A 57,671-nucleotide genomic window follows, 5' to 3' on the forward strand; every position below is an offset into this window, starting at 1 on the left:
GGGCCCGCAGGTACTCGCCGATCGCCTTGCCCACCTGGTCGACCCGCAGGTTCGACGAGCCGCCGGTGCCGAGCAGACCGCGCAGCACGAAGTGCACGGCCCGCAGGTGCGGGAACTCGTGCCGCACGACGTCGAGGTCCTTGACCTCCGGCAACAGCCGGCGCAGCTCCGATGTGGACAGTGCGGTGCGCAGCCACGGCCACGCGCGCTCGTCGGACACCCACACGCCGACGTTCGAGTTGCCGCCCTTGTCGCCGCTGCGGGCGTGCGCGATCACACCCAGCGGCGCCCGGCGAACCCGTTGTGTCACTGGCGTTTCCACCGGTTCGGGGTGCACGGGTTGCGGCGAAAGCGCGGTCTGGGGCGGCGGTGCCACCTCGATCGTGCGGCCGTCGCCGAACACGACGCGGTGGGCCACCGCGGTCACGGGCAGCGTCGCGGGCCAGTAGTCGATGCGCGGCCGCGGCGAACCGGGCATCGTGGTGCCGCCGTCGTGGTAGAAGCCCGGAATGCTCTGCAGGTACAGGCTGAGCAGGCGTTGCGGAAGATTGAGCCGCACCAGCGTTTCACGGTCCTTCGCGGTCGCCATCACCCGCAGCGCGACCGTGGCGTCCCACTGGGTCTCGGGATCCTCCGCGGCCGTGCCGATCCTGGTGAGGTCGAGGTCCTCGATCCCGTCGGGGAGGTCCCGGGTGAGCTGCGCACGCAGCAGCTCGATCTTGGCGTCGACGTCCGGCGCGGTGACGTAGACCGTGTTCACGAGCGAGAAACCGAGCAGGCCGAACACCGCGACCTTCGTCGTCGGCGGGGGCGGCGACCCGGTGACGCCCGAGATGCGCACCCGGTCGGGCCCTTCCCGGTGCAGGCGCAGGGTGTCCAGGTGCACGGTGACATCGGGGTTGAGGTAGCGCGGGCCCTGGATCTCGTACACGATCTGCGCGGTCACGGTGTCGACGGTGACCTCGCCGCCGTCGCGCGCGTGCTTGGTGATCACGCTGCTGCCGTCGGCGGCGATCTCCGCGATCGGGAAGCCGGGCGTCACCCCGTTCGCGATCCGCGTGAAGCCCGAGAAGTTGCCGCCCACGGCGTGCGGGCCGCATTCGATCACGTGTCCCGCGGCGACGGCCCCGGCCAGCGCGTCCCAGTCGTCCGGGCGCCAGCCGTGCCACCACGCCGCCGGCCCGGCGGTCAGCGAGGCGTCGGTGACGCGCCCGCAGACCACGATGTCCGCGCCCTCGGCGAGCGCGGCCGCGATGCCCCAGCCACCGAGATAGGCGTTGGCGGCCAACGGTTCCACGCCCCACGACGACAACGGCTGCCCGGTGTCGAGGTGCTCCAGCCGGTGCCCGGCGCCGGCGTACTCGCCGAGCCGGGAGACGACGTTGTCGCCCTCGATGTGGGCGACGGTGAGCGTGACCCCTTCGGCCTCGGCGAGTTCGCGCACGGCGGTGGCGAGCCCGGCGGGGTTGAAGCCGCCCGCGTTCGTGACCACCTTGACCCCGCGTCCGGCAAGCGCGCGGAGGTTCGGGCGCAGCTGGCCGAGGAAGTACTCGACGTAGCCGAGACCGGGGTCCTGGCGGTGGCGCCCGGCGAGCGCGGCGAGCGTGACCTCCGCCAGGTAGTCGCCCATCAGCACGTCGACCGGGTCACCGGCCACCGCCTCGTCCAGGGCCGTAAAGCGGTCGCCGAGGTAGCCGGAGAAGTTGGCGATGCGGATCGGGCGCTTCATCGGTTCCTCCTCGGGCGAGCCCAGGAGCTCGACTCTAGGAAGCCCCGGCGGGGCGAGTCAATCGCCGGCCGCTGTCACAGTGCCCGCACGGACACCTCCCCGAACGAGGTGCGGCCCGCCGGGGTCGAGCTCTGCAACCCGACGTAACTGCGCGGCGGGATCAGCGTCGGGTCCACAACGGACAGCACCACGCGGTCGTCGTCGTACAGCGTCAACGCCGAGCCCTGCACCGCGAACCGCAGCCGGTGCGGGACGTCCGGCGCGATGTCCGACGCCGTTCCGGTGCCCGCCAGCTTCGTGTTCACCCCGTCGGCCAGCACCCCGATCGCGTACTGCTGCCCCCACGACGCGATGCCCGCGTAGTAGTAGTTCTGGCGGTCGGTGCAGCGCGTCATCAACACCGCGTCGCGGTCGGCCACGGCGCTGCTGTGCGGGGTGACCTCGGCCGCCAGCTCGTAGTCCAGTACCGGGATCACCACGTTGCCCTGCAACGTCTGCGTGGCACCGGAGACCGCGTTGCCCAGTGACGTGACGCGGTTTCCGCCGACCTCGAACGACGCGCCGCTCGGGATCGCCGTGCCCTGCGTCATCGTCCACTTCGCGGGGTCGACGATCTCCTGCCCGTCGCGCCACACCGCCAGTTCGATCGTCTCGTTCCAGCCGGGGCGGTTGTTCTTCGCGTTGTAGTAGACGTAGTCGGTGCCCTCGTGCCGCACCACGAACTGGCGGTAGATCATCCCGTCCTCGGGGCCACCCGCCACGCCGAGGTCGAGGTCGAGGTTCGCGCGCTCCAGGTGCCAGGAGATCCCGTCGCGCGAGAGCAGCTTCCCGCCGCGGGACGGGTAGTCCGCCTGCCAGCCCAGCACGCGCATCTCGTACCCGCCGTCGGCCGTGCGGCGGACGTTCGGACCACCGATGCCGAACGACGCCCAGCCGCCGTCGCGCATCGGCCGGACGATCGGGTTGCCCGCGTACTTCGTCCACGGGCCGGCCGCGTTCTTCGCGGTGGCGTAGCAGATGTACTCGGGTTCACCGCCCGCCGAGGCGATCTTCCCGGCGGTGTACCAGATCTTCCACGTGCGCTCGCGCGGGTCGTAGTACAGCGCCGAGTTGTAGATGTAGTCGTCCTCCCAGGGCATCGTCGACTCCAGGACGACGCCGTGCTTGGTCCACGGCCCGCCCGGCTGCGCCGCGGACGCGTAGTGCACGCGGCCCCTGCCCTCGGCGTCCACGCCGAAATACGTCATGTGCCACGTGCCGTCGAGGTACACCACGCTGGGCTGGTTCAGGTTGTTGTGCTCGGTGTCGAGTGTCCGGGACAGCACCGGCTCCGCGGCCCTGGTCCAGGTGACGCCGTCCTCGCTCGTGGCGTAGCCGACGTAGTACAGCGAGCCGTACCACATCTTGAACCGCGGCCCGCCGCCCGTCGCGTAGACCAGGCACGGATCCTGCAGCAGCGAGGTCTCCCACGGCAGGGACTGGCTCATGACGGTGCCGTGCCGCTGCCAGCCGCTGATCGCGCCGAACGTGTCGCGCAGCAGCACCTGACCAGCGCGCGCGGCGGGCGCGGCGCTCGCGGTCAGAGGGTGCAGCAGGGGAGCGGCGGACAGCGCGGCGCCCGCGCCGAGGAAGAGTCGTCGAGAGTGCTGGGACATCGGTGTTCTCCTTCTCCCGGTGCCGCGGGCGCGGCGGAAAGCGCTTTCTCCCGAGGCCCATCCTGCCGCCGGTGCGGCGGTCCGTCACTACTCCGTCCGCCGTGCTGGCGCTGCGTGACCGGCAGCAGCGGCTCGCCGACGTGCTGGTTCCGTGAAAACCCTCGGCTTCCGGCGTCCGCCGGGGCATGATCGGGAGCGTGCCCCGCCGGGGGCGGGGAACTCGTCACAACGGGAAGGAGCGTCCGGTATGGAGGTCGGGAACGCGGTCGCCCTCGTCACCGGGGGTGCCTCCGGGCTGGGGCAGGCGACGGTGCGGGAGCTGCACGGCCGGGGAGCGAAGGTCGTGATCGTGGACCTGCCGTCGTCGCGGGGCGCGGAGGTGGCCCGGGAGCTCGGCGACGGGGTGGTGTTCGCCGCGGCCGACGTCACCGACGAGGCGCAGGTGACCGCCGCGCTGGACACCGCCGACGGGCTGGGTGACCTGCGAATCGCGGTGAACTGCGCCGGGATCGGGAACGCGCACCGGACGGTCGGCAAGCAGGGCCCGTTCCCGCTGGACGCGTTCACGAAGGTGCTCACCGTGAACCTGGTCGGCACGTTCAACGTGATCCGCCTGGCGGCCGAGCGCATCTCCCGCACCGAGCCGGTGGGGGAGGAGCGCGGCGTCATCGTCAACACGGCATCGGTGGCGGCGTTCGACGGGCAGATCGGGCAGGCCGCGTACTCCGCGTCGAAGGGCGGCATCGTCGGGATGACGCTCCCGATCGCGCGGGACCTGGCGAGCCTGAAGATCCGCGTGGTCACGATCGCGCCCGGACTGTTCCACACCCCGCTGTTCGCGGGGGCACCGGAGAACGTCGTCGCGTCGCTGGGCGCGCAGGTGCCGCACCCCGCCCGCCTCGGCGACCCGGCGGAGTTCGCCGCGCTGGCCCGGCACATCGTGGAGAACCCGATGCTCAACGGCGAGACCATCCGCCTCGACGGCGCCATCCGGATGGCGCCGAAATAGGGGTCAGCGGGCGGCCCGAGTGAGGAGGTCGCGCACCGCGGCGGCGGCCGCCGGAGCGTCCTCCCACACCGGGTTGTGTCCGGTGTGGACGGTGCGCAGCTCACAGTCCGGCAGTCGCGCCGCGAGGGTCTCGGCGTCGGCGAACGAGCGGGCGCGATCGTGCACGCCGTGCAGAACCGTTGCGGGGCAAGCGATCCCCGGCAGGTCAGGCGTCAGGTCGCGGTCCCGCTGGCTGCTTGGCGGAACGCGGGCGGCACCGGCTCCGCGAACGACCGGTCGAGCACGGCGGCGTGCAGGCCTGGACCCCACGCGGTCGCGATGGTGCCGAGGATGCTGTCCACGTCCCCGCGCATGTGCGCGCCGGTGTTGGCCAGCAGGAGCCCCGAAACCAGCTCCGGCCGCACCGCGGGTGCCGTCTGCCATCACCGCTATGGTCCAGACCTTATACGGAAAGACTCTTTACAAACTCGACCGCCGTTCCCTACCGTGAGGCGTGGAGGGGCTGACCCGAAGGAGTGTGTTCCGTGGAGGCAGTCAACGGCAGGACCCGTCGCGGACGGAGCAGGACACTGGCGATGCTGGCGGGCGGCGCCCTCGCCGTCACCACCGCACTCGCCGCGGCCCCGGCGTCCGCGAGCGCCGCGCTGAACCCGGACGTCGCGCCGGGCGGCAACTTCGACCTGTCGGTGTGGGAGCTGCAGCTGCCGATCGGCTCGCCGGGTTCGCCGACGACGATCGGCCCGTCGCAGCTGAAGGGCGCGAACGGGTACAGCAACCCGGCGTACTTCTGGACCGACAAGAACGACGGGTCGATGACCTTCTGGGATCCCGAATCCGGGGTGACCACGCCGAACTCGAACTACGCGCGCACCGAGCTGCGGGAGATGAACTCCAACGGCAGCGCCGCCGACTGGTCGCTGTCCGGCACGCACACGCTGTCCGCGCGGCTGCGCGTCGTCTCGGTGACGTCGAACGTCTGTGTCGGCCAGATCCACCTCGGCAGCGGCGGTTCGTCGACGAAACCGCTGCTGGAGCTGTACTACCACGCCAACGGTGACGTGGTGCTGGGCCTGGAGAACTCGCCCAGCGGCGGGCAGACGCTGCACACGCTGACGAACGTGCCGCTCGGCACGCAGTGGAGCTACGTGATCGCGATCGTCGGCGGCAAGATCCAGGTGACGGTCAACGGCCAGGCGAACTCGTACCCGATCGCGTCGGGTTTCTCCGCCTACCACCAGTACTTCAAGGCCGGCGACTACAACCAGTCCTCGTCCAGCAGCACCAGCAACGGCGCCAAGGTGAAGTTCTACTCCCTCACCGTGGCGCACAGCTGAACACGGGCGGCCGCTGTTCCCCGCGGAACGGCGGCCGCCTCCGCTCATGTCCGGCGGGCGTGGCAGGCGCGCGGACGTCCGGCGCCGGTCGTTCGGGCAAGTTCCTCAAGTCTTCCCCAAGTGTCCTTGTCGCGGTCCGCGCCCCGGCTCACGATCGCCGCAGCGGGTGATCACGTGGGAGGACGGTCTCGATGGGCACTGCGATGGGCACTGCGACGACCTACCGGATCTTCGGTGACGTGGAAGTGGACTTCCCCGACGGGGAGGTCGTGCTCGGGCGCGGCGTGGACCGCTGCCTGTTCGGGCTGCTGGTGCTGCGGGTGAACCGGGCGGTGGACATCGACACGCTGATCCACCTGCTGTGGGGAGAGCAGCCGCCCCGGTCGGCGCGCAAGCAGGTCACGAAGGCGGTGGCGCGGATCCGCCAGCGCACGACGCGGTCGGACGCGGCGGTGCTCACCATCGGCGCCCGGTACCAGTTCACCGCCGATCCGCTCAGCGTCGACCTGCACCGCGCGGTGCACCTGCTCGGCCGGGCGCGCTACGAGGCGTCGCCGGGCGTGGCGCGTGGCCTCGTCGCGCAGGCCGTGGCGCTGGAGAAGGGACCGGTGCTGGAGGAGTTCGCGAACGAGCGCGTCCAGGAGTTCATCGACGCGACGGTGGGCGCGGATCTCGCCGCGCTGGCCGCCGCCCGCGAGGAGCTCACGGCCGCGTACCCGGCGGCCGCCTAGTCTTGCGGGACCTCCGGGAGGACGGTGACCTGCGGCTGAGCCGCCGCCCAGCTCCGCAGCCGGTCGTCGACGGAGCCGTAGATCTCGGCCGCCATCAGCTCCGCGCAGCCGGCGACCCGTTCCAGCAGGGCGGCCGCCCGCTGGTTGTGCGCCACCCCCGCCGCCGGGTCGGTGTACTGCTCGATCACGGTGTAGCTGCCCTGGCCCGCCGAGAACCAGCGGTAGGTGAGGGTGCCGGGCTCGTCCCGCGCCTGCTCCCGCAGCGCCAGTGCGAGCTGCTCGAACTCGGCCCGCCGCCGCGGCGGCACCTCGAACCGGGCGCGGACGAAGAAGCTCACGTCCGCATCTTCCCGCCGCGGGGGCGGAAAGGGAACGAGCCCGGCCGATCCGGGGGGATCGGCCGGGCTCGCCGGGGGAGTGCGATCAGGAACGGGCGAGGTCGAAGCGGTCGAGCTCCATGACCTTCGTCCAGGCCGCGACGAAGTCCGCCACGAACTTCTCGCGGGCGTCGTCACTGGCGTAGACCTCCGCCAGCGCACGCAGCTGCGAGTTCGAGCCGAAGACCAGGTCGACCGCGGTGGCGGTCCACTTCACCTCGTCCGTGCTCACGTCGCGGATCTCGTACACGTTCTCCTCGGACTCCGACGCCTTCCACCGGGTACCCGGCGAGAGCAGGTTGGCGAAGAAGTCGTTGGTCAGCACGCCGGGCTGCTCGGTGAACACACCGTGCTTGCTGCCCCCGAAGTTGGCCCCGAGCGCACGCAGGCCGCCGACGAGGACGGTCATCTCCGGCGCCGTCAGGTTCAGCATGTACGCGCGGTCGACGAGCAGCACCTCCGGCTGCAGCTTCTCCCCGGCACGCAGGTAGTTGCGGAACCCGTCGGCACGCGGCTCCAGGAACTTGAACGACTCGACGTCGGTCTGCTCCTGGCTGGCGTCCGTGCGACCCGGGTGGAACGGCACCGTCACCTCGACGCCGGCGTCACGCGCGGCCTTCTCGACGGCGGCCGAACCGGCCAGCACGATCAGGTCGGCGAGTGAGATCTTCGCGCCGCCGGCCTCGTTGAACTCGCGCTGGATGCCTTCGAGCTTCTCCAGGACCGGCGCGAGCTGCTCGGGCTGGTTGACCTCCCAGCTGCGCTGCGGCTCCAGGCGGATCCGCGCCCCGTTCGCGCCGCCGCGCTTGTCGGTGGAGCGGAAGCTCGCGGCCGACGCCCAGGCGGTGGAGACCAGCTGCTCGGTGGTCAGGCCCGACTCCAGGACCTTCGCCTTGAGGGCGGCGATGTCGGAGTCGCCCACCAGCTCGTGGTCGACCTCGGGCACCGGGTCCTGCCACAGCTGCGGCTCGGGGACCCACGGGCCCAGGAAGCGGCTGACCGGGCCCATGTCGCGGTGCAGCAGCTTGTACCACGCCTTGGCGAACGCCAGCGCGAACTCGTCCGGGTTCTCCATGAACCGGCGGGAGATCGGCCCGTACACCGGGTCGAACCGCAGCGCCAGGTCCGTGGTGAGCATGGTCGGCTTGTGCTTCTTGTTCGGGTCGTACGGGTCCGGGATGATCTCCGGCGCGTCCTTCGCGACGTACTGCTTGGCGCCGCCGGGGCTCGTGGTGAGCTCCCACTCGTAGCCGAACAGGATCTCGAAGAAGCGGTTGCTCCACTCGGTCGGCTTGTCGGTCCAGGTGACCTCGAGGCCACTGGTGATCGTGTCCGGGCCCTTGCCGGTGCCGTGGGTGCTGAGCCAGCCGAGGCCCTGCGCCTCCAGCGGGGCGGCCTCGGGCTCCGGGCCGACGTGGTCGTCGGCGATGCCGGCGCCGTGGGTCTTGCCGAAGGTGTGGCCACCGGCGATCAGCGCGACGGTCTCCTCGTCGTTCATCGCCATGCGGCCGAAGGTCTCGCGGATGAAGTGGGCCGCCGCCATGTAGTCCGCGCTGCCGCGGGGACCCTCGGGGTTGACGTAGATGAGGCCCATCTCGGTGGCACCCAGCTCGGGCACCATCTCCGTGTCGGCGACGTAGCGCTCGTCACCCAGCCAGTCGTCCTCCGGGCCCCAGAAGATCTCCTCGGGCTCCCAGGTGTCGACGCGGCCGAAGCCGAAGCCGAAGGTCTTGAAGCCCATCGACTCCAGCGCGACGTTGCCGGCGAGCACCAGCAGGTCGGCCCACGAGATCTTCTGGCCGTACTTCTGCTTGACCGGCCACAGCAGGCGGCGCGCCTTGTCCAGGTTGGCGTTGTCCGGCCAGCTGTTGAGCGGCGCGAACCGCTGCCCGCCGTCGCCCGCCCCGCCGCGGCCGTCGAAGGTGCGGTAGGTGCCCGCGGCGTGCCAGCTCATGCGGATCATCAGGCCGCCGTAGTGGCCGAAGTCGGCGGGCCACCAGTCCTGCGACGTGGTGAGCACCTGCTCGATGTCACGCTTGAGCGCGTCGACGTCGAGCTTGGCGAACTCCTTGGCGTACTCGAAGTCCGGCCCCAGCGGGTTGCTCTTCGACGAGTGGGCGTGCAGCACCGAGAGGTCGAGCTGGTTGGGCCACCAGTCCCGGACGGTGTGCGGACGCCCCGACGACTTCGGGGTCGGCGAGTCGATCGCCGGGTTCTCGCTCTCACTGCCGTGGGAGGTCACGGAGTCGTGCGCGACCGGGCACCCGGCCGCCGCCTTCTTGTCCACCCCCTGTGCGCTCGACGGGGTGTTGTCCTGGGTGTCGCTCATCTGCAGCCTTTCCGAGCTAGCCGATCATTGGGGGGTGCTTGCGGCCGCGCATTCGGGGCAGGTGCCCCAGAAGACGACCTCCGCTTCGTCGATCATGTAACCGTGGTCGTCCGAAGCGGTGAGACAGGGGGCGTGACCGACGGTGCAGTCGACGTCCTCGATGGCGCCGCAGGAGCGGCACACGACGTGGTGGTGGTTGTCGCCCACACGGGTCTCGTAGCGCGCGTTGGCGCCGGCGGGCTGGATGCGCCGCACGAGCCCCGCGTCGGTGAGCGCGCGCAGCACGTCGTACACCGCCTGGTGTGAGACGGTGGGAAGCTCGTCCCGCACCAGCGCGATGACCCTTTCGGTGTCGACATGCGGATGCTCCCGCAGCGCGGCGAGCACCGCCAGCCGCGGGCGCGTCACCCGCAACGACACCGCGCGCAGCTGCGCTTCCAGGTCCGCCGTCACGCCATGAACCCTAGTCCAGTTGTCTGGAACAAATCAAGTTTCGCTTCGGGGTGTTTCGGGTGCTGTTCCGGCTGCGGTGACGGCGAGCAGCCCAGCAACCACACGCCGAGGTAGGCGTTGAGGAGGATGCCGTCAGCGGGTAGTGGTGGTGGGCCGTGGGCCAGTTCCGGTAGTGAATGGGGCCAGGTCTTCGGAGACGAGGTTCTCGCCACCGCGATTCTCGGCCGCTCCTGCACCATTGCGAAGTGATCGCCATCAACGCGCCGCGGAGGCCCTCGTGACGATGACTGCCGATGATCTTGACGTGGCAATCTCCACCATGGCGGAGACACTGCGCCCAGCGACTGACCGAGACTGGCGGGCAACGCCCGGAACGGGGGACTGGGACAGCTGGCACACCGCCGAACACATCGGCGATTGCCTGATCTCCTATGCCGGCCAGCTCATCGCCCAGCCCAGCACCCGCTACGTTCGCTTCCTCGCCGCCGCAGACGAAGACGCTACGCCGGCGGAAGTGCTGGAGTTCGCTGCGACCGGTGGCGGAATCCCCGCCGCGACCCTACGCACGGCAGCGCCATCCGTTCGCGCTTATCATCCCACCGGCATCGCGGATCCCGCCGGCTTCGCGGGCATGGGATGCGTCGAAACTCTCGTGCACGCTGAAGACATCGCACGAAATCTCGGTCTCACCCTCAACCCACCACGCGACCTCTGCGCACGTGTCCTCGCCCGGATGTTCCCGCACGCGGCCGCCGACGTCGCCGGCGTGGACCCATGGACAGCGCTGCTTTGGGCCACCAACCGGGCCGAACTACCCGGCCGTCCGCGACAAACCCACTGGCGTTGGCGCGGCGAACCCCTGGACGCCTGAACTCCCGCTCAAGGAGCCTGTCTGCCCATCAGGTGTCCGGCGACCACAGCGCCGGTTCACCGGAACTCCAGCAGGCACCGCTGCCCGGTCAGGTCGGTCACCGTGCCGAGGACGAGGCCGTGGGCGGACCCGAGGGCCTCGAACTCCTCCACCCGTCGTTCGCGGCCGCCGAAGATGGTGAGCATCGCGAGGTCGAACTCGGTGCTCGCGCGGCGGCCGCCGACCGGTTCGACCACCAGCACGCGCCCCGCCGGGGGAAGGGCCTCCACGCAGCGCGCCAGGATCCGGTGGGCGTGCTCGTCGTCCCAGTCGTGCAGGATGTCGCACAGAAGGTAGGCATCCGCGCCCGGCGGGAGCGGGTCGAAGAAGCTGGCGGCCGTCGTCCGGGCCCGGCCGGCGACCGCGCGCAACGTCTGCCTCGCCTCCGTCGCGGTGGGGTCGAGGTCGACGAGGTGCCCGTGCAGGCGGGGATGCGCGGCCAGGATCGCGGCCAGCAGGGTGCCGCGCCCGCCGCCGACGTCGACGATCGTCGTGAAGCGGCCCCAGTCGTAGCCCGCGACGATGGCCGGGACCTGTTCGCGCAGGCGCCGGGTCATCTGCTCGTCGAACGACTCGCGCAGGTGCGGGTGTCCGGCGAGGTCGGCCCAGAAGTCGCGGCCGTGATGGCGGGCGTAACCGGCTTCGCCGGTGGTGACGCTGTGCAGGAGCTCGACGAACGCCAGCTCCGCGCGGCCACCGGCCAGGTCCAGGTGCAGGAAGTTGGTCAGGCCGTTGTCGGCGTCGGTGCACAGTGCCGCGCCGTACCCGGTGGTCCGGTAGCCGTGCGGCACGCGTTCGACGATCCCGAGCGTCGCGAGGTGGTTCAGCAGGAGGCCGAGCGCCACCGGTGACAGGCCGAGTTCCGCGGCGACCTCCTCGGTTCCGGCGCCGTCGCCGCGCAGCCGGTCGGGAAGCCCCAGCGTCACCGCGACCCGCAGCGCCATGGGGGTGGCCAGCCCGGCCAGCTTCCGGATCTCGGCGACGTCCTCGTGCACGGGAATTACTCTGGCACCAGCGTCAACGGCTCCGCACCGGAACATCCACCGACAGGTGCGGTGACAGCGCGCGGAGGAAGTCCGGCGCGTCGAACATCGCGCCTGCCGACGCGACTCCCGTGGTCCTGGTGCGGCCGGTGAGGACCCGCTCGACCGCCTCCACCGCGAGCGGCGCGCTCACCGCGTAGATGTCCTGCCCCCGGGCGCTCACCCGGCGTTCCGCGCCACCGGTGCGAACGAGGACGTCGACGACGAAGGTCTGCGCGGAACGCCCGCGCTCGTCGACGGCGACCGGCGCCGAGCCGGCCGACAGGTCGGCGGCCCCCTGCACGGTCATGTACGTCCGGACCTCCGGCACGGCCAGATGGCTGGGCACGGTGACGACGTCGGCCATGGTGAACTCGCCGAGGACGTTCTGCGGGCCGAGCGGAGCCGGGAACCGCCACTCGGACCTCGGCAGCGCGTCGTCGTGGTACTGCAGCCGTCCGCCGGTGTAGCGGACCCGGCGGCCACCGCGCCGCTGCCCCGAGACCACGCCCGCGGCGAGCGTCCCGGCCGTGGGATGCCAGCTGTCCAGGCCGTAGGCGATGTGGACCTCGTCCGCCGCCGTCCGGTCCGCCATCGCGGTGGTGACCAGCAGGTCCCCGAGGCCGCCGAAGAAGGCCATCGCCGGCACCACCATCCCGCCCGCCGCGCGCTCCGCGAAGTGCGTGAACGTGTCCACGTTCGCCTCGATCTCGGCCGCCACGTCCACGTAGGGGATGCCCGCGCGCAACGCGGCCTCGATAAGCGGGGCACCGGTCGTGGCGAAGGGCCCGGCGCAGTTGATCACGGCGGCGGCGCCGTCCAGTGCGCGGTCGAGCGACGCCGGGTCGTCGGACGACGCCTGCCGCGCCTCCAGTTCCGGCCCGGCCATCGTCCTCAGCTTGTCCCCGTCGCGGCCGAGGAGCAGCGGAACGTGCCCGCGCTCGCGCAGCTCCGCGACCACGAACCGGCCGGTGTGCCCGTACGCCCCGAACACCGCCACCTGCTGACCCCTGAAGTGCTCCATGGCGGCAATCCTGTCCGGCGCGGGCCCCGCTGCCCAGTGTCCGGAACGACGAGACCCGTACAGTTTCGGACATGAACTCCGTCGCGGTCGCCGCCACCGACGGCATGCTGCACTTCGAGCTGTCCCTGGCCTGCGAGGTGTTCGGTGCCGTCCCGGCCGCGCTGCCCGGCCCCTGGTACGACGTGAGCGTGTGCGGCACGCACCCCGTCCGGGTCGGCCGCTTCCTGCTGGAGCCGGATGCCGGGCTGGACCGGCTGGCGCGGGTCGGCACCGTGATCGTGCCCGCGCTGGCCGACGTCGGCGAGGAGCCGCCCGCCGAGCTGGTGGCCGCGGTGCGGGCGGCCCACGAGTCGGGCGCGCGCGTGGTTTCCCTGTGCACCGGGGCTTTCGTGCTCGCCGCGGCCGGACTGCTGGACGGGCTGCGCGCGACGACGCACTGGGCGCACACGGCGGAACTCGCGGCGCGCTACCCGCGGGTGGAGGTCGACCCGGACGTGCTCTACGTCGACAACGGCAGCGTGCTGACCTCCGCGGGCAAGGCCGCCGCGATGGACCTGTGCCTGCACCTGGTGCGCCGCGACCACGGTTCGGCAGTGGCCAACGTGGTGGCCCGCCGTCTCGTCGTGCCGCCGCACCGCGAGGGCGGCCAGGCCCAGTTCGTCGCCACGCCGGTGCCCGCCCAGGACGGGCATCCCCTCGCCGGCCTGCTGCCCTGGGTGCTGCGGCGGCTGGACCAGCCGCTCACGGTGGAGGACCTGGCCCGCCAGGCGAACCTGAGCTCCCGCCATCTCGCCCGGCACTTCCGCGCGGTCACCGGGACGACGCCGTTGCGGTGGTTGCTGGCGCAGCGGATCCGCCGCGCGCAGGAGCTGCTGGAGACCACCGGCGACAGCGTGGACGCGATCGCCTCGGCGGCGGGCATGGGCACCGCGGCGACGCTGCGCCGCCACTTCCACCGCGCGGTCGGGGTGCCGCCGGACGCCTACCGCCGCACGTTCCGCGGCGCGGGGTGAGACACAGTCCACTGCGGACCGCCGTCCCACGATGTGGGTTTTGTCGGTGGGCCCGTTTAGGGTCGAAGACGAGTGATCTTCGACCGAGGAGTGTGGGGACGTGGGCTGGAGCCGGAACATCCGAGCGGCCGCGCTGGTGGCGGTGGCCGCCGCCGGGCTGGCGGCGTGCGGGGGCGGTGGTGACCAGTCCGCCGCGCCGGGCAAGGGCGGGGCGCCCGTCGTCGTCGCGTCGTTCAACTTCACCGACAGCCAGATCCTGGCGGAGCTCTACGCGGGCGCGCTCGAGGCGAAGGGCTATCCGGTCACCCGCAAGCTGAACCTGGGCTCGCGTGAGCTGATCTACCCGTCGCTGAAGTCGGGGGAGCTGCAGTTCGTGCCCGAGTACCAGGGCGCGGCCATCACCACCGGCTTCGGCCAGGAGGCGGTGAAGGACGCCGAGGGCGAGCACGCGCAGCTGGCCAAGCTGTTCGAGCCGGAGGGCGTCGGGCTGCTGAACTACGCGCCCGCCGAGGACAAGGACGTGTACCTCGTCAAGGCCGACCTCGCGAAGTCGAAGGGGCTGGCCACGATCAGTGACCTGAAGAAGCTGGACAAGGTGGTACTGGCCGGTGGCCCGGAGTGCCAGACGCGGCTGCCGTGTTTCCGCGGCTTCCAGGAGGTCTACCACCTGACGAACGCGACTTTCCAGACGGTGCAGGAGATCGGGCCGCGCGTGCAGGAGCTCGACTCCGGTGCGGCCACGGTGATCCCGGTCGACTCGGTGAGCCCGGTGGTCGGTGACCCGAAGTACGTGGTGCTCAAGGACGATCTCGGCATCGAGCCCACCGAGAACGTGGTGCCCGCGGTGAGCCGGAAGGTGCTCGACGAGCGGGGCGCGGACTTCGCGAACGTGGTCAACGCGGTGAGCGCGAAGCTGACCACGGACGAGCTGCGCGCGTTGAACTCGCGGGTCGACTCCGACGGTGAGGCGGCCGCCGACGTGGCGAAGGACTGGCTTTCCCAGCAGGGCTTGGCCTGATGGGGGAGCTGCACTTCGCCGCGTTCGTCTGGCCCAACGGGTACCACGAGTCGGCGTGGCGGGTCGTCGGCGACGACGTGCGCGGTGTCCTTGGGCTGCCGTACTACGCGGAGATCGCGCGCACCGCCGAACGCGGGCTGCTGGACAGCGTCTTCCTGGCCGACAACATCGCGATCGCCGAGTACCGCGCCACCCACCTGCCGCAGACGCAGTTCGACCCGGTCTCCGTGCTGTCGGCGCTCGCCGGGGTCACCGACCACATCGGACTGATCGGCACGGGTTCCACCACCTACGGCAAACCGTGGGAGCTGGCCCGCCGGTTCGCCACGCTCGACCATCTCAGCGGTGGCCGCGCGGGCTGGAACATCGTCACCACGGTCACCCCGCTGGCCGCGGCGAACTACGGCGAGACAGCGCATCCCGGGCACGCCGACCGGTACGAGCGCGCCCACGAGTTCGTCGACGTCGTCACCCGGGCCTGGGACAGCTGGGAGGACGACGCCGTCGTCGGTGACCGCGAGCGCGGGATCTGGGCGGATCGCGCCAAGCTGCACGCGCCGCGCTTCCACGGCCGGTTCTACGACGTCGAGGGGATCCTGCCGTTCCCGCGTTCGCCGCAGGGGCACCCGGTGCTGGTCCAGGCGGGACAGTCACCGGCGGGGGTCGCGCTGGCCGCCCGGTACGCCGAGCTGGTGTTCTCCGGCCCGCCGTCGCTCGAAGCCGCGGTGGCGTTCCGCCGCGACCTCCACGCCCAGGCGGCCGCTGCCGGCCGCGATCCGGCCCACGTGCTCGTCCTCCCGGCCCTGATGATCACCCTCGGCGGCACCGAGGCCGAGGCGCGGGAGAAGGCGCGGCGGCTGGAAGACCTGGCGAGCCCGGAGTTCCGCTGGCAGAACGTGCTCTACACCGCGGGCCTCGACCCGGACGCGTTCGACCCGGACGTCCCGTTGCCCGCGCGGCTGTGGACGGGACAGGCCGCGCCGTCGAGCCGCGCCGAGCAGCTCTACGCGGCCGCCCGCGCCCGGCCGGACGCGTCGCTGCGGGAGCTCACCCGCGATCTCAAGAGCGGCGCCGGCCAGTACCACTTCGCCGGGACGCCCGAGCAGCTCGCGGACCACATCCTGACGTGGCAGCACGCCGGGGCGGTCGACGGGTTCACCATCATGGGCTCGACGCTGCCGTACGAGCTGACGGCGTTCGTCGACTCGGTGGTGCCGCTCCTGCAGCGCAAGGGCCGCTTCCGCACGGAGTACTCGGGCGCCACCCTCCGGGACCACCTCGGGCTGCCGCGCCCGGGAGCGGGGAGCGGCCGTTGATCACGCTCCGCAACAGGGTTTCGCGGTAGGCGGGTGGTGCGCCACTATCGGACGGGTGGACCAGACAACCGAAGCGGCGCCCCGCTCGAACCTCCGGCAACGGCACGTCCGCATGATCGCGCTCGGCGGCATCATCGGCGCCAGCCTGTTCATCGGCAGCGGGGCCGTGATCCACACGGTCGGCCCGGCCGCCGTGCTGTCCTACGCGATCGGGGGCCTGCTGGTGGTCCTCGTCATGCGGATGCTCGGCGAGATGGCCGCCGCCTCGCCGCGGCTGGGTTCGTTCATGGAGTACGCCCGTGAGTCGCTCGGCGGCTGGGCGGGCTTCACGATCGGCTGGCTGTACTGGTACTTCTGGGTCGGCGTGGTGGCGTTCGAGGCCGTCGCGGGCGCGAAGATCCTCGTCGGCTGGGTGCCCGCGGTGCCGCAGTGGGTGTTCTCGCTGGTCCTGATGATGCTGCTGACGGCGACGAACCTGGCGTCGGCGCGGTCGTTCGGGGAGACCGAGTTCTGGCTGGCCTCGATCAAGGTGGCCACCATCGTCGTGTTCCTGGTGCTGGGGCTGCTCTTCGTGCTGGGCTGGTGGCCGCACGCCACCTTCTCGGTCGGCAACATCGGGCTCGACGGGTTCTTCGCCACCGGCGGTTTCTCGGTCGTGCACGGGGTGGTCATCGTGATCTTCTCCTACTTCGGCACGGAGATCGTCACGATCGCCGCCGCCGAGTCCGCGGAGCCCGCGAAGGCCGTCACCAAGGCGACCACCACCACGGCCTGGCGGGTGATCCTGTTCTACGTCGGTTCGGTGGCGCTGATCGTGATGATCACGCCGTGGCGCGACGTGCCCAGCGACACCAGCCCGTTCGCGGCCGCGTTCGGGCGGTTCGGCATCCCGGCGGCGGAAACGATCGTGAGCGCGGTGGTGCTGACCGCCGCGCTGTCGGTGCTGAACTCGGGGCTGTACACGGCTTCCCGCATGCTCTTCGCGCTCCGGCGGCACGGCTGGGCGCCGCGGTGGATCGCCGACACCAGCAGGCGGGGCGTGCCGTGGAAGGCGATCCTGCTGTCCACTGTGGTCGGTTACCTGGCGGTGATCATGAGCTACGTCGCGCCGGACACCGTCTTCTACTTCATCATCAACTCGGCGGGCGCGGTGGCGCTGTTCGTGTACGCCATCATCGCGGGTTCGCAGCTGCGGATGCGCCGCCGCCTCGAAGCGGAGGCGCCGGGCAGGCTGAGCCTGCGGATGTGGGGCTATCCGTGGCTGACGTGGGTCACGCTCGCCGCCACCCTGGCCGTGGTGGTGTCGATGCTGTTCGTGGCGGACGCGCGCTCGCAGCTGTACCTGAGCGTGCTCAGCCTCGCGGTGATCCTGCTGCTGTACCCGCTGGTCCGCCGCCGGAGCGAAGCCGCCGCCGGGCACCGATGAGTTCCGCCGCGGCCCGGGGTCTGCACGGGTAACACACCCCGGACCCCAGCGAGGAACCCCATGACCGCCGTACTCGATCCGCCGTCCACCGGGCGCGTCCAGCGCACCCCCACCGTGGTGCGCCTGCTGGTGCTGGCCACCTTCGTCGTGATCCTCAACGAGACCATCATGGTCAACGCGATCCCGCGGCTGATGGACTCGCTGCACGTCACCGAGCAGTCGGCGCAGTGGGTGTCCACCGCGTTCATGCTCACCATGGCCGCGGTGATCCCGGTGACCGGCTGGTTCCTGCAGCGGGTCACCACCCGCCGGGCCTTCGCGGTCGCGATGGGCGTGTTCCTCGCCGGCACCGTCCTGGCGGCCGTGGCGCCGTCGTTCGCGGTGCTGCTGGCCGGGCGGATCGTGCAGGCCGCCGGCACGGCCGTGATGATGCCGCTGCTGATGACCACCCTGATGACCGTGGTGCCCGAGCACGACCGCGGCCGCGTGATGGGCAACGTCACGCTGGCGATGTCGGTCGCGCCCGCGCTCGGCCCGGCGGTGTCCGGGCTGATCCTGCAGGCCGGCTCGTGGCGGCTGCTGTTCGTCGTCGTCGCACCGATCGCGGCGGTCGTCATGCTGGTCGGGCTGCGCAGGGTGCGGGACGTGGGTACGCCGCAGCCGGGCTCCCTCGACTGGCCGAGCGTCGTCCTGGCGGCACTCGGGTTCGGGGGCGTGGTGTACGGGCTGAGCCTGTTCGGCGGCAGCGGCGGCGCCGGGCTCGGCATCGCGGTGGTCGCCGTCGGGCTCGGGTCCATCGCGGTGTTCGTGTTGCGCCAGCGGAGGTTGCAGCGCACCGGCGAGCCCCTGCTGGACCTGCGCATCCTCGGGCACCGCACCTACGTGCTCGCGCTCGCGCTGATGTCGGTCGCCTTCCTGGCGATGCTCGGCTCGATGATCCTGCTGCCGATCTACCTGCAGCACGTGCGCGGGCTGAGCCCGCTGCAGACCGGCCTGCTCGTGATGCCCGGTGGCCTGGCGATGGGCCTGCTGGGCCCGGCCGCGGGCAAGGTGTTCGACCGGTTCGGCGGCCGGGTGCTGGTCCTGCCGGGCTCGGCCGGGATGGTGCTCGCGCTCGCCGGGTTCACCCAGGTCTCGCTGTCGATGCCGTACTGGCAGGTGCTCGCCCTGCACACGCTGCTGATGGTGAGCCTCGCGGCGATGTTCACCCCGCTGTTCACCCTCGGCATGAACGCGCTGCCGCCGCACCTGTACTCCCACGGCAGCTCGATGCTCGGCACCCTGCAGCAGGTGGCCGCCGCGTTCGGCACCGCGCTCGTCGTGACCGTGCTGTCCGCGCGCAGCGGGCAGCTGGTCGCCGAGGGCGTCGCGCCGGTGCCCGCGCAGCTGAGCGGGATGCGGCTGGCCTTCGTCGTGGCCGCGGTGCTCGCCCTGCTGACGGTCGCGGTGGCGGCGAAGCTGCCGCGCTCCAGCGACGTCTCAGCGTGACCACGCCGCGCCGGCTCCTCGATGAAGCCGACGAGGTCCCGGTCGCACCGGCAGCCCTGGGCGAACGCCGCCCAGGGCCGGGCGAACCGCGACTGCCTGCGGGCCAGCCGACCGCCCGGCCGGAGCACCCGCGCGACCTCGGCGAGCACGCACCCGACGTCCGGCACCGTGCACAGGACCAGCGTCGACACGACGGTGTCGACGCTGCCGTCCGCGAACGGCAGGGCGTCGGCGGACGCCGGGACCGTCCGGAGCACGGGCCGGGTGGCCGCCCGGTGCTCCAGCCGCCGGTACATCGCCGGCACGGGCTCGGTGAGGACGACCTGCCCGGCCACCGCCGGGTAGTGCTCGACGTTGAGACCGGTGCCCGCGCCGATCTCCACCACCGTCCCGCTCGCGCGCCGCAGCAGCGCGGCCCGGCGCGCGGCCAGGCCCAGCCGCTCGCCGCGGCGCAGGAACAGCTCGTACAGCGCCGCCCCGAACCGCTCCCGGACCCCGTCCCGCGGCGCCGTGGCAACCCCTTCGGTCATGGCTTCTCCCTCCACTCGCCGACAGTCCACCCGACCACGCCCATGCCCTTCCGCTGGCCCGATCGGGCCACCTGGGCTCCGGAAGATGGTGGCTGAGGAACCCCTTGTGCGCTTCGCGAACGCGGGCGGCGCACGGTGGCGTGGGCTGTCGGACGGTGCCGGACCGGTGATCACCGCACTGGCCGAGGAAGTCGCCGCGCTCGGCGCCGTCGTCGACGAGGCCGGTGAGCGGGTCAGCCTGCTCGGCGGGTCGTCCGGCGGTTGTGTCGACACTCGTGGTGCACCCGCACCGCGGCCGCCGCCTACGCCGCGAAGGCCGGGCTCAGCTGACCGCGCGCTCGTACGCCGTCTCGATGGAGTAGTCCTTCTGCGGCCCGGTGACCCGCATTCGGATGGTGAACCGGTTGTCGTCCGGGAACTCGTAGCGCCCGGCGTAGGTGTCCGCGCCGCACAGGTGCACGTCGGAGGCGGCGCCGCCCGGTTCGTCCAGCCGCAGCACGTGGAAGGTCCGCGGCGGCCCGGGTTCGGCGAAGCAGATGCGGATCTGCCCCTCCTCCAGCCGGTAGTGGTACTCGCGGAAGACCTCCAGCGACTGTCCGCTGTGGAGGGTCAGCCGGCCGTCCTCCCGGTAGTGCAGCAGGCCGGCGCCGGCCGGGCGGAAGCGGGCCGAGCCGGTCATCCGGCCGATGCCGGGCAGCACCCTGGTGATCGTCCACTCGCCCGGCAACGCGGCGAACAGCCGCGCCTCGGGCCGGACCTCGCTCGTCATCCCGTTCCCTCCCGCCCTGAGGATATCCGCGACAGGACCGCGACGTGCCGCGGACGGGGTCCGGACACGGCCCCGGCACCGTCGGCGCCATGACGTTCGTGCGTGCGCACCTGCCCGCCCTGGACGGGGTGCGCGGGGTCGCCATCCTCGGGGTGCTGCTGTTCCACAGCGGCGTCCTGCCGGGCGGGTTCCTCGGGGTGGACCTGTTCTTCGCCCTGTCCGGCTACCTCATCACCGGTCAGTTGCTGCGGGAGGCCGGCACGACGGGAACGGTGTCGCTGGTCGCCTTCTGGGGCCGGCGGATCCGGCGGCTGCTCCCGGCGCTGGTGGTGCTGCTGACCGTGGTCACCGTGCTGGTCCGGCTGGTGGCCCCACCCGACGTGGTCCGGACCACGCTCGCGGACGGCCCGTGGGTGCAGGCGAACCTGGTCAACTGGCACCTGCTCGCGGAGTCGTCGAGCTACTGGGACCGGTTCGGGCCGGGCCGGGTGTTCGAGCACCTGTGGAGCATCGCGGTCGAGGAGCAGTTCTACCTGGCCTGGCCGGTGCTGCTGCTGGTCCTGGCCCGCGGCGCACGGCGGCGCCGGGTCGCGGTCTTCGCCGCCCTGGCCTCCGTCGCGTCGCTGGCGTTGATGGTCGCGCTCGCCGACCCGGCCGACCCGACCCGCGTCTACACCGGCACCGACACCCGCGCGTTCTCCCTGCTGCTGGGCGCACTCGTGGCCACGTGGCCGGTCCGCGAGGCGGGCCGCCGGGCCGGTGCCGTGCTGCTCCTGCTGGTGGCCGGGCTGGGCGCGGTGTGGGTGCTCGCCGACGGCGTGCGGGCGACCTGGCTGTTCGAGGGTGGCCTCTTCGCGCACTCGCTGGCCTCCGCGCTGCTGATCGGGCTGTGTGCCCGGGCGCCGCACACGCTCGTCGCCCGGGCTCTCGCCTGGCGGCCGCTGCGCTGGACCGGGGAGATTTCCTACAGCCTGTACCTGTGGCACTGGCCGGTCTTCGTGCTGTTCCCCGCGCAGCCCGCGGTGGTGTTGTGCGTTGTCTCGGCCGGCTTGGCCGCGTTGTCGAAGTACCTGGTGGAAGATCCCGTCCGGTTCCACGCGAAGTGGGCCAGGGGACGAGCCGGCGCGGCCGCGTTCGCGGCGGTCATGACAGGCCTCGCCCTGCTGTGGGTGGTACTGCCCGCGCCGGCCCCGCCGCCGGTCGAGGTCACGGAGCTGGGCACGTTCGCCGCCGGTCCGACTCCGGGCTCGCCAGGGTGAACCCGACCTGCGCCTGGTCGTTCCGCGAACCGCCGCTCTGCACGTGCACCCCGAGCGCGGTGCAGACGATCTGGTCGATGCCCAGCGCCGTCACGTCGCGCGCCGCGAGCGGCACGCTGAGCTGCACCAGGCCCGGCGCCGTGGTCACCACGACCCGCGTCGTCGTGACGGAGGTGATTTCCGTGTGCAGACCCGAACTCCCCGGGCCCTGCAGCAGCAACGACACGGCCTCGGAGATCGAGCCCAGACGGCCGGTTGCGCGCAGCTGGGGCCGCAGCTGGTGGTTCGCGTCGACGAAGTACAACGTCACCCCGGGCGCCACGCCGGTCGGGGCCTCGCCGCCGTCGGCAGGCCCGGTGGGCTCGACGCCGCAGGCCGTCAGCAGCAATGCCAGCAATGCCAGCAATGCCCTTGCCAGCAAGCAGATCCGTTTCACCGGTCCTCCCCGTTCCGCGGCAGCCGCAGTACGAACCGCGCCCCACCGCCGTCCGCGTTGCCCGCGCTGAGGTCGCCGCCGTGCAGCCGGGCGTTCTCGAGCGCGATGGCCAGCCCGAGCCCGCTGCCGGGAGTGCGGGTACGGGCGGTGTCGGCCTTGTAGAAGCGGTCGAACACGTGGGGCAGCACGGTTTCCGGCAGGCCCGGCCCGCTGTCGGTGACCTCGACGGACACCTGGTCGGGCGAGGCCGACACGTGCACGCGGACCGGCGGCGCGCCGTGCCGCAGCGCGTTGCCGACCAGGTTCGCGAAGACGACGTCGAGCCGGCGCCGGTCCGCCCGCAGCGAAACCCGTTGCGGCGCCACGAGTTCCACTCGGTCCAGCCAGCCGCGCGCCCGCAGGCAGTCCCGCACGGCGGCGGTCACGTCGACCTCCTCCAGCCGCAGGTGCGCGGTTCCGGCGTCGAAGCGGGAGACCTCCATCAGGTCCTCGACGAGCCGGACCAGCCGGGCGGTCTCGGTGATCGCCAGCTGCGCGGACTCCCGGGCCTCCGGCGTCATCCCGTCCGCCGTCGCCGCCAGCACCTCGACCACGGCGGTCATCGTGCTCAGCGGCGTACGCAGCTCGTGCGAGACGTCGGCGGCGAACCTCCTGGCGTCGGCCCGCAGCCGCTGCTGTGCCGCCATCGACGCCTGCACCGACTCGGCCATCTCGTTGACCGTGACGGTCAGTTCGGCCAGCTCGTCGGCTCCCCGGGGCGGGGACCGCGCGCCGAGGTCACCGGCGGCGAGCCGCCGCGCCGTGTCGCGCAGTTCGCGCACCGGGCGCACCACGCTGCGCGCGGCCAGCAGCGCCAGCAGCACCGCGACCGGCAGCGCCAGCGCGGCGGTGCCGATCGCGGTCCGGGCGAGGGCGTTCAGCTGCTGCTCGACTCCGCTGAGGTCGCGCAAGGCGTACACCTCGATGCCGGACGGCGTCCGCGTGCCGTCCGGCGCGGTGACCATGACCGGGGTACCGACCAGCAGCCACGGGACACCACCGGCGGTGATCCGCTGCGTGACGAGCCGGTCGTGCACGGCGGCACGCAGCGCGTCGGTGACCAGGCCCGTGGCGCCGTCGCCCGCCCGCAGCTCGCGGTAGGTCACCAGCGTGTCCGGACCGACCGCCGCGCGCAGGCGGTCGAGCGCGGCCTGATCCGGGGGATAGGTCAGCTGCGGGGCGGCCGCGGCGATCTGGCCGGACAGCGTTTCGGTGAGCCGCTGCTGGGCCGAGGTGACCAGCGCGGTGCTCGCCGAACCGGCGCTCGACCAGGCCACCGCGGCGGCGGTGAGGACGGCCACCAGCACGAAGGCGACCAGCAGCCGGGCCCGCAGCCCGCGGGGCCACAGCCTGCTCATACCGGGCCGAAGCGGTAGCCGAACCCGCGCACGGTCTGCACGTACTCCGGGGCCGCGGGCTCGGTCTCGATCTTGGCGCGCAGCCGCTGCACGCAGTTGTCGACCAGCCGGGAGTCGCCGAGGTAGTCGTGCTCCCACACCTGTTCCAGCAGCTGCTGCCTGCTGAACACCCGGCCCGGCGCGCGCGAGAGGGTCAGCAGCAGCCGGAGCTCGGTCGGGGTCAGCGGCACGGGTTCGCCCCGCAGGGACACCGTCACCGCCACCGGGTCGATGGCCAGGTCGCGGTGCACGCGCCTGCCTTCGGCCGGGCCGGTGCCGCGGCGCAGCACCGCGCGGATCCGCGCGTCGAGCACGGTGGGCCGGGCCGGTTTCACCACGTAGTCGTCGGCGCCGGCGGCGAGGCCGCCCACCACGTCGAAGTCGTCGCCCCGCGCGGTCAGCATGATCACGGGCACCTCGCCGGCCGTCCGGATCCGGCGGCACACCTCGAACCCGTCGATGCCGGGCAGCATCAGGTCGAGCACCACCAGGTCCGGTGTGGACGAGCGGAACTCCCGCAGCCCGTCCTCCCCGGTCTCGGCGGTGCGGACCCCGTGCCCGTGCCGGCTCAGCGCGAGCTGGAGCCCGCGCCGGACCAGGGGATCGTCCTCGATGAGCAGAATCGACGCCACCGGCCCAGTATCGCCGCGGCCCGGCCGCACCGGTGATCCTGGGACACAACCGCGACACGGCGGCGAAGGCGGCGGGACGCGCCGGCGGCACCGTCGGGGCCATGACCAGAACACGTCTTCTCGCCCTCGGCCTGACCGGGCTGCTCCTGCTCACCTCCGCTTGCGCCAGGAATCCTGACGCCACAACGGCTTCCATGCCGAAACCGTCCACAGTGGTCTTCCTCGGCGACTCCGTCGCGGAGGGTGAGTCACTGCCCCTGGCCGCCGCGTTGAAGGCCAGCGGGACCGGGTTCGTCTCGCTGGCCGCGGACGGCGGCGGCAACGTCGTCGGCCCGTTCGCCGACGAGAACTGGAAGAAGCTGCCGGGCGAGATAGCCTCCGCCCGGCCGACCGTGGTCGTCTACCAGCTCACCACCTATGACTGGGGGAGCGAGGCGGAACAACAGGCCGCCTACGACCGGCTGCTGGGCACCGTCACCGGAACCGGTGCGGAACTGGTGTTCGTCACCTCGCCGCCGATCAGGCCCGACGACTTCTACCGGCCGCACCTGGCCGAGCTCGCCCACGCACGGGCTGTCGCGGACACCTCCCAGGGCAGGGCGGTCGTGTTCGACGCCGGTGCGGTGTGGGGTGGTGAGTACCAGCAGGTCCGGGACGGGCGGCCGGACCGCAGTGCCGACGGGATCCACACCTGCCCGCAGGGCGCTGCCCGCTTCACCGCGTGGCTGCTCGCCCAGCTGGCGAAGGCCCTGCCCGGCTTCACGCCCGCGCCCGCACCGGAGTGGGCCAACACGGGCTGGTCGGCGGACCAGCACTTCCAGGGCTGCTGAACGGAAGACGGAACAGCATGGCAGGTCTCTGCCAAACCGCCTCCGCGACCGGATCCCGCCGGTTAGACTTCCGCCCGACCGACGGCAGGAGAGGATCGTGCGATTCGAGCTGCTGGGCCCGGTGCGCGTGACCGTGGACGGCCGCCCGGTCTCGCTCGGCGGGACCAAGCAGCGGATGCTGCTCGCGCACCTGCTGCTCAACGCGGGCAGGCAGGTCACCTCGGGGCAGCTGATCGACGTGCTGTGGGGCGAGGACCCGCCCGCCTCGGCCGCGGCGAACCTGCAGACCTACGTGTGGCGCCTGCGGCAACGGCTCGTGTTCACCGGCCCCGGCGAGGGACTGCTGACGCGCGACGGCAGCTACACCCTGGTGCTCCCCGAAGGCGCGCTCGACGTCGACCGGTTCCGCGAGCTGCGGGCGTCGGCGGGCCGCGAGCGTGATCCCGAGGTGGCGCTGGCCGCGTTGCGCGCGGCCGACGAGCTGTGGCGCGGGGACCCGCTGGCGGACCTGCCGCCGGTGCCCGCGTGGGAGGCCGAGCTGGGGCGGCTGAGTGAGAGCAGGCTGGCCGCCACCGAGGAACGGCTCGAACTGCTCGTGCGGCTGGGCCGTCCGGCCGCGGCACTCGACGAGCTGGCGCTGCTGCTGGACGAGCACCCGTACCGCGAGCGGCTGTGGCAGCAGTACCTGCTCGCGCTGGCCGCCGCCGGGCGGCGGGCGGAAGCCCTCGCCGCCTACACCACCATCCGCGGCCGCCTCGCCGGCGACCTCGGCGTCGAGCCCGGTCCCGCGCTGCGGGAGGTGCAGGCGGCGATCCTGCGTGGTGACCCACCCGCCGCCGAACCGGCCCGGCCGGGACCGCTCACCGGGATCCGCCAGCTCCCGGCCGACATCGCGGACTTCACCGGCCGCGCAGAGGCGGTGGAGACGTTGCTCGCCGCGCTCGCGCCCCGGCCCGGCGGGGTGCCGCCGGTCGCCGTGGTGTCCGGGCCGCCCGGCACCGGCAAGTCCGCGCTGGCGCTGCACGTCGCCCACCTGCTGCGCGCCACGTACCCCGACGGCCAGCTCTACGCCGACCTCGGCGCCACCGGCGACCGTCCCGCCGACCCGGCCGCGGTGCTCGGCGACTTCCTGCACGCGCTCGGGGTGTTCGGGGCGGCGCTGCCCGCCGGAGCGACGGCCCGCGCCGCGCAGCTGCGGTCCCGGCTGGCGGGGCGCCGGGTGCTCGTCCTGCTGGACGACGCGGTCAGCGCGGCCCAGGTCCGTCCGCTGCTGCCCGCCGACGGCGGCTGCGCGGTGCTCGTGACGAGCCGTTCCCGGCTGCCCGACCTGGTCGGCGCGCATCACGTCGAACTGGGCGTGTTCGCCGAGGCGGAGGCGCGGCGGCTGCTGAGCGCGATCGCGGGCGAGGCCCGGGTGGCCGCCGAACCGCGGCACGCCGCCGACATCGTGGAGTTCTGCGGTCACCTGCCGCTCGCGATCCGCATCGCCGGCGCGCGGCTGGCCGGCCGCCAGGCATGGCCGCTGGGCACGCTGCGCGACCGGCTGGCCGGGGAGTCGGGGCGGCTGGGCGAGCTGCGGGTGGGCGACCTCGCGGTGCGGTCGAGCTTCGAGCTGAGCGTGCGGCAGCTGCCGCCCGACGGGGTGCTGGCGTTCGGGCGGCTCGCGCTGCTCGCGGGCCGGGAGTTCCCGGCCTGGTCCGTGGACGCCCTGCTCGGCAGGCCCGCGCACGACGTGCTGGACGTGCTCGTCGATGCCAGCCTGCTGGCCCCGACCGGCCCTGGCCCCGGCGGTCAGCCGCTGTACCGGCTGCACGACCTCATCCACTGTTACGCGGTCGAGGTGGCCGGGGCCGAACCGGCGGCCGGCCGGGACGCGGCGTTCCGGCGTTCGGTGTCGGCGTTGCTGTCACTGGCGAAGCGGGCCGCGCAGGCCCTGCCGCCCGCGTTCGGCGCCCTGTGCGGGGAGCCCGTCGGCTGGACCTTGCCACCGGAAACGGAACGGCAGGTGGTGGCCGAACCGCTCGGCTGGTTCGCGGGCCACCGCCCGGTGCTGGGCCGGACGGTCGAGCTCGCCGCGGACGCGGGCCTGGCGGAGCTGGCCTGGCAGCTCGCGGCGTCGACCGTGCCGTTCCACGACCTGCGCGGGCACTACGACGACTGGCGGCGCGGTCACCTGCGGGCGCTGGACGCGGTCCGCGCGGCAGGGCACCGGTTCGGCGAGGCCGCGTTGCTGCGCGGGCTCGGGCAGGTGCACCTCTACCACGACGAGTACCCCGAAGCGGCCGTGGCCCTGACCCGGTCCGCGGAGCTGTTCGCCGGGCTGGGCGAGCGCCGTGGCGAAGCGCTCGCGGTCGCCGGGCTCGGCACGCTGGCGCGGGTGGGGGACCGGCCGGGCGAGGCGCTGCGGCACTACCGGCGGGCGCTCGACGGCCTGGTCGCGGTCGGGGACCGGGGCGGCGAGGCGCAGATGCACAACGCGCTCGGCTCCGCGCACCTGCAGCTGGGCCAGTGGGCGGAAGCGGCGCGACGGCTGGCAGCGGCGTTGCGGGTGGCCAGGGAACTGGGGGACAGCCACCGCGAGGCGCGGGTGCTCACCGAGCTCGGCACCCTGCACCGGCTCACCGGTGAGCTGCCGGAGTCGCTCGCCGGGCTGCGGGCCGCGCTGGCGATCCTGGAGGACCTGCACGACGAGCGCTGCACCGCCTACGCGCTGCTCGGCATCGGCCAGACCCTGCTCGCGGGCGGCGAGCTCGCGCACGCGCGCGGGCTCGGGGAACGGGCGTTGCGGGTGTTCCAGGAGACGGCCAACCGGCTGGGCGAGGCGAACGCCCTGGCGTTGCTGGACCAGTGCCGGCGGGCGCTGGCCCGCGGCCCGTGGCCGTCCCCGATGCCCGCGACGGGCACCGGGGACTGAACCCGCGGCGGTCAGTTGCTGTTGCCCGGCTTCCAGCCGAGGTAGTTCGCGAAGTAGCCCTGCTTGACGTGCCCGATGGCGCCGTTGACGCTGGTCGCCCACACGCCGCCGTTGCCGTCGGCGATGCCCACGTGGCCGTAGGCCGAGATGTTCCAGAACACGAAGGCGCCGCGCGGCGGGGTGCCGGTGGTGTGGCGGGCGCCGTCGGAGGACTGCCAGTGCTCGATGGCGCTGGCGTGGTGGGTGGTCCGGTCCCACGCCAGGCGCGCGGCCTTCTCGCAGTAGCCCTCGTAGGCGGTGCTGCCGTTGCGGCTCTTGTACCAGGTGATCGCGCCCTCGACGGTCTGCGCCGCGGTGACGGTGCCCGTCTCGTCGGGCAGGACGGCCGTCGGGTCGGCGATGTCGGCGGCGGTGATCGTGCTGACGAGGTCGGCAGGCACCGGGGCCGCGGTGGCCGTGCCGAAACCGGCACCCGCGGTGGCCGCCGCCGCGAGCGCGAGGGCCGCGACCGTCTTGCTGAGCTTGGTCAGGCGCATGGACTTCTCCTAGCCGGAAGGGGAGTGCCCGGGAGGGCTGCTTTCCGGGCGAAGCCTGCGCCACACCGCTACACCGGCCCTACATTCGTCCTCACCGGTCCGGGCCCGGGCGCGACGGTCACGTCTCGGTCAGCCGGTAGCCGACGCCGCGCAGGGTCTGGATCAGGCCCGCCCCGATCTTGCGGCGCAGGTAGCCGATGTAGACCTCGACGAGGTTCTCGTCGCCGTCGTAGTGCGCGTCCCACACGTGGGTCAGGATGTCGTGCTTGCTCAGCGCCTCGCCCTTGCGGCGCAGGAGGAACTCCAGCAGGCCGAACTCCCGCGCGGTCAGCTCGATCTCCTGCCGTCCCTTGTGGACGGTCCGGGCGGCGGGGTCGAGGCGGAGGTCGCCCGCGGTGAGCACGGCGGGCCGTTCGGGCGCGCCGCGGCGCAGCAGGGCCCGCAGGCGGGCGAGGAGGACGACGTAGGAGAACGGTTTGCTGAGGTAGTCGTCGGCACCCAGGTCGAAGGCGTCCGCCTCGTCGTACTCGCCGTCCTTCGCGGTGAGCATCAGCACGGGCGTCCAGTTCCCGTTCTCGCGCAGGCTCTTGAGCACGGCGTACCCGGACAGCCCCGGCAGCATGATGTCCAGGACGATCACGTCGTAGGCGTGTTCGGTGGCGCGCCAGAGCCCGTCCGGCCCGGTGTGCGCCACGTCGACGGTGAAACCCTCGGCGGCCAGCCCCCGGCGCAGGGTGTCGGTGAAGGCCTGTTCGTCGTCGATGACGAGGATGCGCATTACGTCGTGTCCTTGAGCGGCAGGTGGATGCGGAAGTGCGCGCCGGGATAGGCGGGATCGGTGCCCTCGACGCAGTCGGCCCGGCCGCCGTGGCGGGCCGCGATGCCGGCGACGATCGCGAGCCCGAGCCCCGCCGAGCCGCCGGTGGTGCCGCTCGGGTGGTGGCGGGCGTCGTCGCGGCGGACGAACCGTTCGAAGATCCGCGCGCGGTCGGCGGGCGGCACCCCCGGCCCGTCGTCGCCGACCTCGATGACGGCCGTGGAGTCCTCGGTGGTGGTGCGCACCCGGATCCGGTGCCGGGCGTGCTCGCACGCGTTGTCCACGAGGTTTCGCACCGCCCGGCGCAGCTGGGCGGGGTTGCCGCTGGTCTTCGCGGGAGCGGTGGAGATCTCGACCTCCACCTGCCGCCCGGCGCGGGCGCGTTCGGCCTCCGTGCGGGCCAGGTCGTCCAGGTCCACTTCGGCGTGCGGCGGGTTGTCGCTGGTGTCGTCGGTCCGGGCGAGCAGCAGCAGGTCGTCGACCAGCTCCCGCAGGCGCCCGGTCTCCTGGGACACCACGCCGAGCAGCTCGGCCGTGCTCATCGCGGCCGGGTGGTGCTCGGCGACCCCGAGCGCGGTGGTGATCGTGTTGAGCGGCGAGCGCAGCTCGTGGCTGGCGTCGGCGACGAACCGCCGCTGGGCGCCCTGCGCGGAGGCCAGCCGGTCGAGCATCGAGTTCAGGGTGGCCGCCAGCCGGTGCAGCTCGTCCTGCCCGGGCGGGAGGTCCACCCGGCGCGACAGGTCCCGGGTCGAGATCTCGGCCACCGCGCGGCGCATCCGTTCGACCGGCCGCAGCGCCGAGCCGACCGCGCCGTAGACGGCCAGCGCGGAGAAGGCCAGCAACGGCACCGCCGCGAGCACCAGCAGCAGCGACAAACGCGCCGACGCCTCGGTCACCGGATCGAGGGAACGCGCCGAGACGACGACGTACGGACCGCCGGGGCCGGCGACCCCGGCCGAGACGAGCCGGTAGTCGTCCTCGGTGCCCCCGACCGAGCGGCTGACGGTTTCCACCGTCTCCCGGCCCGGCGCCGGGCGCGCCGAGGTCAGCGGTGGCTCGCCGGCGATCGCGGGATCGCTGGCGACCGGCCGCCCCGCCCGGTCGAGCACCTGGATGACCGAGGCGGTGTCCCCGGTGCTGGCGACGTCGTCGGCGGTGAGGCTGCGGGCGCCCTCCTTCGCGATCTCGTTGACCACCTGGCGGCCCGCGCTGCGGGCGTCCTCGGTCGTGGAGTTGTCCAGCGACCGCTCCAGCAGCAGGATCACCACCAGCCCGGCCAGCACGAACGTCGCCGCCATCGCCACGACGGCGACGACGGTGGTCCGGGCCCGCAGGCCGGGGCGGGAGAGGATGGCACGCACCCGTCCAGCGTAGGAACCGCGCCGCGTGGTCATCGACGGGCGGCCCGCAGCCGTTCCCGGCGCAGCGCGCCGACCTCGGCGAGCGGCAGCGCGGGCAGCGGCGCGCCGAGCACCCAGCCCAGCAGCAGGTCGGCCAGCGCGGGGTTGCGGGCGAGCACCGGGCCGTGCAGGTAGGTCGCCAGCACCCGGCCGGTGACCGCACCGTCGGTGCCGTCGCCGTTGCCGGTCCCCGTGACCACCCTCCCGAGTGGACGGCTGCCTGGGCCGAGCCGGGTGCGGCCCAGGTGGTTCTCGAACCCCGTCACCGGCTCGGCGCCCAGCCCGGCGCAGTCGCGCACGACGACTTCGCCGATCGCCCGCCGCGGCCCGGGCACCGTCGTGGCGTCCAGCAGCCCCAGCCCGGCCTGCCAGGAGCCGTCGCCGGTGCGGAATCCGGTCCCGAGGAGCTGCAGTCCGGCGCAGACTCCGAACACCACCGCACCGCGGGCGGCCGCCCGCTGCAACCCGGGCTGGGCCCGCAGCCGGTCGGCGGCCAGCGCCTGCGCTTCGTCCTCCCCGCCGCCCAGCAGGTACAGGTCGAGGGACGAGGGCACCGGGTCGTCGTGCCCGATCTCCACCACGCTGGCGGACAGCCCGCGCCACCGCAGCCGGCACGCCAGCACCGTGGCGTTGCCGGAGTCGCTGTAGGTGCCCAGCACGTCGGGCATGACCAGCCCGATGCGCACGGCCGACTCACCCATCGCCGAGCCGCCGTTTCAGGTTCCGGAACGCCGTGTAGTTGGCGACCAGCTCGACCGGCCCCGGGGGGAGGTCCGCCAGCGCGGCCAGCGGGTCACGGGAGGTCGTGTGCGGCACCTCGGCGTAGAGGAGGCGGACGGCGAGGTCGCTCGCTCGCTCGCCGGTAGCCACCACCGGCCGTCCCCGCAGCTGTTCGAACGGCACGTCCCACAGCCACGACACGTCGCGCCCGTCGGCCTCGCGGCTGTTGACCGCGATGACGACCGGCGCCCGGGGATCCAGCAGCGGCAGGGTTTCCCGCCAGCCCGCGGGGTTCTTCGCCAGCAACAGCCGCGCCGCGTGGGCGCCGACCGCCGTCCGGCGGTAGCGGCCCGCCACGTCGCCGATCGAGCGCAGCCGGGCCACCGCCGCCAGGGGAGTGACGCCGAGCTGCGCGGCGGCGGCCACCGCCGCCGCGGCGTTGGCCGCGTTGGCCCGGCCCGGTAGCCGCAGGCCCAGCGTGAGCTCGTGCCCGTCCGCGGTGGTGAGGACGTCGCCGTCGAGGGTCCAGCCGGGCACCGGACGGGCGAGCCCGCACACGCAGTCCCAGTCCGCGCCCTCCCGGCGCACCGCCTGACCGCAGCGGGCGCAGGCCAGGGCGTCCGCGTGCCAGCCTTGGCCCGCCGCCACCCAGACCGGGCGCTCGGACGCGGCGCCCACCGACGCGATCAGCGGGTCGTCGCAGTTGGCGACCACCGTGGTCTCCGGCAGCCGTGAGACGGCCGCGCGCAGCTCGCGTTCGAGAGCGCGCACCTCACCCGTGCGGTCGAGCTGGTCGCGGCTGAGGTTGAGCAGGACGAGGCACGCCGGGCGGAGCTGCTCGGCGACGTACGGCACGTAGTTCTCGTCGACCTCCAGCACGGCAACCGGCGCGTCCGGCCGCGCGGCCAGCGCCGCCGCCACCCCGGCGGGCATGTTGGCGCCGTCCGCGTTGAGCGCGACGGGTCCGCGTGACTCCAGGATCCGGCTCAGCATCAGCGCGGTCGTCGTCTTGCCGTTGGTGCCGGTCACCAGCACCACCACGCGGCCGTGGCCGAGCCTGCGCAGCGCGGCGGGATCCAGCTTCAGCGCGACGAGGCCGCCGATCATGCCGCCGTCACCGGCGCCGAAGCCCCGCGAGACCGCCGCGGCCAGCCGGGCTCCGGTCACCGCTAGGCGGGTCCGCGCGGGAAGGGTGCGGACGGTTCGCTCACCGGCGCGCGGCAGGGAACTCGTCGCCACCACTGGGTCTCCTTCGCGTCCGTTCGGGCAGAGTGCCGTCACCCTCCGCCACGGACGCTGTGAGGATCCTGAGAAACCGCCCGGCAGGGGGACCCCGTCGTGAGGACGGAACGCGCCGCTGCCACCCTACGGGGTGGTTCCTGAGCGCACGCTGAACGCGATTTTCCCTGTCCCCCTAGGAAAAACGGCGTTCCAGCCGTCGTTAGATTGACGGCGTGCACGCCTCCACCATCCGCATCGACACCCTGCCGGTCGTCCTGTCCATCGCCGCGGTCGCCCTCGTCTGCGTGGCCGCGGTGCCGTGGCTGTGGGACCGCTGGCGGCGGCCCGCGCCCGGCCGGACGGGCACGACCGTGGTCGCTGTGCTCATGGTCGTGGTGGCGTGCGGGCTGGCGGTCAATGCGGCGGGCAGCTTCTATCCGACGCTGGGGTCGCTGTTGGGCACGTCGCCGAACCCGGAGGAGGGCACTGTCGCCGACGCCGGGCCTGATGGCCGCGACCTGGGCCGGACCCTGCCGGCGGTGACGGGCCGGGCGGCGGACGGGCACGGTTCGCTGCTGCACGTGACCGTGACCGGCCGCCGGACCGGGCTCACCCGCGACGTGGACGTGTACCTGCCGTCCGCGTACACCGCGCCGGACTGGGCGGGCTTCCGCTTCCCCGTCCTGGAGTGGATTCCGCACTTCCCCGGCGAACCACGGCAGGTCGCGACCCTGTACGGGCTGCCCGACCTGCTGGACCAGCAGATCGCGAGCCACCGGCTGCCGCCGACGGTGGTGATCGTGCCCGACCCGAACGGCGAACCGCGCCTGACGCACGACTCCGAATGCATCGACGCGGTCGGTGGGGACGCGGACGACACCTACCTCTCCGCCGACCTCCGCAGCTGGGCGCTGAGCCGGCTGCGCGTGCGCTCGGACCGCGAGGGCTGGGCGGCCGCGGGCTGGTCCTCCGGGGGCTACTGCGCGCTGAACCTGACCGTGCGGCATCCGCAGTGGTTCTCCGTCGCGGTCAGCATGAGCGGTTACGACACGACCCCGCAGGACGTGGAGACCGGCGACCTGTTCCACGGCCGCGCCGATATCCGGCACGCCAACGACGTCTCGGCCACGCTGCGGGAGCACCCGGCACCGGTGCGGCTGCTGGTCTGCGCGGACGGCGCCGCGGGCGACGAACGGGCCGCGCTGGAGCGGATGCGGGCCGCGGCCGCGCCGCCGGTGGAACTGACGACGTGGCTGCTGCCACCCAACGGGCACAACCTCAACGCCGTGCGCGCCGAACTGCCCGCGGTGCTCGGCTGGCTCGACGCGCAGGTGGGGCAGCCCGTCGACGGCACCGGCGCGCCCGGCCAGGTCACCCCGGGCGTGGTGCCGCCGTGGCCACTGCCGGACACCGGCGACCCCGGCAGCCTGCACGGGACGGACACGACGGCGTGAAGGCGGGGGAGCCGGTTCCGCGCTGGCGCCGCAAGGCCGGCGGTGCCGTGGCGACCGTCGTGCAACTGGGTGCGCTGATGTCGGTCGCCCTGCTGATCTGGGGTGGCCACCACCGGTTCTACCGGTGGACGGTGGACCTGTTCGGCCTGCTGAACATCCCGGCGGACGCGAACATCCTGATCGCGCTGGTGCTGGCGGTGCTGGGCGCGGCGCTGCGGCGGCGCAAACGCGCCGCGCTGAACACGCTGATCCTGTTCCAGGCCGGCGGGCTGGTCACCACGGTCGCGTTCCAGGTGACCCGGCTGGAGGCGCCGTCGCTCCTGGCGCGCGAACGCCACCCGCGCTTCGCGAGCGCCCCGTGGGGGCTGGGCCTGGCGGAGCTGCTCGCGGTGGGGCTGATCGTGCTGCTGCTCGCGCTGCGCCCGGCGTTCCCGGCGCGGCTCGCGCCCGGCGCGTGGAAGCACGCGCTGACCACGGGCGCGGCTGGGCTCACCGCCGTGGTGCTCGGCGGCTGGGCGCTGCTGGCCGTCTGGCCGGGCACCCTGCACGGGCTCGGCGACAGCTTCCTGTGGGCGGCCGACCACGCGACCGGCGAGGTGGTGGAACTGCGGCGGCTGGGGGTGCAGGAGGGCCCGGCGTGGATCGACCTGCTGCTCGACCTCGGCGGCACCGCGGTCGCCGTCGCGACGCTGGCCGTGTTCTTCCGCGGCGTGCGCACCCGGGGCCAGAGCAGCGGCGCCGAGGAGCTGGAGTTGCGGGCGCTGCTGGCGAAGCACGGCGAGGACGATTCGCTGGGCTACTTCGCCACCCGCCGGGACAAGAGCGTCATCTTCTCGCCGGACCGGCAGGCCGCCGTGACCTACCGGGTGCTGGCCGGCACGAGTATCGCCAGCGCCGACCCGGTCGGCGACCCGCGGGCGTGGGTGCGCGCGATCGAGGCGTGGCTGGCCGAGGCGCACACCTACGGCTGGGTGCCCGGCGTGCTGGGCGCGAGCGAGCAGGGGGCACGGGCGTACGCCCGCGCCGGGCTCAAGGCGCTGGAGCTGGGCGACGAGGCCGTGCTGGAGGTGCGGGAGTTCACCCTCGCCGGGCCGCAGCGGCGGGCCGTGCGCCAGGCGGTCAGGCGGCTCGAACGCGCGGGCTACACGGCGCGGTTGCGGCGGCACAGCGAGATCCCACCGTCCGAAATGGACGAACTGCTCGCCCGCGCGCAGCAGTGGCGGGGCGCGGAGACCGAACGCGGCTTCTCGATGGCTCTGTCACGGCTCGGCGACCCGAGCGACGGCCGGTGCGTGATGGCCGAAGCCTACGACGCGGACGGCGTGCTGCGCGGGCTGCTGTCGTTCGTCCCGTGGGGACGGCGGGGCCTGTCGCTGGACCTGATGCGCCGGGACCGCACCGCGGACAACGGGCTCAACGAGTACCTGGTGGCGCGGCTCGCGGCCGAGGCGGGCCGCTTCGGGGTGCAGCGGATCTCGCTGAACTTCGCGATGTTCCGCGCCGTGTTCGCCGCCGGGGAGCGGATCGGCGCCGGGCCGGTGCTGCGGACGTGGCGCGCGGTGCTCGGGCTCGCCTCGCGGTTCTTCCAGCTGGAGTCGCTGTACCGGTCGAACGCGAAGTACGGGCCGCGGTGGCAGCCCCGGTTCCTCTGCTACGCCTCGGCCCGCACGCTGGCTCGCATCGCGCTGGTCGCGGGGGCGCTGGAGGGCTTCCTGCCGTCCGGTCCGCGCAGGACCATCACCGGCGGCGGGCCGTCCGCGGAGTTCCTGGCCCGGGTCGCCGAGCTCGACCGGATCCGGGTGGAGCCGCCGCCGGTGCGGCGCCCCGAGCAGGTGCGGGTGCGGATCGCGAAGCTGGACCGGTTGCGGCAGGCGGGGATCGACCCGTACCCCGCCGGGTTCTCGCGGGACCGCCCGCTGGCGGAGGTCGCCGGCGAGTTCGCCGGGCTCGCCCCCGACACGCGCACCGGGCGGAAGGTGCGGGTCGCCGGCCGGGTCGTGGCGCTGCGCGACCTGGGCGGGCTGTGTTTCGCGCGCCTGCGGGACGACAGCGGGGAGCTGCAGCTGATGCTGGGCCCGGACGAGCTGTGGCGTAGTGGCGTCGACCTCGGCGACCACGTCGGGGTGTGTGGCGAGGTGGTGACGTCGCGGCGGGGCGAGCTTTCGGTTCTGGTCGAGGAGTGGACGGTCACCGCCAAGTGCCTGCACCCGCTGCCCCGCGGCGGCATCGGTGCGGAGAGCCGCGTGCGGCGGCGGTACCTCGACCCGGACCTGCCGGAGATGGCGCGCCGGCGCGCCACCCTCGTGCGGGCGGTGCGGGAACGGTTGTACGGCCACGACTTCCTCGAGGTCGAGACCCCGATGCTGCAGGCCGTGCACGGGGGCGCGAACGCGCGGCCGTTCGTCACCCACAGCAATGCCCACGACCTGCGGCTGTACCTGCGGATCGCGCCGGAGCTGTACCTGAAGCGGCTGTGCGTGGCGGGGATGGAGCGGGTGTTCGAGCTGAACCGCAACTTCCGGAACGAGGGCGTGGACGCCACGCACAACCCGGAGTTCACCATGCTGGAGGCGTACCAGGCGTACGCCGACTACGACACGATGCGGGTGCTCGCGCGGGAACTGGTCCTGCAGGCCGCCGTCGCCGTGCACGGTGCCCCGGTGGTGCACCGTCCGGACGGTGGCGAGTACGACATCTCCGGGGAGTGGCCGGTGGTTCCGGTGCACGAGGCGGTGTCCCGCGCGCTGGGCGAAGACGTCAGGCCCGAGACGCCGGTGGCGCGGCTGCGGGAGTGGTGCGCGGCGGCCGGCATCCAGGCCGGCGCCGATGCCGGGCACGGCGACCTGGTGCTGGCCGCCTTCGACCACCTCGTGGAGCCCGCGACGGCCGGACCCACCTTCTACACCGACTACCCCACCGATGTCTCGCCGCTGACCCGGCGGCATCGCCGGAACCCGTTGCTGGCCGAGCGCTGGGACCTGGTCGCGTTCGGCGCCGAGATCGGGACTGCCTACACCGAGCTGACCGACCCGCTGGAGCAGCGCCGCAGGCTGGAGGCCCAGTCGCTGCGCGCGGCCAGCGGCGACGTCGAGGCGATGGAGCTGGACGAGGACTTCCTGGAGGCCCTCGAACACGGCATGCCCCCCACCGGCGGCCTCGGCCTGGGCATCGACCGGGTGCTGATGATGCTCACCGGACGGCCGATCCGGCAGACCGTGCTGTTCCCGCTGACCCGGCCACGGGGTGGCCCGGCGTGACCGCGCTCAGCCGGTGATCGCGGTGACCAGGCGGGCGACCGCGCGGTCGAGGGAGTCCATGCCGTCCAGCACGACTTCGGCCGCCTCGGGGGGTTCGTAGCCCTGCCCGACGCCCGTCATGGCCGGGAGCGTGCCGGAGTTCGCCCTGGCGTACAGGCCCTTCGGGTCGCGGCGGGCGCACTCCGCCAACGGCGTGTCCACCCACACCTCGACGAAATCCCCTGGGGCGAACAGGTTCCTGGCCGCGTCGCGGTCCGCGCGGAACGGCGAGACGAGCGCGACGATGACCGTCAGCCCGGCGTCGAGCATCAGGGCGGCCACCTCGGCGACGCGGCGGACGTTCTCGGCGCGGTCGGCCGGCGTGAAGCCGAGGTCGCGGTTCAGCCCGCCGCGCACGTTGTCCCCGTCCAGCACGTAGGTGTGCACGCCCAGGCCGTGCAGCCGGCGCTCCAGCGCGTCGGCGATCGTGGACTTGCCCGCGCCCGGCAGGCCGGTGAGCCACAGGACCCGGCCGCGCTGTCCCTTCAGCTGTTCGCGCGCGGCCCGGTCGATGGCGTAGTCCTGCGGCACCACGTCGGGTGGCCCGGCCGGCCTGCGTACCATGCCCGCGCCGACGGTGTCGCCGGTGCGCCGGTCCACGAGCAGGAAGGAGCCGGTGTCGTGGTTGTCCGTATAGGACTCCAGGAACACCGGCGCCGCGATCGTCACGTCGACCGTGCCGATCTCGTTGCGCACCAATGAGGTCGCGGGATGTTCTTGTCCGGTTTGGACGTCCAACCGGGATTTGAGCGAGGTCACCTCGGCGGGGACCGACCGGGGCCCGGCGAGCAGCAGGTAACCGGCGCCGACCGCCAGGGGTTCGGCTCCGGTCCAGACCACCGTCGCGGTCACGGCGGTGGTGAGGGCGGGGGAGTCGCCGCCCGCCGGTACGAGCACGTCGCCGCGGTGCACGTCGACGTCGCCGGAGAGGACCACCGTCACCGGCGTGCCGGGGACCGCGTGGTCCAGGTCGCCCGCGGGGCCGAGCAGCCGGTCGACGGTGGTGACCGCGCCCGTGCCCGCGACGGTCACCGCGTCACCGATGCGCAGCGCCCCGCCGACCACCGTGCCCGCCGGTCCGCGGAAGCGGTCCGTGCGGATGACGTACTGCACGGGAAGCCGCGCGCCCGTGAGCTTCGCGGTGCGGTCCCCGGTCTTCGGCCGCCAGCCGGAGAGCAGGTCGAGGAACGTCGGCCCGTCGTACCACGGCAGGTTCGGCGACGGCGTGGTCACATTGTCCCCGCGCACCGCGCTGACCGGCACCACGTGCAGCTCCTCGACGCCGAGATTCGCCGCCACGGCACGGATTTCCGCCGCGATCCGGTCGAACACGGCCCGGTCGTAGCCGACCGCGTCGAGCTTGCTGACCGCCACGAGCACCGAGCGCACCCCCATCGTGGTGCACACGGCCAGGTGGCGGCAGGTCGCCGGCCGCACGCCGAGCACCGCGTCGACGAGCAGCACCGCCAGGTCCGCGGTGGCGGCGGCGACCGCCATGTTGGCGCCGTGCTGGTCGTGCCCCGGTGCGTCGGCGATGATCACCCGCCGGCCGCCGGGCAGGTCGAGGAAGCGGTAGCCGACGTCGATGGTGATGCCCTGCTCGCGTTCGGCCTCCAGCCCGTCGGTGAGCAGCGAGTAGTCGATCTCCCCCGGCGGCACGACCGAACCGCCCCGGCGGGTCCGCCGCGCCTGCTCCAGCTGGTCGGCGGGCACGCTGCCCGTGTCGGCCAGCAACCTGCCGATCAGTGTGGACTTGCCGTCGTCGACCGAGCCGCACGCCACGAGCCGCAGCACCGCGCCCATCAGAAGTAGCCCTCCGACTTCTTGGTCTCCAGCGACGTGCCGCCGTCGCCGTCGATGAACCGGCCCATCCGCTCCGAACGGCGGTCGGCCCGCGTCTCCTCGATCAGCTCGTCGAGGGTGGTCGCCGTCGACTCCACGGCGGCGGTGAGCGGGTAGCACCCGAGGGTGCGGAACCGGACCCAGCGGTGCTCCGGCGTTTCCCCTGGCCGCAACGGAAAGCGGTCGTCGTCGACCATGAGGAGCGCGCCACCGCGCTCGACCACCGGGCGCGGCGCGGCGAAGTAGAGCGGTACCACCGGGATGTCCTCACGGCGGATGTACCGCCAGATGTCGAGCTCGGTCCAGTTCGACAGCGGGAACACCCGCAGCGACTGCCCCTCGGTCAGCTGGGTGTTGGGCCAGCGCCAGAACTCCGGGCGCTGCCGGCGCGGGTCCCAGCGGTGGCCGGGTTCACGGACGGAGAAGATCCGTTCCTTGGCCCGCGAACGCTCTTCGTCCCGCCGGGCACCGCCGATCGCCGCGTCGAACCCGTGCGTGTCGAGCGCCTCGCGCAGGGCCAGGGTCTTCATGATCCGGGTGTACTCGTGCGCGCCGTGGGTGAACGGGGTGACGCCGCGGGCGGCCGCCTCGGTGTTGGTCTGCACCAGCAGGTCCAGACCCAGGCGGCGGGCGGTGGCGTCGCGGAACGCGATCATCTCCCGGAACTTCCAGCGAGTGTCCACATGCAACACCGGGAACGGCAGTCGGCCCGGTGCGAACGCCTTGGCCGCCAGGTGCAGCAGCACCGAGGAGTCCTTGCCGATCGAGTACAGGAGCACGGGGTTGCGGCACGTGCCCGCCGTCTCCCGCAGTACGTGGATCGCTTCGGCCTCCAGTGCGTCCAGCAAAGCCGTGGTGTTTTCGGAAACCGTCCCGGAAGTCGCTGTCTTCGCGTCCACGCCGAGCCCCCGTCAGAACTTGACTCAATCGGTCGAATTCGTGGGATATTACGGCGATGGGGAATGACCGTCCATGAGCTGGCAGCTGGTACTGGCGGGACTGCTCGTCGGCTTCGTCATCGGGCTGACGGGCATGGGCGGTGGCGCGCTCATGACGCCGATCCTGGTGCTGTTCTTCGGGGTGAACGCGCTCGTGGCCGTGTCGAGCGACCTCGTGGCGTCGCTCGTGGTGAAACCCGTCGGCGCGGCCGTGCACCGCCACCGCGGCACCGTGCACTGGCGGCTCGTGCGGTTGCTCTGCCTGGGTTCGGTACCGGGTGCCTTCGGTTCGGTCGTCGCGTTGCGGCTGCTGGCCGATCCCGCCGCGGTCGCCCGGATCACGCAGATCGGGCTGGGTGTGGTGCTGCTGTGCGCGGTCGTCGCGGCGGTGGCACGGGACGTGCTCGACCGGCGCGGGCGCCCGGCCACCGACACCGTCACGCCGAAACCGGTGCCCACGGTGCTCATCGGGCTGGTCGGCGGAACCGCGGTCGGCCTGACGTCCGCCGGGTCCGGCACGCTGGTGATCGTGTGCCTGCTGCTGTGTTATCCGGCGCTGGCCCCGCGCACGCTCGTCGGCACCGATCTCGCGCAGGCGATCCCGCTGGTCGGCGCGGCGGCGGTGGCGCACCTGATCTTCGGTGACGTGCAGTTCGCGCTGACCGGGCAGCTGCTCGTCGGGGCGCTGCCGGGGGTGGCGGCCGGGGCGCTGGTGTCCGCGCGTGCGGTGGGGGCGGTGCTGAAGCCGGTGCTGGCGCTCGTGCTGACGTTCTCCGCGGTGAAGCTCCTCGGCGCGCCGACCCCGGCCGCCTTCCTGGCCTCCGGTGGGGCCGTGCTGATCTCGCTGGTGGCGGAGACCAGCCGCCGGGCCGGCACCCTCAGCCGTGGATAATCCGGGCGTGCGCATCTCCGCCAAGGTCGACTACGCCGTGCGGGCCATGGCGGAACTCGCCGCGGCTCCCGTGGGCGGGGTGGTGCGCGCGGAGGACGTGGCCACCGCGCACGAAGTGCCCCTCGCGTTCCTGCTCACCATCTTCAGCGACCTCAAGACGGCGAACCTGGTGCGCGGCCATCGCGGCCGCGCGGGCGGCTACTCCCTGGCGCGCCCGTCCGCCGAGATCACCGTCGCCGACGTGGTCCGTGCCGTCGAAGGGCCGCTGGTCCGGGTCCGCGACGTCGGGCTGCGCGACCTGCGCTACACCGGTCCGGCCACCGCTCTCGTCGACGTGTGGATGGCGGTGCGCACCAGCCTGCGGACGGTGCTGGAGAACGTGACGCTGGCCGACCTGGTCGCCGGCCACCTGCCCGGGGAGATCTCCGCCATGGCGGCGGAGTACCGGGCCGAAGAGCGGAAGCGGGGACGCGAGACGCCCGGGTAGGGCGCTTGTGGACAGCATTATCCCCAAGGTGGGAAACGATTTTCGGGTTTCGTCCCGCAGCCCGGAGCAGCGGTTTTCGTGTCCGTGCCCGCGCTTGACCGCCCGGCGAGCGCCTCGGTAGCTTCGCTGGTGGGCGCCTCACAGGATGCTGGGGCACCGCGTCAAGCTCAGGCGTGTTTCGTCCGTTCCGATTCGTACGACGGGGATCGAAGGGGATCAGCGGAGGACGACGAAAATGGGGGGCGCAGGGTGGGGGACGACGCCGGGACCACCCGGATGACCGTGGACGCCCACGGGGAGCCGTGGCCGGATCCGAAACTCGAAGCGCTACCGGTGGAACTCGTGCCGATCGCCCGGCTCACCGTCGCGGGCTCCCCGCGGGTCGGCGGTGCGGACCCCGAGCACATCCGGGTTCTCGCCGGGACCTCCACCGTGTTCCCCCCGATTCTCGTGCACCGCCCCACGATGCGGGTGATCGACGGCGCGCACCGGGTCCACGCGGCCCTGCTGCGCGACGAACGGCAGATCGAGGTGCGGTACTTCGACGGATCCGAGGACGACGCGTTCGTCCTGTCCGTCAGGCTCAACGTCACGCACGGGCTGCCGTTGTCCCGCGCGGACCGCAACTCCGCGGCGGAGAAGATCCTGCACGCGCACCCGGACTGGTCCGACCGCGCGGTCGCGGCGATCTCCGGGCTCTCCGACAAGACGGTCGCCTCGATCCGGCGCCGGACGAGTGCGGAATTTCCGCAGTTGTCACATCGGGTCGGCCGCGACGGCCGCGTGCGTCCCAACAACGCGGCGGCCGGGCGCAGGCGCGCGGCCGCCTACGTCCAGCACCGGCCCCACGCCCGGCCACGGGAGATCGCCGAGGCGGCGGGGATCTCCGTCACGACCGCTCGCGATGTCCGCGGCCGTGTTCGCGAGGGCCTGCACCCGGTCCCGGCAGGCCGTGCCGGTGCGGGCACGGCCGAGCGGGCCGCGGACGCCGGGCCGGAGGGCGGCGCGGACGGCGCCCTGTTCTCCTCGCTGCGGCGGCTGCGCAGCGATCCTTCGTTCCGCCACCACGAAACCGGGCGGATGCTGCTCCGCCTGCTCGACACCAGCATGCTCATCGCCGTCGAGCAGGACCGGCTCGTCGACGGGGTGCCGGTGCACGGGACCGACGCGGTGAAGCAGGTGGCCACCCAGTACGCGCAGGCCTGGCAGCGGTTCGCCGACCAGCTGGAGAACCGGGGCCGGATGTTCGGCTGACCGCCGTGCCCGGAAGCCGTGGTGCGAGGCGGAACTTCCGCCCGGTGTATCGCCGGCATATCGAAAATCCCATACGGGCTGGCAACATCGCACTGTCTTCACTGGAGGCATGACCCCCAGCGACGCGGCACGGACGACGACTCCCCGCAGTCCCGGCTTCAGGGCGGTGACGGCCCGGCGGATCCGCGGGATCCTCGTCGCCGGCGTGCGGGGCGTCGTCGCGAGAACCGCCGGGGCCTTCGGCTACCGGTTGACCAAGCGGCAGCGCCGGGGCGGGTTCGGTTTCGCCGACGGCGCGGTTCCCGACGGGCTGACTGTCTTCGACAGCGAGATCTCGGCCTTGACCAACCTCGACCCGGCTCTGCTCGGCGCCCTGCGCCAGGCCGCGAAGGCCGCCGCCGAGGACGGCGTCGAGTTGTTCGTCAACAGCGGCTGGCGGTCCCCGGCGTACCAGGAACACCTGCGCCGCAACGCGGTCGCCCGGTACGGCTCCGAGGAGGAAGCCGCCCGGTGGGTGGCCGCGGTGGAGACGTCCGCCCACGTGGCGGGGAACGCGGTCGACATCGGGCCGCCCGAAGCCGCGGCGTGGCTGTCGGAGCACGGCGCGGAGTACGGCCTGTGCCGGATCTACCGCAGCGAGCCCTGGCACTACGAACTGCGTCCCGAGGCCGTCGAGCACGGCTGCCCGCCGATGTACGCCGACCCCTCGGAGGACCCGAGGATGCGCCGGTGACGGGGTTTCACCGGTGACCACCCCGGATCCGGACGGCCAGCCCGCCGGTGTGGCGGGCTCCTGCCGGTGCGCCGCACCGGGAAATCCCCAGCCCGGCAGTGGCACCGGCCGCCGGAGGCGGGACGCGCGACCGATCGGGACCGGGAGCGCGTCCTGCCTCCGGCCCCCCCGGAGGCGGAACCGGGCGGCGTGCGCACGGTCAGGCCGGCAGGAGGTCCGCTCCGGTCCGGTTCGTCAGGAAGGCACTCGTCAGCGCCGTGGACGCCAGCGCCATGAGCACCAGCATCGTGAACGTCCTCGGGTCGATGATCCCGGCGCTCAGGCCGATGTTCAGCACGATGATCTCGGTCAGGCCACGGCAGTTCATGAGCCCGCCGACCCGCAGGGCCTCGCGCCCCGGCATGCCCATCGACCGGGCGGCCAGCGAGGTCGAGCCGATCTTGGCGGCGATCGCGACCACGACGACGACCAAGCAGCACGCCCACATCCGCACGTCGCCGCCGAGCAGCGTGAGGTCGGTCCGCAGGCCGCTCGTGGCGAAGAACACCGGCAGCAGCAACGGCTGCAGCAGTCCCGCCGCCGACTGGAAGCGGCGCGCGGTCACCGACTCCGCGGGGGTGATCACGCCCAGCGCGAACGCGCCGAACACCGCGTGCACGCCGCTGAACTCGGTGGCCACGGCCGCCAGCAGCACGACGACCAGCAGCGGCCCCAGCCCGAGCGCGGCCGCCCACCGCCTGCGGGTGCGGTGCAGCCAGACGCCGAGCCCGGTGAGCGCCGCGATCACGGCGGCCGTCAGCGACACCGTCGCGACGACGGCGGCGCCGGAACCGGCACCGGCCAGCGCGAGCACCACCGAGAGCAGGCACCACGCGAGCACGTCGTTCATCGCCGCGGCGGCCAGCACCAGCGAGGCCAGGCGGGTCCCGTTCCACCCGCGGTCCTCGACGATCCTGGCGAGCACCGGCAGTGCCGTGATGCTCAGGGAGAGCCCGACGAACAACGCGAAGGGCACCACCTGGACGCCTCGCGGCGCGAAGGTCGCGTATCCGAGCACGCCGAGCGTCGCGCCGCAGAGCAGCGGGATCACCATGCCCGCGTGGCTGATCACCAGCAGCGTCGAGGTGCGGCCCGCGAGCGCCCGCGGGCGCACCTCCAGTCCCGCCAGGAAGACGAAGAGCACCACGCCGAGCTGCGCCACGATGTCGAGCGTCGACGTCACGTCGGGGGCGAGCAGTGTCCGGCCGACGGCGGGCCAGCACGCCTGCAGCACCGACGGGCCGAGCAGGATGCCGCCCGCGATCTCGCCGATCACCGCGGGCTGCCCGAGCCTGCGCACCGCGAACCCGGTCAGCCGGGTGGCGCCGACGATCACCGCGAGCGCGGCGAGCACCCGCGCCAGCGGGGTGAGGCCGGGCAGCGGACCGTGCCCGGTGCCGGCCGCCGTCCCGCCCGTCCAGTGGCTCGCGAGCAGCGCGACGACCAGTCCCGCGGGCAGGACCACGAGCAGGAGGTACAGCAGGATCGTCCGTGCGGCGGGTGGGGTGCGGGCCGGCTTCCCCGGCAGGAAGGCGCTCTGTGCCGCCGAAGCGGGGGACGGGGACCGGGACTCCAAGGCGTACCTCCGCGAGCGTGGCTGTGCCGGCTCCGGAAGCCGGAGCCGGGAACGGTGTCTGCGTGTCAGCGCCGCATTCGTTTGCTTCGCGGCTGAAATGCGGTGGAAGAAAGAGGGGAAAGGGATGAACCGGCTTTCCCCGGCCGGCCGCGCGGATCATTGTCGCCGAACGACCACCGCGCCGCCACCACGCACCGGGGCCCCGCCGCGGCCGCCGGGGCGCGCTCGTCTACTGTGGACCCGTCGGACCCGGTCCGGGTGGCGCCGGAGCGCTCAGCCGTCTCGCGCCGAACAGGTTTCAGGTCGGCCCCGGCGGGGAAAACCTCGTCAACGACCGTAGCGCGGGTCGGCGCCGAGTTCAGGGATACGCTGTCCGGCCGGAATTCCACGGAAAACTCACACGGATTTCACATGTCTTCGCGCCGGAAAGTCCTTGCTCCGAAAGGGGTATCGGTTCCGCCGGGTGCCGGGCAGGCGCGCCGGGCCGCCGCGCACGCGGTCCGCGGGGCCGGGCGCCCGGAAACGATCTTCCGCGCACCGGCGTGCCTGCTTCGGCCCGGCACGGCGCTTCGCGCTGTTTCGGCAGCGTGTCACCGGTGCGCGGGCGAATCCGTGCCACGAAAAGGAAAGCCCGCCTGACGCCGGAACCGGGCGCCGGAAGTGGTCGAGACCACCGGAAAACGATCTTGGACGACGATTCCGGTGCTGACCCGCTGTCGCCGGCTGATTGCCCACGATGTTCGGCCATGCCATGCTGACGCGGTGTGCACTCACTGGGGATCAAGGGGTGCGGCGGTCGCTCCCGACCACGGAACAATCCGTATTCCGGCCGGCGGAACTACGGGCCGGGCGCGACGTGTACCGGAAACGCAAGATCGAAAACCCGGCCGGCCGGAGCGGGCCTTGAGCTCCGGGTGACGTGAACCCGGCACCGGTGTCCAAGCACCGAAGCCGGGCAGTTGGACACACGGCGGCGGCCCGACGGCGGGCGAGCACCAGGCATTCCTGTTCGAAACGGGGAGTGGGACGGGTACCCGGCTCCCTTCTTCAGCATGTCCCGAAAACCGTCATGACAACCGGAGTGGTGGTAATGCCTCGTGTCAGATGACAGCGGGTAGCACGGAGGTCCCGGCGGGGACCTGGGCTTCGGGTCGTTTGGGTGATACCGGCGGAAAAATCGTGGAAACGCGCGCTTTTCGCCGGGGGGAGAGGTCTGACTTTTTCACCACCGGTGCTGACCGGGCGAGCGGCGGCGACGCCGTTTCCCGAGTCGTGCCGCAGAGACTACGAAAGAGAAGAAATCCGATGGGGCCCCAGGTGGATCCGACGAAAGTTGACACAGGCGCTCTTCCGGTCGTCGAAATCGAGCTGTCCCGGCTGTCTTCGGTGTGCTCGCCGCGAACCACGGGCGAGGATCCGGAACACGTCGAAAGCCTGCTGTCGGCGGAGGGCGAGCTTCCGCCCATTCTCGTGCACCGGCCGACGATGCGGGTGATCGACGGCCTGCACCGGCTGAAGGTGGCGAGGGTCCGGGGTGATACGACCATCGTGGCGAGATGCTTCGACGGCACGGAATCGGACGCTTTCGTGCTGGCCGTCGAGGCCAACGTCCGGCACGGTCTGCCACTCTCGCTCGCCGATCGCAAACGGGCGGCGATCCAGATCATCGGCACGCATCCGCAGTGGTCCGACCGGCGGGTGGCCTCGGCGACCGGCATCTCCGCCGGCACGGTGGCCGATCTGCGCCGGCGGCGGGGAGAAGACGGGAACGAGGCCAGGATCGGGCGGGACGGGCGCATCCGGCCGGTCGACGGTTCGGAGGGCAGGAAGCTCGCCGCCGAGCTGATCCGCAGTGACCCGGGCCTGTCGCTGCGGCAGGTCGCCAGGAAGGTCGGCATCTCCCCGGAAACGGTTCGCGACGTGCGCGGCAGGCTGGAACGCGGCGAAAGCCTGGTCCCGGACGGGAGCAGGCGGCTGCGCGCCAAGCCGCAGCCAGTGGGGTGGGCCGAGCCCGACTTCGGCCGGTCCGTGGACCGGGACCGGCGCGCCGTGCTGGAGCGGCTGAAGGCCGATCCCGCGCTCCGGCTGAGCGAGGCGGGCCGGATCCTGCTGCGCATGCTCGCGATGCACTCCATCGAGGGGCAGGAGTGGGGCCGGATCCTGCACGGCGTCCCGCCGCACCTGTGCGGGGTGGTCGCGGGGTTCGCCAAGGACTACGCCCGGGTCTGGGCGGAGTTCGCCGACCGCCTGGAGAACCGGGCGACCGACGTGGCGGCGGGGTGAGCGCGCGATGAACCGGACAACCAGGAGGCCGGCCGCGGTGGTCGTGCCGGCGGGCGACGACGAGAGGGCGGGGTTCTGATGGCGGTGCGGGCGCTGCGCGGCGCCGTGCAGGTCGAAGCCGACGAGCCGGACGCGATCATCGAGGGTACGACGGAGCTCGTCGCCGAGGTCATGGACCGCAACGCGCTCACGACCGACGACGTGATCAGCGTGCTCTTCACCGCGACTCCCGACCTCAGTTCCGAGTTCCCCGCGGTGGCCGCCCGCAAGCTCGGTTTCCACGAGGTGCCGCTGCTGTGCGCGACGGAGATCGCGGTGCCGGGGGCGCTGCCCCGGGTGGTCCGGCTGCTGGCGCACGTCGAGACCGACCGGCCGCGCTCGGCGATCCGCCACGTCTACCTGCGTGGTGCCCAGGCGCTGCGGCTGGACATCGCCCAGTGAGCGGCACCGGGGAGCGGTGGTGAGCGTGGAGCGGGTCCTCGTCGTCGGCACCGGGCTGATCGGCACCTCGGCCGCGCTGGCCCTGCGCCGGCAGGAGGTCGCGGTCTACCTCTCCGACATCGACGCGCACGCCGTGCGGCTGGCCCGTGAGCTCGGCGCGGGCCGGGAGTGGACGGGCGAGGACGTGGACGTGGCGCTGATCGCCGTGCCCCCGCACGTCGTGGGGGAGCGGCTGGCCGATCTGCAGAAGCAGGGACCCGCGCGCGCCTACACCGACGTGGCCAGCGTCAAGGTCGACCCGATCGCCGACGCGGAGCGGCTGGGGTGCGACCTGACCACGTTCGTGCCGGGGCACCCGCTCGCCGGGCGGGAGCGCTCCGGCCCGGCCGCGGCCCGCGTCGACCTGTTCCGCGGCCGCCCCTGGGCGCTCTGCCCCGGTCCGGAGGCCGACGCGGGCGCCGTGCGGCTGGCGCGGGAACTGGTGTCGCTGTGCGGCGCGGAGGCCGTCACGGTGGGGGCGGGCGAGCACGACTCGGCGGTCGCGCTGGTGTCGCACGCCCCGCACGTGGTGGCGTCGGCGGTGGCGGCGAGCCTGGCGGGCGGCGACGACCTCGCGCTGGGCCTCGCCGGGCAGGGGCTGCGGGACGTCACGCGCATCGCCGCCGGAAATCCCTTGCTGTGGCGGATGATCCTCTTCGGCAACGCCCTGCCGGTGGCGGGGGTGCTCGAACGCGTCGCGGTCGATCTCACCGAAGCGGCCTCGGCGTTGCGGTCCGGCGACCTCGACGCCGTGACGGATCTGTTGCGGCGCGGCGTGCGCGGTCACGGCCGGATCCCGGGCAAGCACGCGGCACAGGGGAACGGGTGCGCCGTGGTGCAGGTGGTGCTGCGGGACCGGCCGGGAGAGCTGGCCCGGCTGTTCGCCGCGGCGGAGCGGGCGGGCGTGAACATCGAGGACGTCCGCCTGGAGCACTCGGCGGGCCTGCCCGCCGGGGTGGCCGAGGTGTCGGTGCGCCCGGAGGACAGCGGCAGGCTCGCCGGGGTCTTGCGGTATCACGGCTGGCACGTGCCGCCCGTGCCCGAAGCCGGCCCAGCGAGTCCCGTGACCGCGGGATCCGAACGTGGTCCGAACCATTAGGTGGTCGTGATGTGCTTCGTTTTTCCGCTACCGCAGGGGTTTTCGCGTGCCGGCGTGAGCGCCGGTCGCGCCTACTCGTGGACATCGACCCCGTCCACCACGATGGCAACCGCTGATTCCGTGAGCGGGAGAGGGGTGTCCGCGTGGATGTGGTGATGCGCATCGGGGCGGTGCGGAAGAGCGCCGACGATCCCGATCCGTGGGAGACCGACATCCGGCCGGGCACGGTGCGCAGGGTGCTCGGCTACTTCCGCCCGCACCTCGGCGAGGTGGCGCTCTTCGTGGTCGTCGCCCTGCTGGAGTCGCTGACCGTCGCCGCGAACCCCTTGCTGCTCAAGCAACTCGTGGACAACGGCATCCTGAAGAACTCGCTCGGGACCGTGGTCGCGATGGCCTGCCTGGCCGCCGGGCTCGCCGTGGTGGGCGCGCTGCTGTCGCTGGTGTCGTCCTACATCGCCGGGCGGATCGGCCAGGGGGTCACCTACGACCTGCGGGTGCAGGCGCTCGACCACGTCCGGCGGCTGCCGATCGCGTTCTTCACCCGCACCCAGACCGGGGTGCTGGTCGGCAGGCTGCACACCGAACTGATCATGGCGCAACAGCAGTTCGCGCAGATGCTGATGGCGGCCACGAGCGCGGTCACGGTCGTGCTGGTGCTGGCCGAGCTGATCTACCTGTCCTGGCTCGTCGCCCTCATCACGCTGGTGCTGATCCCGCTGTTCCTCGTGCCCTGGGTCTACGTGGGACGGGTGATCCAGCGGCGCACCGGACGGCTGATGGACGCCAACACCGGCCTCGGCGGGCTGCTGCAGGAGCGCTTCAACGTCCAGGGCGCGATGCTGTCCAAGCTCTTCGGCCGCCCGGACGAGGAGATGGCCGAGTACGAGGGGCGCGCCGCGCGGATCCGCCGGATCGGCGTGGGCCTGTCCATCTACACCCGGCTGTCCTTCGTGATGATGACGCTGATGGCCTCGCTCGCCACGGCGCTCGTCTACGGCGTCGGCGGCGGGCTCGTCCTCGCCGGTGCGTTCCAGCTCGGCACGTTGGTCGCCATCGCCACCCTGCTCGGGCGGCTGTTCGGGCCGATCACCCAGCTGTCGGGCATGCAGGCGACCGCGCAGACCGTCGTGGTCAGCTTCGCCCGGATCTTCGAGCTGCTGGACCTGGAGCCGCTGATCCGGGAACGCCCGGGCGCCGTCGCGCTCCCGGAGAACGTGGCGCCGGACATCGAGTTCGAGCACGTCCGGTTCCGCTATCCCACCGCCGACGAGGTGTCGCTGGCCTCGCTGGAACACCTGCGGACCGAACGGGAGCGCGGGGAGGTGACGCGGGACGCCTTGCGGGACGTGAGCTTCCGCGTGCCCGCGGGCACCCTCACCGCGCTCGTCGGCCCGTCCGGTGCCGGCAAGAGCACGATCACGCACCTGGTGTCGCGGCTGTACGACCCGGTGGGCGGGGCCGTCCGCCTCGGCGGGCACGACCTGCGTGACCTCACCTTCCGCTCGGTGCGCGAGACGGTGGGTGTGGTGAGCCAGGACGCCTACCTGTTCCACGACACGATCCGGGAGAACCTGCTCTACGCCCGTCCCACCGCCACCGAGGACGAGCTGATCGAGGCGTGCAAGGGCGCCCAGATCTGGGATCTGGTCGAGTCCCTCCCCGGCGGGTTCGACACCGTCACGGGCGACCGCGGCTATCGCATGTCGGGCGGGGAGAAGCAGCGGCTGGCCATCGCCCGGCTGCTGTTGAAGGCACCCACGGTCGTCGTGCTCGACGAGGCCACCGCGCACCTGGACTCCGAGTCCGAGGCGGCGGTCCAGCGGGCGCTCAAGACCGCGTTGCGCAGCCGCACCTCGCTGGTGATCGCGCACCGGCTGTCGACGATCCGCGAAGCCGACCAGATCCTCGTGATCGACGGCGGGCGGGTCCGCGAGCGCGGGACGCACGAGGAGCTGCTGGCCGAGGGCGGTCTCTACGCGGAGCTGTACCACACGCAGTTCTTCAAGGCTGGCGGCAACGGGACCCGGCCGGACCCGGACGGCGAGCCCGTGCCGGTGCACCAGGTGGTCCGGGGAGGGGGAGAATGAATTCCGCAGCGCAGGCCCCGCCGACGGTGCTGGAGCTGTTCGCCCGGCAGGTGGACCGGACGCCCGGCGCGGTGGCCGTGTCCGACGGGGACCGGGTTCTGACGTACCGCCGGCTCGACGAGCTCGCAGGCCGGCTGGCCGGGCGCCTGGCCGGCCGGGGCGTCCGCCGCGGCGACCGCGTCGCGGTGGTGCTGGACCGGTCGGCCGAGCTGGTGGTGGCGCTGCTCGCCGTGTGGAAGGCGGGGGCGGCGTACGTGCCCGTGGACGCCGCCCATCCCGCGCGGCGGGTCGAGTTCCTGGTGACGGATTCGGGCGCGTCGCTGGTGCTGTGCTCGGCCGCGACGCGTGACGTCGTGCCGGAGGGGACCGGATCGGTCGTCGTGCCGGACGAGGCCGCGCGTGACGCGGTGACGGTCGCGGTGGACGGCCGTGATCCGGCGTACGTCATGTACACCTCCGGCTCGACGGGAACCCCGAAGGGCGTGGTCGTGCCGCACCGCAGCGTGGCGGAGCTGGTCGGCGAGCCCGGCTGGGCGGTGGCACCCGGCGACGCGGTGCTGGTGCACGCGCCGCACGCCTTCGACGCGTCCCTGTTCGAGATCTGGGTGCCGCTGGTGTCGGGTGCCCGGCTGGTGATCGCCGAACCGGGACCGGTGGACGCCCGGGGCCTCCGGAACGCGGTCGCGGCCGGGGTGACGCGGGCGCACCTGACCGCGGGGAGCTTCCGCGCGGTGGCGGAGGAGTCGCCGGAGTCGTTCGCGGGGCTGCGCGAGGTGCTGACCGGCGGTGACCTGGTGCCCGCGCACGCGGTGGAGCGGGTCCGGGAGGCCTGCCCCGGGGTGCGGATCCGGCACCTGTACGGCCCGACGGAAGCGACGCTGTGCGCGACCTGGCACGTGCTCGAACCGGAGGACCCGCTGGGGTCGGTGCTGCCGATCGGCCGTCCGCTGCCGGGCCGCCGCGCCCGGGTGCTCGACGCGTCGTTGCGGCCGGTGGAGCCGGGCGTGGTCGGTGAGCTGTACGTCGCCGGTGCCGGTCTGGCGGACGGCTACCTGGACCGGCCGGGGCTGACGGCGGAGCGGTTCGTGGCGGATCCGGCGGCGACGGACAACACAGCGGCGGGAAGCGCCTCCGGCGGGGGTGGTGGTCGGGCGACGGGTGGGCGGATGTACCGGACCGGCGACCTCGCGCGGTGGAACGCGGACGGGGAGCTGCTGTTCGCGGGCCGGGCCGACGACCAGGTGAAGATCCGCGGCTTCCGGATCGAGCCGGGCGAGGTCGAGGCCGCGCTGACCGCCCAGCCGGACGTGCACGAGGCCGTGGTGGTGGCGATCGACGGGCGCCTGATCGGCTACGTGGTGGCGGACGCGGATCCCGCTCTCGTCCGCGAGCGGCTCGCAGCGGTGCTGCCGGAGTACCTGGTCCCGGCCGCCGTGCTCACAGTGGACGCGTTGCCGCTGACCGGCAACGGCAAGGTGGACCGGGCGGCCCTGCCCGCACCCGATTTCGCGGCGGCCGCCACGGGCCGCGAGCCGGCCACCGAGGCGGAACGTGTCCTGTGTGGACTGTTCGCCGAGCTACTCGGCCTGGACCGGGCCGGTGTCGACGACGACTTCATCGAGCTGGGCGGCGACTCGATCGTCGCGGTGCGCCTGGCGGCACGGGCGGCCAAAGCCGGCCTGCTGGTGACGCCCTCCCAGGTCTTCGGGGAGCGGACCCCCGCGCGGCTGGGAGCCGCGGCGCGGGCCGTACCGGCCGGACGACCCGGCGAGGGCCCGCTGATCACCCTGACCGCGGAAGACGAGGCGGAGCTGGCGGCCGCCGCCCCCGGCGCGGCGGAGATCTGGCCGCTGGCACCGCTGCAGGAGGGGTTGCTGTTCCAGGCGACCCTCGACGACCGGGGGTTCGACGTCTACCAGGCGCAGTGGCTCCTGGAGCTGACCGGGCCGCTGGACGTGGCCCGGCTGCGGGCCGCGTGGGACGCGGTCTTCGCCCGGCACGCCGAGCTGCGGCTCAGCTTCCACCGGCTCGCGTCGGGCACGACGGTGCAGGCCGTGCACGGGCACGTCACCCTGCCTTGGCGCGAGGTGGACCTGACCGGGGCCGGCGACGTCGACGCAGCCACCGACGCCCTCATCAAACGGGAGCAGGAGGAGCGGTTCGATCTCGCCAGGGCGCCGCTGTTCCGGCTGGTGCTGATCCGCCTCGGCGAGGACCGGCACCGCCTGCTGGTCGTCAACCACCACATCCTGACCGACGGCTGGTCGGTGGCGGTCATCCTCAACGAAGTGTCCGAAGTGTACGCGGCCGGGGAGCGGTTGCCGGACCGGCGCGTCACCGCCTCCTACCGGGACTACCTGGCGTGGCTGGGCCGGCAGGACAAGGACGCGGCACGCGCGGCCTGGCGAACGGAGCTCGCCGGCCTCGACGAGCCCGCGCTGATCGCGAAACCGGCCGCGGCGACGGCCTACGACTACCGCGTCACCCACCTGCCGCCGGAGCTGCACACCCGGCTGCTGGAGTTCGTCCGCGACCACGGGCTGACCCTGGCCACGGTGGTGCAGGGGGCGTGGGCGCTGGTGCTGGCGCGGCTGGTGCGGCGGACCGACGTGGTGTTCGGTACCACGGTCGCCTGCCGTCCCGCGGAGCTGGCGGGCGTGGAGTCGATGCCGGGGCTCATGATGAACACGGTGCCGGTCCGGGTGCCGCTGGACCCCCGGCAGTCCATTGTGGACCTGCTTACCGGCCTGCAGCGGCGGCAGGTGGCGCTGATGCCGCACCAGCACCTGGGGCTACCGGAGATCCAGAAGGCGGCGGGGCCGGGCGCGGGGTTCGACACGCTGCTGGTGTTCGAGAACTACCCGAGGGACTTCGCCGGCTCGTTCACGTACCTGGGCACGATCGAGGGGACCCACTACCCGCTGACCATCGGCATCATCCCGGGAGACCGGTTCCGGATCCAGCTCGGCTACCGGCCCGGGCAGGTCAGCCAGGCCGTGGCCGAGTCGGTGCTGGAGTGGTTCGCCGGTGCGCTCGCCACCGTGGTCGCCGATCCGTCCGGTCCCGTGGGGCACGCCGGTGTCGGCGAGGCCTCGGTGTCGCACGGCGACCCGGCGTTGCTGAGCGGGGAGCCGTTGCCGGCGCTGGTCGGGCGGATGGTGGCGGAGCGGCCGGACGCGGTGGCGGTGGCGGACGCCGACGGCGAGCTGTCGTACGGCCGGCTGTGGGACCGGGCGGTGAGGTTCGCCGCCGTGTTACGGGCGCACGGGGTCGGGTCCGAGTGCCGGGTCGGTCTGGTGGTGGGGCGGTCGTCCTGGTGGGTGGCCGGGATGCTGGGCGTGTTGCTGGCGGGCGGCACGTTCGTCCCGGTGGACCCGGCGTACCCCGACGAGCGCAAGCAGTGGATCTTCCGCAGCGCGGACCCGAGGTGGGTGGTGTGCGCGGCGAAGACGCGAGAGGCGGTGCCGGCGGAGTTCGCGGACCGCTTGGTGGTGATCGACGAGGTGGACCTGGCCACGGGGCCCGATGCGGAGTTGCCGCGGGTGGATTCCCGTGCCGCGGCCTACGTGATCTACACGTCCGGTTCGACGGGCACCCCGAAGGGCGTCGTCGTGACGCACGCGGGGCTGGGGAACCTGGCGATGGCGCACATCGACCGGTTCAGGGTCTCGCCGTCGTCGCGGGTCCTGCAGTTCGCGGCGCTCGGCTTCGACACCATCGTGTCCGAGGTGATGATGGCGCTGTTGTCGGGGGCGACGCTGGTGATGCCGCCGGAGCAGGACCTGCCGCCGCGGGCGTCGCTGACCGAGGCGCTGGAGCGGTGGGATATCACGCAGGTGAAGGCGCCGCCGTCGGTGCTGGCCACCGCCGAGGCGCTGCCGGCACGGGTGGAGACGGTGGTGGCGGCGGGGGAGCTCTGCCCGCCGGGCCTGGTCGACCGCCTGTCGGCGGACCGGCGGATGATCAATGCCTACGGCCCGACCGAGACCACGATCTGCGCCACGATGAGCAGGCCGCTCAGCCCCGGCCAGGACCCGATCCCGTTCGGGGAACCGGTTCCGGGGGTCCGCGGTTACCTGCTGGACGCGTTCCTCCGCCCGTTGCCGCCGGGGATCACCGGTGAGCTGTACCTGGCCGGGATCGGCGTGGCTCGCGGTTATCTGGGCCGCCCGGCGCTGACCGCCGAGCGGTTCGTCGCCGATCCCTTCGTGCCCGGTGAGCGGATGTACCGGACGGGCGATCTGGCGTACCGGACGGACCAGGGCGAGCTGGTGTCCGCCGGGCGGGCCGACGACCAGCTCAAGATCCGGGGGTTCCGGGTCGAACCCCGTGAGATCGAGTTCGTCCTGTCCAGTGACCCGCGGGTCACTCAGGCCACGGTGACCGTCCGCGAGGGCCGCCTGGTGGCCTACGTGTCGCCGGGCGACGTCGATCCGCGCGCGCTGCGGGAGGATCTCGCGTCGCGGCTGCCGCAGTACATGGTGCCCGCCGCCGTGGTGCCGCTGGACGCGCTGCCGCTGACGGCGCACGGGAAGATCGACCGGCGCGCACTGCCCGATCCCGACTTCTCGGCCGGGAAGGTGAGCCGGGAGCCGGCCACCGAGGCCGAGCGGATGTTGTGCGGGTTGTTCGCCGGAGTGCTCGGCCTGGAGCGGGTCGGTGTCGACGACAACTTCTTCGAGCTGGGCGGGGACTCGATCCTCTCGATGCAGCTGACGGCGCGGGCGCGGCGAGCGGGACTGACGTTCACCGCGGCGGACGTCTTCGAGGGGAAGACGCCGGAGCGCATCGCGCAGCTGGCGGCGGAACCGTCGCCGCCGGAGCGCGGCCGTGCCGCCGGGGCGGACGGCGTGGGCGCTGTCGCGTGGACGCCGGTGATGCGGATGTTCGGGGATTCCGTTGCGGCGCCGGGCTTCGCGCAATGGGTGGTGCTGGGCGCGCCCGCGGACCTGACCGAGGAGGCGCTGGTGCGGGGACTGTCCGCGGTGGTGGACACGCACGACATGCTGCGAGCCCGGGTGACCGGCGGCGACGGGAGCCGGCGCCTGGTGGTCGGTGAGCGCGGGTCGGTGGACGCGGCCGGGCTGGTCACGCGGAGAGGAGTGGACGGCGGTTCACCGGACGAGGTCGTGCAGGCTGCCGTGCCGGAAGCCGTGCGCGGGCTGGATCCGGCGGCCGGGGTGCTGGTGCGGGTGGTGTGGGTGGACGCCGGGCCGGAACGGCTCGGACGGCTGCTGGTGGTGGTGCACCACCTGGCGGTCGACGGGGTGTCGTGGCGGATCCTGACGTCGGACCTGCAGGTCGCGTGTGAGGCGGCGGCCGCGGGGCGGAAGCCGGTGCTGGAGCCGGTGGACGTGTCGTTCCGGCGGTGGGCGGGCCTGCTGAAGGAATGGGCGGTCTCCGCGGAACGGGCCGGAGAACTTCCGGCGTGGCAGGCGATTCTCGGTCAGGAGGACCAGCCGGCCGGTGCGCGGGCCCCGGTGGGGGAGGTGCGCTCGCGGGCGTGGGTGGTGCCCGGTGCCGACACGGCGGTGCTGGTGGGACGCGCGCCGGTGGTGTTCCACTGCGGTGTGCACGAGGTGCTGCTGGCCGGGCTGGCCGGAGCGGTGGCGCGCCGGCGTGGCGGGGACGTGGTGCTGGTGGACGTGGAAGGTCACGGCCGCCATCCCGCCGGGGAAATGGATCTGTCCCGGACCGTGGGCTGGTTCACCAGTACCCATCCGGTGCGGCTGGACGTGGCGGGGATCGACCTGGCGGACGCGCTGGCCGGTGGCCCGGCTGCCGGGACGTTGCTGAAGGTGGTCAAGGAACAGTCGCGGGCGGTGCCCGGCGACGGGCTCGGCTACGGGTTGCTGCGGTACCTCAACGAGGACACGGGACCCGTCCTGCGGGCTCTGCCGCCGGCCCGGATCGGGTTCAACTACATGGGCCGGTTCGCCGCCGGGGACCAGCACGCTGTGCGGGCGTGGCAACTGGCCGGGGACATCGGCAGTGCGATGGATCCGGGCATGGACCTGCCGCACGCGCTGGAGGTCAACGCGCTCGTCCGGGATCTGCCGGACGGGCCGGAGCTGACGCTCATGGCGGAGTGGCGGGACGGCCCGCTCGACGAGGCCGAGATCGGCCGGCTGGGCCAGGCGTGGCTGGACATGTTGTCCGGGCTGGCCCGGCAGGCGGAGGACCCTGCCGCGGGGGGACACACCGCTTCCGACTTCGGCCTCCTCGACCTGGACCAGGACGAGATCGAGAGCTTCGAAGCGATAGCAGCGGAACTCAGCGAAGGCCGGACATCGTGAACACCCCGGTGACGTCCCCCGCGTCGGCGCTGGCGGAGGTCTGGCCGCTGTCCCCGATGCAGGAGGGGATGCTCTACCACGCCTCCCTCGACGACGACGCGCCCGACATCCACCTCATCCAGCAGACACTGATCATCGACGGACCCCTGGACGCCCAGCGGTTCCGGCGCTCGTGGGAGGCCGTCCTCGGCCGGCACGCCGCGCTTCGCGCGTGCTTCCACCGGCGCAAGTCCGGCGAGACGGTCCAGCTCATTCCCCGCGAGGTGAAGCTGCCCTGGACCGAACGCGATCTGTCCGGCCTCGCCGAGGCGGACGCGCTGGCCGAGGTGAGCGCGATCGCGGAGCAGGAGCGCGCCCGGAAGTTCGACCTGGCGAGACCGCCGCTGCTGCGGCTGATGCTGGCCCGGCTCGGCCCGGACCGGCACTGCCTCGTGACCACGAGCCACCACCTGCTCATCGACGGCTGGTCGCGGGCGGTCATCGAGTCGGACCTCCTGGAGATCTACGCCGCGGGTGGCGTGGCCGCCGGGCCACCGCCCGCGGGCTCCTACGCGAACTACCTGGCGTGGCTGGAAAGGCAG

At 73.1% G+C, this 57,671-nt stretch carries 43 protein-coding genes and 2 pseudogenes (1 of these 45 running past the window's edge); 23 read left to right on the plus strand and 22 right to left on the minus strand.

What is annotated here, in order from left to right:
* Both FHX82_RS35485 and FHX82_RS35490 read right to left on the minus strand, forming a co-directional pair.
* Positions 1-1,729, minus strand: a 1,729-nt coding sequence (locus FHX82_RS35485) for an acyclic terpene utilization AtuA family protein (RefSeq protein ID WP_183177039.1), incomplete at its 3' end; no start/stop codon positions are given.
* Between the two features lie 74 nt (positions 1,730-1,803).
* Entirely contained in the window at positions 1,804-3,384 is a 1,581-nt protein-coding gene (locus FHX82_RS35490) for a glycoside hydrolase family protein (RefSeq protein WP_145935294.1), read from the minus strand.
* 247 nt (positions 3,385-3,631) lie between these two features.
* Here FHX82_RS35490 and FHX82_RS35495 point away from each other — a divergent pair, with 247 nt between their 5' ends.
* On the plus strand, positions 3,632-4,393 hold the full coding sequence (locus FHX82_RS35495) for a 3-hydroxyacyl-CoA dehydrogenase (RefSeq protein ID WP_145935293.1): 762 nt from the start codon (positions 3,632-3,634) through the stop codon (positions 4,391-4,393).
* A 3-nt stretch (positions 4,394-4,396) separates the two neighbouring features.
* Here the strand turns inward: FHX82_RS35495 and FHX82_RS35500 are convergent, their stop codons facing one another.
* Both FHX82_RS35500 and FHX82_RS35505 read right to left on the minus strand, forming a co-directional pair.
* Positions 4,397-4,558, minus strand: coding sequence for an alpha/beta fold hydrolase family protein (locus FHX82_RS35500; protein WP_183177040.1), 162 nt, complete (start codon positions 4,556-4,558; stop codon positions 4,397-4,399).
* 47 nt (positions 4,559-4,605) lie between these two features.
* Complete coding sequence (locus tag FHX82_RS35505) at positions 4,606-4,797, minus strand: hypothetical protein (RefSeq protein WP_145935292.1); 192 nt, start codon at positions 4,795-4,797, stop codon at positions 4,606-4,608.
* 120 nt (positions 4,798-4,917) lie between these two features.
* On the opposite strand from FHX82_RS35505, the gene FHX82_RS35510 reads away from it, so the two are divergent.
* Both FHX82_RS35510 and FHX82_RS35515 read left to right on the plus strand, forming a co-directional pair.
* A complete protein-coding gene (locus FHX82_RS35510) occupies positions 4,918-5,727 on the plus strand; it encodes a polysaccharide lyase family 7 protein (protein WP_229880681.1) in 810 nt (269 codons plus the stop codon).
* A 191-nt stretch (positions 5,728-5,918) separates the two neighbouring features.
* The gene (locus FHX82_RS35515; protein ID WP_145935291.1) at positions 5,919-6,458 is read left to right on the plus strand and encodes an AfsR/SARP family transcriptional regulator; all 540 of its coding nucleotides are present in this window, start codon (positions 5,919-5,921) and stop codon (positions 6,456-6,458) included.
* Here the strand turns inward: FHX82_RS35515 and FHX82_RS35520 are convergent.
* From FHX82_RS35520 to FHX82_RS35530, 3 genes are all read right to left on the minus strand, one after another.
* Positions 6,455-6,796 carry a putative quinol monooxygenase gene (locus FHX82_RS35520; protein ID WP_145935290.1) on the minus strand — a complete coding sequence of 114 codons (342 nt, stop codon included), beginning with the start codon at positions 6,794-6,796 and terminating at the stop codon, positions 6,455-6,457. The genes FHX82_RS35515 and FHX82_RS35520 overlap by 4 nt on opposite strands.
* Before the next feature lie 85 nt (positions 6,797-6,881).
* Entirely contained in the window at positions 6,882-9,164 is a 2,283-nt protein-coding gene (katG, locus tag FHX82_RS35525) for a catalase/peroxidase HPI (protein WP_145935289.1), read from the minus strand.
* Positions 9,165-9,188: 24 nt separating this feature from the next.
* On the minus strand, positions 9,189-9,617 hold the full coding sequence (locus FHX82_RS35530; protein ID WP_145935288.1) for a Fur family transcriptional regulator: 429 nt from the start codon (positions 9,615-9,617) through the stop codon (positions 9,189-9,191).
* Between the two features lie 283 nt (positions 9,618-9,900).
* Here FHX82_RS35530 and FHX82_RS35535 point away from each other — a divergent pair, with 283 nt between their 5' ends.
* Positions 9,901-10,488 carry a maleylpyruvate isomerase mycothiol-dependent enzyme family protein gene (locus FHX82_RS35535; RefSeq protein ID WP_221216956.1) on the plus strand — a complete coding sequence of 196 codons (588 nt, stop codon included), beginning with the start codon at positions 9,901-9,903 and terminating at the stop codon, positions 10,486-10,488.
* Positions 10,489-10,544: 56 nt separating this feature from the next.
* On the opposite strand, the gene FHX82_RS35540 is transcribed toward FHX82_RS35535, so the two are convergent.
* Entirely contained in the window at positions 10,545-11,528 is a 984-nt protein-coding gene (locus FHX82_RS35540; RefSeq protein WP_444541921.1) for a methyltransferase, read from the minus strand.
* Positions 11,529-11,544: 16 nt separating this feature from the next.
* A complete protein-coding gene (locus FHX82_RS35545; RefSeq protein WP_145935285.1) occupies positions 11,545-12,573 on the minus strand; it encodes a saccharopine dehydrogenase family protein in 1,029 nt (342 codons plus the stop codon).
* 71 nt (positions 12,574-12,644) lie between these two features.
* Between FHX82_RS35545 and FHX82_RS35550 the strand changes: the two genes are divergently transcribed.
* From FHX82_RS35550 to FHX82_RS35570, 5 genes are all read left to right on the plus strand, one after another.
* A complete protein-coding gene (locus FHX82_RS35550) occupies positions 12,645-13,586 on the plus strand; it encodes a helix-turn-helix domain-containing protein (RefSeq protein ID WP_145935284.1) in 942 nt (313 codons plus the stop codon).
* Between the two features lie 100 nt (positions 13,587-13,686).
* Positions 13,687-14,604, plus strand: a complete 918-nt coding sequence (locus FHX82_RS35555; RefSeq protein ID WP_145935283.1) for an ABC transporter substrate-binding protein — start codon at positions 13,687-13,689, stop codon at positions 14,602-14,604.
* A complete protein-coding gene (locus tag FHX82_RS35560; protein WP_145935282.1) occupies positions 14,604-15,920 on the plus strand; it encodes an NtaA/DmoA family FMN-dependent monooxygenase in 1,317 nt (438 codons plus the stop codon). Before FHX82_RS35555 ends, FHX82_RS35560 begins: the two co-directional genes overlap by 1 nt.
* A gap of 112 nt (positions 15,921-16,032) precedes the next feature.
* Entirely contained in the window at positions 16,033-17,346 is a 1,314-nt protein-coding gene (locus FHX82_RS35565) for an amino acid permease (RefSeq protein WP_145935303.1), read from the plus strand.
* A gap of 60 nt (positions 17,347-17,406) precedes the next feature.
* Complete coding sequence (locus FHX82_RS35570) at positions 17,407-18,834, plus strand: MDR family MFS transporter (protein ID WP_145935281.1); 1,428 nt, start codon at positions 17,407-17,409, stop codon at positions 18,832-18,834.
* A gap of 161 nt (positions 18,835-18,995) precedes the next feature.
* On the opposite strand, the pseudogene FHX82_RS35575 reads toward FHX82_RS35570, so the two are convergent.
* Together FHX82_RS35575 and FHX82_RS35580 are read right to left on the minus strand one after the other, a co-directional pair.
* Positions 18,996-19,364 (minus strand): annotated as a pseudogene (locus FHX82_RS35575) (class I SAM-dependent methyltransferase); the annotation flags it as partial.
* Positions 19,365-19,686: 322 nt separating this feature from the next.
* Positions 19,687-20,133 (minus strand): DUF6314 family protein, encoded by a 447-nt coding sequence (locus FHX82_RS35580; RefSeq protein WP_145935280.1) that lies wholly within the window; start codon positions 20,131-20,133, stop codon positions 19,687-19,689.
* Positions 20,134-20,222: 89 nt separating this feature from the next.
* Between FHX82_RS35580 and FHX82_RS35585 the strand changes: the two genes are divergently transcribed.
* Positions 20,223-21,392, plus strand: a complete 1,170-nt coding sequence (locus FHX82_RS35585) for an acyltransferase family protein (protein WP_145935279.1) — start codon at positions 20,223-20,225, stop codon at positions 21,390-21,392.
* On the opposite strand, the gene FHX82_RS35590 is transcribed toward FHX82_RS35585, so the two are convergent.
* From FHX82_RS35590 to FHX82_RS35600, 3 genes are read right to left on the minus strand one after another with little or no spacing between them, the layout of a single operon-like run.
* Positions 21,340-21,828 carry a hypothetical protein gene (locus FHX82_RS35590; protein ID WP_183177041.1) on the minus strand — a complete coding sequence of 163 codons (489 nt, stop codon included), beginning with the start codon at positions 21,826-21,828 and terminating at the stop codon, positions 21,340-21,342. The genes FHX82_RS35585 and FHX82_RS35590 overlap by 53 nt on opposite strands.
* A complete protein-coding gene (locus tag FHX82_RS35595; RefSeq protein ID WP_145935278.1) occupies positions 21,825-23,225 on the minus strand; it encodes an ATP-binding protein in 1,401 nt (466 codons plus the stop codon). The genes FHX82_RS35590 and FHX82_RS35595 overlap by 4 nt, the downstream gene beginning before the upstream one ends.
* Positions 23,222-23,896 (minus strand): response regulator, encoded by a 675-nt coding sequence (locus FHX82_RS35600; RefSeq protein ID WP_145935277.1) that lies wholly within the window; start codon positions 23,894-23,896, stop codon positions 23,222-23,224. The genes FHX82_RS35595 and FHX82_RS35600 overlap by 4 nt, the downstream gene beginning before the upstream one ends.
* Before the next feature lie 101 nt (positions 23,897-23,997).
* Here FHX82_RS35600 and FHX82_RS35605 point away from each other — a divergent pair, with 101 nt between their 5' ends.
* Together FHX82_RS35605 and FHX82_RS35610 are read left to right on the plus strand one after the other, a co-directional pair.
* Complete coding sequence (locus FHX82_RS35605; protein WP_183177042.1) at positions 23,998-24,726, plus strand: SGNH/GDSL hydrolase family protein; 729 nt, start codon at positions 23,998-24,000, stop codon at positions 24,724-24,726.
* 97 nt (positions 24,727-24,823) lie between these two features.
* The gene (locus FHX82_RS35610) at positions 24,824-27,640 is read left to right on the plus strand and encodes an AfsR/SARP family transcriptional regulator (protein ID WP_145935275.1); all 2,817 of its coding nucleotides are present in this window, start codon (positions 24,824-24,826) and stop codon (positions 27,638-27,640) included.
* Between the two features lie 11 nt (positions 27,641-27,651).
* Here FHX82_RS35610 and FHX82_RS35615 read toward each other — a convergent pair whose 3' ends face one another.
* The 5 genes from FHX82_RS35615 to FHX82_RS35635 all read right to left on the minus strand — a co-directional run bounded on the left by FHX82_RS35615 (position 27,652) and on the right by FHX82_RS35635 (position 32,352).
* Positions 27,652-28,176, minus strand: coding sequence for a hypothetical protein (locus tag FHX82_RS35615; protein WP_145935274.1), 525 nt, complete (start codon positions 28,174-28,176; stop codon positions 27,652-27,654).
* Positions 28,177-28,294: 118 nt separating this feature from the next.
* Positions 28,295-28,954, minus strand: coding sequence for a response regulator transcription factor (locus tag FHX82_RS35620; RefSeq protein WP_145935273.1), 660 nt, complete (start codon positions 28,952-28,954; stop codon positions 28,295-28,297).
* Entirely contained in the window at positions 28,954-30,354 is a 1,401-nt protein-coding gene (locus tag FHX82_RS35625) for a HAMP domain-containing sensor histidine kinase (protein WP_229880683.1), read from the minus strand. Before FHX82_RS35625 ends, FHX82_RS35620 begins: the two co-directional genes overlap by 1 nt.
* 29 nt (positions 30,355-30,383) lie before the next feature.
* Positions 30,384-31,094 (minus strand): type 1 glutamine amidotransferase, encoded by a 711-nt coding sequence (locus FHX82_RS35630; protein WP_145935272.1) that lies wholly within the window; start codon positions 31,092-31,094, stop codon positions 30,384-30,386.
* On the minus strand, positions 31,087-32,352 hold the full coding sequence (locus FHX82_RS35635) for a MurT ligase domain-containing protein (RefSeq protein ID WP_229880684.1): 1,266 nt from the start codon (positions 32,350-32,352) through the stop codon (positions 31,087-31,089). Before FHX82_RS35635 ends, FHX82_RS35630 begins: the two co-directional genes overlap by 8 nt.
* Positions 32,353-32,567: 215 nt before the next feature.
* Here FHX82_RS35635 and FHX82_RS35640 point away from each other — a divergent pair, with 215 nt between their 5' ends.
* Together FHX82_RS35640 and lysX are read left to right on the plus strand one after the other, a co-directional pair.
* Positions 32,568-33,788, plus strand: coding sequence for an alpha/beta hydrolase (locus tag FHX82_RS35640; RefSeq protein WP_145935271.1), 1,221 nt, complete (start codon positions 32,568-32,570; stop codon positions 33,786-33,788).
* Positions 33,785-37,045 (plus strand): bifunctional lysylphosphatidylglycerol synthetase/lysine--tRNA ligase LysX, encoded by a 3,261-nt coding sequence (gene lysX, locus FHX82_RS35645; RefSeq protein WP_145935270.1) that lies wholly within the window; start codon positions 33,785-33,787, stop codon positions 37,043-37,045. The genes FHX82_RS35640 and lysX overlap by 4 nt, the downstream gene beginning before the upstream one ends.
* 6 nt (positions 37,046-37,051) lie before the next feature.
* Here the strand turns inward: lysX and cysC are convergent, their stop codons facing one another.
* On the minus strand, positions 37,052-38,887 hold the full coding sequence (gene cysC, locus FHX82_RS35650) for an adenylyl-sulfate kinase (protein WP_145935269.1): 1,836 nt from the start codon (positions 38,885-38,887) through the stop codon (positions 37,052-37,054).
* Positions 38,887-39,825, minus strand: a complete 939-nt coding sequence (gene cysD / locus FHX82_RS35655; RefSeq protein ID WP_145935268.1) for a sulfate adenylyltransferase subunit CysD — start codon at positions 39,823-39,825, stop codon at positions 38,887-38,889. Before cysD ends, cysC begins: the two co-directional genes overlap by 1 nt.
* A gap of 73 nt (positions 39,826-39,898) precedes the next feature.
* On the opposite strand from cysD, the gene FHX82_RS35660 reads away from it, so the two are divergent.
* From FHX82_RS35660 to FHX82_RS35675, 4 genes are all read left to right on the plus strand, one after another.
* Positions 39,899-40,756: a sulfite exporter TauE/SafE family protein gene (locus FHX82_RS35660; RefSeq protein ID WP_145935267.1), complete on the plus strand. Its 858-nt coding sequence runs from the start codon at positions 39,899-39,901 to the stop codon at positions 40,754-40,756.
* A gap of 7 nt (positions 40,757-40,763) precedes the next feature.
* Positions 40,764-41,243 (plus strand): RrF2 family transcriptional regulator, encoded by a 480-nt coding sequence (locus FHX82_RS35665; RefSeq protein WP_145935266.1) that lies wholly within the window; start codon positions 40,764-40,766, stop codon positions 41,241-41,243.
* A 276-nt stretch (positions 41,244-41,519) separates the two neighbouring features.
* Positions 41,520-42,497, plus strand: coding sequence for a ParB/RepB/Spo0J family partition protein (locus FHX82_RS35670; RefSeq protein WP_145935265.1), 978 nt, complete (start codon positions 41,520-41,522; stop codon positions 42,495-42,497).
* 109 nt (positions 42,498-42,606) lie between these two features.
* Positions 42,607-43,230, plus strand: coding sequence for a M15 family metallopeptidase (locus tag FHX82_RS35675; protein ID WP_145935264.1), 624 nt, complete (start codon positions 42,607-42,609; stop codon positions 43,228-43,230).
* A gap of 199 nt (positions 43,231-43,429) precedes the next feature.
* On the opposite strand, the gene FHX82_RS35680 is transcribed toward FHX82_RS35675, so the two are convergent.
* Positions 43,430-44,845, minus strand: a complete 1,416-nt coding sequence (locus FHX82_RS35680) for a cation:proton antiporter (protein WP_183177043.1) — start codon at positions 44,843-44,845, stop codon at positions 43,430-43,432.
* Between the two features lie 1,317 nt (positions 44,846-46,162).
* On the opposite strand from FHX82_RS35680, the gene FHX82_RS35685 reads away from it, so the two are divergent.
* The 5 genes and pseudogenes from FHX82_RS35685 to FHX82_RS35705 all read left to right on the plus strand — a co-directional run.
* A complete protein-coding gene (locus tag FHX82_RS35685) occupies positions 46,163-47,128 on the plus strand; it encodes a winged helix-turn-helix transcriptional regulator (RefSeq protein ID WP_373308610.1) in 966 nt (321 codons plus the stop codon).
* A gap of 78 nt (positions 47,129-47,206) precedes the next feature.
* The gene (gene aroH, locus FHX82_RS35690; protein WP_145935261.1) at positions 47,207-47,569 is read left to right on the plus strand and encodes a chorismate mutase; all 363 of its coding nucleotides are present in this window, start codon (positions 47,207-47,209) and stop codon (positions 47,567-47,569) included.
* A 19-nt stretch (positions 47,570-47,588) separates the two neighbouring features.
* Positions 47,589-48,707, plus strand: coding sequence for a prephenate dehydrogenase (locus FHX82_RS35695; protein ID WP_145935260.1), 1,119 nt, complete (start codon positions 47,589-47,591; stop codon positions 48,705-48,707).
* A 143-nt stretch (positions 48,708-48,850) separates the two neighbouring features.
* Positions 48,851-50,794 carry an ABC transporter ATP-binding protein gene (locus tag FHX82_RS35700; RefSeq protein ID WP_145935259.1) on the plus strand — a complete coding sequence of 648 codons (1,944 nt, stop codon included), beginning with the start codon at positions 48,851-48,853 and terminating at the stop codon, positions 50,792-50,794.
* A pseudogene (locus FHX82_RS35705) lies at positions 50,791-57,671 on the plus strand (amino acid adenylation domain-containing protein) (it continues 2,580 nt past the right edge of the window). The gene FHX82_RS35700 and the pseudogene FHX82_RS35705 overlap by 4 nt, the downstream one beginning before the upstream one ends.

The organism is Amycolatopsis bartoniae (assembly GCF_014191255.1).
Taxonomy (GTDB): domain Bacteria; phylum Actinomycetota; class Actinomycetes; order Mycobacteriales; family Pseudonocardiaceae; genus Amycolatopsis_E; species Amycolatopsis_E bartoniae.

Excerpts from the sequence above, each read along its gene's own strand:
- FHX82_RS35675 (WP_145935264.1), top strand. The coding sequence starts at position 42,607 with ATGACCCCCAGCGACGCGGCACGGACGACGACTCCCCGCAGTCCCGGC.
- FHX82_RS35660 (WP_145935267.1), top strand. The coding sequence starts at position 39,899 with ATGAGCTGGCAGCTGGTACTGGCGGGACTGCTCGTCGGCTTCGTCATC.
- FHX82_RS35560 (WP_145935282.1), top strand. The coding sequence starts at position 14,604 with ATGGGGGAGCTGCACTTCGCCGCGTTCGTCTGGCCCAACGGGTACCAC.
- FHX82_RS35495 (WP_145935293.1), top strand. The coding sequence starts at position 3,632 with ATGGAGGTCGGGAACGCGGTCGCCCTCGTCACCGGGGGTGCCTCCGGG.
- FHX82_RS35545 (WP_145935285.1), bottom strand. The coding sequence starts at position 12,573 with ATGGAGCACTTCAGGGGTCAGCAGGTGGCGGTGTTCGGGGCGTACGGG.
- FHX82_RS35580 (WP_145935280.1), bottom strand. The coding sequence starts at position 20,133 with ATGACGAGCGAGGTCCGGCCCGAGGCGCGGCTGTTCGCCGCGTTGCCG.
- FHX82_RS35550 (WP_145935284.1), top strand. The coding sequence starts at position 12,645 with ATGAACTCCGTCGCGGTCGCCGCCACCGACGGCATGCTGCACTTCGAG.
- FHX82_RS35585 (WP_145935279.1), top strand. The coding sequence starts at position 20,223 with ATGACGTTCGTGCGTGCGCACCTGCCCGCCCTGGACGGGGTGCGCGGG.
- cysC (WP_145935269.1), bottom strand. The coding sequence starts at position 38,887 with ATGGGCGCGGTGCTGCGGCTCGTGGCGTGCGGCTCGGTCGACGACGGC.
- FHX82_RS35565 (WP_145935303.1), top strand. The coding sequence starts at position 16,033 with ATGATCGCGCTCGGCGGCATCATCGGCGCCAGCCTGTTCATCGGCAGC.
- FHX82_RS35615 (WP_145935274.1), bottom strand. The coding sequence starts at position 28,176 with ATGCGCCTGACCAAGCTCAGCAAGACGGTCGCGGCCCTCGCGCTCGCG.
- FHX82_RS35490 (WP_145935294.1), bottom strand. The coding sequence starts at position 3,384 with ATGTCCCAGCACTCTCGACGACTCTTCCTCGGCGCGGGCGCCGCGCTG.
- FHX82_RS35605 (WP_183177042.1), top strand. The coding sequence starts at position 23,998 with ATGACCAGAACACGTCTTCTCGCCCTCGGCCTGACCGGGCTGCTCCTG.
- FHX82_RS35515 (WP_145935291.1), top strand. The coding sequence starts at position 5,919 with ATGGGCACTGCGATGGGCACTGCGACGACCTACCGGATCTTCGGTGAC.
- FHX82_RS35535 (WP_221216956.1), top strand. The coding sequence starts at position 9,901 with ATGACTGCCGATGATCTTGACGTGGCAATCTCCACCATGGCGGAGACA.
- FHX82_RS35630 (WP_145935272.1), bottom strand. The coding sequence starts at position 31,094 with ATGGGTGAGTCGGCCGTGCGCATCGGGCTGGTCATGCCCGACGTGCTG.
- katG (WP_145935289.1), bottom strand. The coding sequence starts at position 9,164 with ATGAGCGACACCCAGGACAACACCCCGTCGAGCGCACAGGGGGTGGAC.
- FHX82_RS35570 (WP_145935281.1), top strand. The coding sequence starts at position 17,407 with ATGACCGCCGTACTCGATCCGCCGTCCACCGGGCGCGTCCAGCGCACC.
- FHX82_RS35620 (WP_145935273.1), bottom strand. The coding sequence starts at position 28,954 with ATGCGCATCCTCGTCATCGACGACGAACAGGCCTTCACCGACACCCTG.
- FHX82_RS35670 (WP_145935265.1), top strand. The coding sequence starts at position 41,520 with ATGACCGTGGACGCCCACGGGGAGCCGTGGCCGGATCCGAAACTCGAA.
- aroH (WP_145935261.1), top strand. The coding sequence starts at position 47,207 with ATGGCGGTGCGGGCGCTGCGCGGCGCCGTGCAGGTCGAAGCCGACGAG.
- FHX82_RS35595 (WP_145935278.1), bottom strand. The coding sequence starts at position 23,225 with ATGAGCAGGCTGTGGCCCCGCGGGCTGCGGGCCCGGCTGCTGGTCGCC.